Consider the following 57,671-nt stretch of genomic DNA (forward strand, 5'->3'; position numbering starts at 1 on the left):
GATCCGTACGCTGGCTGCTTCCGGCATCAAGAACTTCAAGAAGATGCTGTCTCACTGCGAAGCCGTCACGCCGATCCGCCGCGTGGTCACCATTGAAGACGTGGGCAACGCTGCCGCGTTCATGTGTTCTGACCTGGCAGCCGGTATCTCCGGTGAAATCCTGCACGTTGACGGCGGCTTCAACATCGCCGCGATGAACGAGCTGGAACTGGGCGAATAATCACGCCACCTGTGCCGGATTCCGGTCTGGCACAGGGTTCCCTCCCATTCTATCTCGTTCGCCATCCTCTCTGTTATTGCCCCGCTTGTAGTTTTATTATCTCGATTATGGCTATTGCCTTGCCGCCCGTTCTCGCATCTTATTGCGGCGGTGAATGCTCGCCCAGCCAGTGCTGCGCGGCGTCAAAGAAATGTTGTGCCAGCATGGTGGCCCGCCCGGCTTCGGCAATCACCACCGCACCGTGTCGCGACATCGGTGTCAGTGCCAACGGCCGCCAGGCCAGTTCCGGGGTCATCTCCGGCAGCAAACTGCCATTGGGTACAATGCCGCACCCCAGCCCAACGAACACACTTTGCATCAATTGCAGTATCGAGGTGCTTTCCACCCGCACTCGTGGCGTCACCCCGGCTTCCCGGAACTGACCGTCCAGATAGCGACGAAAGTAACGGCTGGGTTCCGCCAGACACAACGGCACGGTCGCCAGTTCCGCTAATGTCAGTGGGCCGTCTCCCTGTAGCGTGGGAAAGTAGCGTGGATGATACAGCAGCGAGGCCCCCTGCTCCGCCAGCGATGAGGCCTGAAAATGTAACTCACGCAGCGTCGTCAGCTCGAAAAAACCGATCCCGACATCCATCGTATGGGCGGTGAGTGCTTCCAGTAACTGATCAGCGCTAAACAGTGCGACCTGATAATCCATCTCCGGGTAGGTACGGCTGACCTCGGCCAGCAAGGCCGGTACTGCCAGGCTGCATTGTGGCACCGCACCGATGCGCAACAACCCGCTGGTACCGCGTGCCAGTGATGCCACCTCCAGCTTCAACCCCTGATACACCGACACCATTTCCCGCGCCCAGGCCAATACCCGCTCGCCTTCGGCGGTAAACCCCTCGAAATTGTTACCCCGATTGATAAGCGACAGCCCCAGCTCCCGCTCCAGGTTCTTCAGTCGCATCGATAACGTCGGCTGGCTGACAAAACTGGCCTCGGCCGCACGGCCGAAATGGCGCTCTTTTTCCAGATTGCACAAGTAGATAAGTTGCTTAATGTCCATCAGATTCTCCAGCATGTCAGGCTGGGGCAGTATACCACCCCCCTCTGGCGCAGCAGAGATGACCACCACGATAAACCCCCTCTATCCCGCTATTACCTCCTTTGATTAGACGCCCTGTGGCACGCCGCCTACACTCTTGATTAGCAAGCAAAGTTTTAAAGATTTTTTTACATACTAAAAACATCATCACCTGCGTAGCGAATCATGAAATTTAAATCTGCCATTAAGCCATACCGCGCCGCTGCTGGCGGTTGGGGCTCACTGGAAGCCACCACCCGCTTTGTACTGGACAGCAAGCAAGCGCTGAAAAATATCCGTAATTTGATGCGAGTCAACAAAAGCAAAGGATTCGACTGCCCCGGCTGTGCCTGGGGAGATGACAACAGCAGTACCTTCAGCTTTTGTGAAAACGGTGCCAAGGCGGTCAGTTGGGAAGCCACCCGCAAAGCTGCCGGGCCGGACTTCTTCGCTGAGCACAGCGTCAGTACACTGCGCCGCCAGAGCGATTATTTTCTCGAATATCAAGGCAGGCTGACTCACCCGCTGCGTTACGACCCGGAGCGCGACCATTACGTGCCGATAAGCTGGGACGATGCCTTCGCGCTTATCGCCAGCCATATCCGCACGCTGGAACACCCCGACCAGATGGAGCTTTATACCTCCGGTCGGGCCAGTAACGAAGCCTCGTACCTGTACCAACTGTTCGGCCGTATGGCGGGCACCAATAATTTCCCCGACTGCTCCAACATGTGCCATGAAGCCAGCGGTACCGGGCTGAAACAGAGCATTGGCGTGGGTAAAGGCACGGTTCGATTAGCGGATTTCGAACACGCCGACGCCATTTTCGTCTTCGGTCAGAATCCCGGTACCAATCACCCCCGTATGCTGCACAGCTTGCGACATGCCGCCGATCGCGGTGCGCATATCGTGGCGTTTAATACCTTGCGCGAACGGGGTCTGGAACGCTTCGCCAACCCGCAAAACCCGCTGGAATTACTGACGCCACTGTCCGGCACCATCAGTGAAACCTACCTGCAACCGCATCTGGGCGGTGACATGGCGGCAGTCCGCGGCATGGTGAAAGCATTGCTGGAAGTCCATCGTCAACGGCTGAACGCGGGAGATGCCGGGCTGTTCGATCAGGGCTTCATTGATAAGCATACCGACGGCGTCAACGCCTATCTGCAACAGGTGGATGCCACCTCGTGGGACAAAATAGTCCAGCAGTCCGGGCTGAGTGAGGCGCAAATCCGCTATGTCGCCGATATTTACCGGCGCTCTGAGCGGGTGATCTGCACCTGGGCGATGGGGGTGACTCAACACCGTCACTCGGTCGCGACGGTACGGGAAATCGTCAACCTGCAACTGTTGTTTGGTCAGCTCGGCAAGCCGGGGGCAGGTTTGTGCCCGGTGCGAGGCCATAGCAATGTGCAGGGTAACCGCACCATGGGGATTGATGAAAAACCCTCTGACGCGATGCTCGACAGTCTGGCACGTCACTTCGGTTTTACCCCGCCGCGCGGCCACGGCCACAATACCGTACAAGCGCTGGAGGCGATGCTGCGTGATGAGGTGCGAGTCTTAATCGCGCTGGGTGGCAATCTGGCCGCCGCCGCACCGGATACCGAGCGCACCGCACAGGCGCTTAGCCGCTGCGAACTGGCGGTGTATATCAGCACCAAACTCAACCGCAGCCACCTGATTACCGCACAGCGTGATACGTTGATTCTGCCGACGCTGGGGCGCACCGAACGGGATGTGCAGGCCAGTGGCCCACAATTCGTCACCGTCGAGGACTCGTTTAGCATGGTGCATGCCTCTGAGGGGATAAGCCCGCCGTTATCGGACCAACAACGCTCGGAAACGGCCATCGTGGCGGGCATTGCCCACGCCGTCCTCGGCAACGCGCACCTCGACTGGCTGGCGCTGGCGGCCGACTATAACCTGATCCGCGATCACATCGCCGCCACCCTGCCGGGTTTTGCTGACTTCAATCAGCGCTGCGCCGAACCGGGGGGATTCTGGCTGGGTAACGCTGCCGCCGACTACCGTTTCAACACCGCCACCGGTAAAGCCGGTTTCAGCGCCGCCGCCTTACCCGACAGCGTGGTGCCGGTATACGGTGATACCCCGGCACCGTTTACCCTGCAAACACTGCGTTCCCACGACCAGTACAACACCACGATTTACGGGTTGGATGACCGTTATCGCGGCGTGTACGGCCAACGTGACGTGCTGTTTATGCACCCGGAGGACATCGCCGCGCTGGGTCTACAAGACGGCGAGCGGGTGGATATCGAAACCCTGTGGCATGACCACATCGAGCGTAAAGTCAGCGGGTTTCGGTTGGTCAGCTATAACATTCCTCGCGGTAATCTGGCGGCGTACTATCCGGAAACCAATCCGCTGGTGCCATTATCCAGCTACGGCGATGGCACCTTCACCCCGACGTCCAAATCCGTGCCGGTACGCATTACCCCCAGTGCCGACACCACGCTGCAACGCATCGCCTGATCCCCCTGGCCGGGTGGGTTCTTTTCACGCCCGGCTTAATCCATCATGCTATCCACAACGGGTGTCATACTGATGCCCGTCAACTGCGACAACAGATTGAGTGGATAGCATTCGCCATTACCATGACTATTCTGGCGATCGCGACTTTTTTTGCCTGGAAAGGCGAAATGGTGTTTGCCGGTACGTTAATCACGCTTGATTTAATCGGGCTGGCGTCGGTATTTGTTATCGGAAGATATCGTCCTTCCAACAACAGCGAATAACTCCCCCACCTATCCCGCGACGCAGTTCAAACACGTCGGCATTGTACAAGCTATTCATTGCAGCAACGCTTGCCGCCAGCGGCCGATTCGCGTAAAACTGTCTGCCGCTAAAGCCACTATTAACCGCAATTCTGGACGCTATGTTTCAAGATAACCCGCTGCTTGCGCAGCTTAAACAGCAACTCCACTCTCAGACGCCACGAGCGGAAGGTATAGTCAAAGCCACCGACAAAGGATTTGGTTTTCTTGAAGCCGACGCGCAGAAGAGCTATTTCATCCCGCCGCCGCACATGAAGAAAGTGATGCACGGCGACCGCATCATCGTCACGCTGCATACCGAAAAAGAGCGCGAAATCGCGGAGCCGGAATCGCTGGTGGAACCGTTTCTGACCCGCTTTGTCGGCCGGGTACAGAAAAAAGATGACCGCTTGTCTATCGTGCCGGACCATCCGTTGCTGAAAGACGCCATTCCCTGCCGCCCGGCGCGTGGCGTCGAGCAGGACTTTAAAGAAGGCGATTGGGCGGTCGCGGAAATGCGCCGTCATCCGTTAAAAGGCGATCGTGGTTTCTTTGCTGACCTGACCCAGTACATTACTACCGGCGATGACCCGCTGGCCCCCTGGTGGGTGACGCTGTCGCGCCATAATCTGGAGCGCGAAGCGCCGAACGCCGACGCGGCCGAACTCGACGACGGTGCGCTTGAGCGTGAAGACCTGACCGGGCTGGACTTTGTCACTATCGACAGCGCCAGCACCGAAGACATGGATGACGCCTTGTACGTGCAGGACAACGGCGACGGTACGCTGGAGATGACGGTGGCTATCGCCGACCCGACCGCTTACGTGCGTGCCGATAGCGAACTGGACAGCATTGCCCGTCAACGTGCGTTTACCAACTATCTGCCCGGCTTCAACATTCCGATGCTGCCGCGCCACTTGTCAGACGACATCTGCTCGCTGCGCCCGAACGAACGCCGTCCGGTGCTGGCCTGCAGCATGACCGTCGCCGCTGATGGCGCACTGAGCCAGATTCGCTTCTTTGCCGCCTGGATTGAATCGCGCGCCAAACTGGTGTACGACGAGGTGTCAGACTGGCTGGAGCAGCGTGGCGACTGGCAGCCGCAGAGCGATAACATCGCCAGCCAAATTCGTCTGTTGCATCGCGTGTGTCAGGCGCGCAGTGCCTGGCGTTCCACCCATGCGCTGGTGTTCCGCGATCGCCCGGATTATCGCTTCCTGTTAGGCGAGAAAGGTGAAGTGCTGGATATCGTTACCGAACCACGTCGTATCGCTAACCGCATCGTGGAAGAAGCGATGATCGCCGCCAACGTCTGCGCGGCACAGGTACTGCGCGATACCGTCGGTTTCGGCATTTACAACGTCCACACCGGCTTCGATCCAGTCAGTATTGATCAGGCGGTTGCCGTGCTGGAGAGCAACGGGATTCATGCTGAGGCTCAGCAACTGCTGACGCTGGAAGGCTTCTGTATCCTGCGTCGTGAACTGGACGCCCAACCGACCCAGTTCCTCGATAGCCGTATCCGTCGTTTCCAGACATTTGCAGAAATCAGCACCGCTCCCGGTCCACACTTTGGCCTGGGTCTGGAGGCTTACGCCACCTGGACGTCACCGATTCGTAAATACGGCGATATGGTTAACCATCGTCTGCTCAAGGCCGTCATCACCCATACCGCGGCAGACAAACCGCAGGATGAGGTCACGCAGCAGTTAGCTGAACGTCGTCGTCTTAACCGTATGGCCGAGCGTGACGTCAGTGACTGGTTGTACGCCCGTTTCCTGAAAGACAAAGCCGGTACCGACACGCGCTTTACCGCCGAGATTATGGATGTCAATCGTGGCGGCTTGCGTGTACGTCTGCTGGAAAACGGCGCTTCCGCCTTCATTCCTGCCTCGTTTATCCACGCGGTACGCGACGAGCTGGTCTGCAGCCAGGAAACCGGCATCGTGATGGTGAAAGGCGAACCCGTCTATCGCCAGAGCGATTCCCTGACGGTGGTATTAACCGAAGTGCGGCTTGAAACGCGCAGCATTATCGCCAAACCCGCCGCCTAATCCGCGTCCGTATAACGCCACCCCACCGGGTGGCGTTTTTTTATCGCCGGGAGCATGCCGCCCGCCCCTGTAACAGAGAGCAACATAACGGAGAGGTGAACATGAAAAGAATCACACTGGGAACAAGCAGCCTGTCAGTACCGAATATTGCGCTGGGTTGTATGCGGCTGGCGGGCAAGACACAGCAGGAAGCTGCCACGGTGTTGCAAACGGCGCTTGATGCCGGTATCGATTTCTTTGACCACGCCGATATCTACGGCGGTGGCCGTTCCGAGGAGATGTTTGCCGCCGCGGCGCGTCAGGCGGGCATCACCCGAGATCAGGTACTGCTGCAAAGCAAATGCGGTATCCGCCCCGGCTTTTTCGATTTCTCCAAAGCGCACATTATTGCGTCGGTCGAAGGTAGCCTGAAACGCCTGAACACGGATTACCTCGATACCCTGCTGCTACACCGCCCGGATACACTGTGCGAGCCGGATGAAGTCGCCGCCGCCTTTGAGGCGTTAGAAACCAGCGGTAAGGTGCGCTATTTTGGCGTCAGTAATCAGCACCCGTTGCAGGTCGAATTACTGAAAAGTGCGGTACGCCAGCCACTGCTGACTAACCAGTTGCAGTTGAGCATTATGCACACGCCAATGATTGACGCGGGTTTAAACGTCAATATGGCCCATGCGCCGTCGTCACTGCACCACGATGGCATGGTGTTGGAATACAGTCGTTTGCAGAAGATGACCATTCAGGCCTGGTCGCCCTTCCAGTACGGCTTCTTTGACGGTGTATTCGTGGATAACGATAAATTCCCGCAGCTTAATGCCACGCTGACGCATATCGCCAGCGAGCACGGCGTATCCACCACCGCGCTTGCGGCGGCCTGGATCCTGCGTCACCCGGCCAGCATGCAGGTGATTGTCGGCAGCATGGACCCACAACGTCTGCAAGACATCGCCACCGCCTCTGAACTGCACATCAGCCGCGAAGAATGGTATGAAATTTACCGTGCGGCTGGTAACAAGCTGCCCTGACCTGCCTTTACCGCACATTTACTGTATTTTTACCGTGCCTTGCCCGGCTCTCGCCGGGCTTACCGCACCGGACCATTCCCCTCATCGCCCCGTTTCTCTCTGTTTGAAAATACAGACAACTGCTTTATTCGTAACAAAAATATATCTTTGCTCACATTTTTATCTTGTTATGACCACGCTGATTAATCGCTGCACTATGGTTATTTATTGATATCACAATATTTCCTGCTATCCCGCTGTGGATACGATTCGAGTATTGCGGGTGTCTTGCCGTATTCGTTACGCCAAGAGGTACTTTGACAGGGTGCCAGGATTATCGACGACCGGGAATCATAACCAGTCAGGAGTCAGTGAGATGAAAACGATCAAGAGCGTGTCTATCTGGATAGCTGTTGCTATAGCCGGCGCCGTGGCGTTTGCCATGCTGGCGCTGAGTCAGGGAGAGCATGTGAGCGCCGTCTGGCTGGTCATCGCCGCCGTCGCGTGCTACAGCATTGCCTACCGTTTTTATAGCTTGTTTATTGCGCGTCGGGTGTTTGAACTGGATGACCGCCGTTTAACCCCGGCGGAACGTCACAACGATGGTCTGGATTACGTTCCCACCAACAAGTGGGTGTTATTCGGCCACCATTTTGCCGCCATCGCCGGTGCTGGCCCATTAGTGGGGCCGATTCTGGCGGCGCAAATGGGTTTTCTGCCGGGTACCCTGTGGATCTTGATCGGCGTGATGCTGGCAGGTGCCGTGCAGGACTTTCTGGTGCTGTTCATCTCCACGCGTCGTGATGGTCGCTCATTAGGCGAGATGGCGCGTCAGGAATTAGGGTCGTTCGCCGGGGTCGTCACCATGCTGGGCGCACTGGGCGTGATGATCATCATCCTGTCAGCGCTGGCGCTGGTGGTGGTAAAAGCGTTGACCAACAGCCCGTGGGGGGTATTCACCATTGCGGCCACCATCCCGATTGCGCTGTTTATGGGGGTCTACATGCGCTTTCTGCGACCGGGCAAGATTGCCGAGGTGTCGCTGATAGGCTTTGTGCTGATGATGATGGCGATTGTCTACGGTGGTGACATTGCCGCCCATCCTTACTGGGGACCGTTTTTTACCCTGAAAGGCACCACCCTGACCTGGGTGCTGGTGATTTACGGATTCATTGCCTCGGTACTGCCGGTCTGGCTGTTGCTGGCACCGCGCGATTACCTGTCCACCTTCCTGAAAATCGGCGTGATCGTCGGGCTGGCGATCGGCATCCTGTTTGCCATGCCTGAACTGAAAATGCCTGCGGTTTCACGCTTTATTGACGGCAGTGGGCCGGTGTTCTCAGGCAGCCTGTTCCCGTTCCTGTTTATTACCATCGCCTGCGGTGCTATCTCCGGCTTCCACGCCCTGGTATCCAGCGGTACCACGCCCAAGCTGGTTGAGCGCGAAAGTCACATCCGTTTCATCGGTTATGGCGCGATGCTGATGGAGTCTTTCGTCGCCATCATGGCGCTGATTTGCGCCTCGGTGATCGACCCCGGTGTCTATTTCGCCATGAATGCGCCCGCTGCGCTGATCGGCACCACGGTAGAAACTGCCGCGCAGGTGATCAGTGGCTGGGGCTTTGTCATCACACCAACTGATCTTAGCAGCATCGCCAAGGACGTCGGTGAAGCCTCGATTCTCTCGCGTGCTGGTGGTGCGCCGACCTTTGCCGTTGGCATGGCGCACATCATTACCGACATTTTCAATAGCCGGGCCATGATGGCCTTCTGGTATCACTTCGCCATTCTGTTCGAAGCATTGTTTATTCTTACCGCCGTTGACGCCGGTACCCGTGCCTGCCGCTTCATGGTGCAGGATCTGGCGGGGTTGGTGGTGCCGGGGATGGGGAAAAGTCACTCCTGGCTGGGCAACATGGCGGGTACCACCGTGGCGGTGGCGGGCTGGGGCTTCTTCGTCTATCAGGGGGTGATCGACCCGTTGGGCGGTATCAACACCTTGTGGCCGCTGTTTGGTATTGGTAACCAGATGCTGGCCTCAATGGCGCTGATCCTCGGCACGGTCGTGCTGTTCAAGATGAAAAAACAGCGTTACGCCTGGGTGACGATACTGCCTACCGCCTGGCTGTTTATCACCTCGATGACCGCAGGCTGGCAGAAGATTTTCCACGAAAAACCCAGTATCGGTTTTCTGGCGCAGGCTAAACGCTTCTCGACAGGTATTGAATCCGGCACCCTGATAGCACCGGCCAAGAACATGCAGGATATGGCAACCATCGTGTTTAGCAACCAGATCAACGCCATCCTGTGCGGCTTCTTTATGCTGGTGGCGGTCACCATGCTGGTCGCTGCGTTCTTCGCTATCCGCCGTGCATTACACAGTCACAGTCCCACCACACACGAAACCAGCGCCGCCTGGCGACAGGAGGCGCATAACAATTGATCCCTTTCGGGGAGTTAATCCCTTTCGGGGAATTGATCCCTTTCGGGTGTCATGTCACACCGCTCACGCCCCCTTGCCAGAGGGCGTGAGCGCTATTTTAGTGGTGTGCTGCTTAGTGGTGTACGGCTTAGTGATGTGCAGCCTGTTGCGATTGTTCTTGCTCCGGCGTTCCCTCTTCTTGTGCGACGGTGCCATCGCCACCTTTGACATGTTTTGACCACATCGCGGTGATGATCGGTACCAGAACCGACGTCACAATCACCGATGTCGCCACCAGTGTCGTAGCCGCCGGTGCCACCGGTTTAAACGCCGGAACCATTTCCGCAATCAGCACCGGTGTCGCCACTGCTGCCCCTGCCGAACTGGACGCGGCAATCCCCGCGGTACCGTCACCGCCGCCCAGCAACTTGTCCGCCACCATCAACGGGATACCGGTAATGATGATCACCGCGACACCTAACATAACGCCCAGGAACCCGGTCTGACCGATAACGTTCAAATCAATGGTATTGCCCAGCGCGAAAGCAAAAAAAGGAATGAGCGTCTGCACCGAACGGCTGAAAAACTCACGTAATTCCGGATCCAGATTCCCCAGTACAAACCCCACCAGAAACGGCAACACCGCACCGACAAAGACATGCGGTTCAAACGAGGCGATACCAGCGGTACCGAGGATCACCATCGTCATCAATGGGCCTGACTCCAGCGACATCAGCACGAACGCGCCGGATTCTTCTTTGGTGCCATATTGCTGCATGATGGACGCATACAACCCGCCATTGGTCATGTCCATCGCCGCCACCAGCGCCAGTGTGGACAACCCGGCAAAAAAGCCAGCTTCCACCCCATGCTCCGGCAGCAGACGTGACGCGAGGGCTGCCACCACCCAGGCTACCGCAATTTTCGTCACCACCAACGTGCCAGATTTACGCAATACCGTTGCGGTGGCACTCAGCCGAATCGATGCCCCCATGCAGAAAAACCACACCGCCAGAATCGGCACCGTGCCGCTGATCAAACCGTTGGTAAACGACCCGAAATACTTGCCAGCACCCGGCGCAAAGGTATGACACAACGCGCCAAGAAATAGCGGCACCAGCATCATGCCACCCGGAATCTTTTCAATAGAACGTTTGATATGCATAGGATTCATTGCCTGAAAAAGGGACAGAAACCATGAGCAATACAGACGCCGCCAGCATGACCCGCACCTACCGCCTATGATTGTGCATTCATGACGTGATGCCGCCTGTTCAGCCCACCCGAAGAAGGGCCACGTCACATCCCTGTACGACATCGCCCCCTTGCCGATGAAGAAAAATCGGCAATGAAGACGAATCGACGCTAAAAAAACAGCCGGGAGAGCACTGACCCCATACTTCTCAGTGCTGAAGGTAGTCGTTTAATGATGAGAGAAAAGTGATCATTGGCAAGCAAATGAAACGATGTTTCTTTTTTTAAGATCTGCCATTTTGTTTATTTCGCAATGGAGAGAATGATACCTATCCCTCCATTGCGTGAGGTAAAGCACGTATGACGGGCAACCAGCGCGTGACGGCTGGCTCCCTGGTGAATCACTGCCCGTAGTAGGCGTTCTTACCGTGTTTACGCAGATAATGCTTATCCAACAACGTGGATTGCATCGGTTCCAATGTTGGGGTCAGTTGGCGCGAGAAAATCCCCATGTAAGCGATTTCTTCCAGCACCACGGCATTGTGCACCGCGTTATGCGCATCGGTTCCCCAGGCAAACGGGCCATGGGCATTGACCAGCACCGCCGGAATATCTTGTGGTGACAGGCCGCGTTCACGAAATGTCTCGACAATGACCTGCCCGGTTTCCCACTCATAACGCCCGTTGATTTCCGCCTCGGTCATCAATCGGGTGCAGGGAATCGGCCCATAGAAATAATCGGCGTGGGTGGTCCCCCACGGCGGTAAATCCTTACCCGCCTGTGACCAGATAGTGGCATGGCGTGAGTGTGTATGGACAATTCCGCCCAACGATGAGAAAGCCAGATATAACACGCGGTGGGTATCGGTGTCAGACGAGGGCTTACGCTGCCCTTCCACTACCCGGCCGCTTTCCAGTTCAACGACGACCATGTCTTGCGCGGTCATCACGTCGTACTCAACCCCTGAGGGTTTGATCACCATCAGACCGCGCTCACGATCCACCGCGCTCACGTTTCCCCAGGTGAAGGTCACCAGTTGATGCCGGGGTAAAGCCAGATTAGCTTCAAGCACCTGAATTTTAAGTTCTTCCAACATCATCCGCCCTCCTGTGTGGTTTGCCCTATTCTCACGTTGGGCTACCGGCACAGGTATGGGCTGAATGGCTGAAAAACGGGCTGTGTTCTGCTGGGACGACAGGAAAGGGATCACACCGACACCGAAGGCGTGCCTGAAAGCGGGTCGTATTGTCGCCATCGCCGCCAGCCTACTGTGAATTAAGAGTTTTTCACCTGTTACGCCCCCTGCCGATAATTATACTGGCAGCCAGATAGACACAGCACGTCACGGCAAGTCATCGCGCACTGTCATAACGCCCCTTGCCACGACAATAACATTGTTCATGGCCGTGATAACCCGCTGCCGTGACAGGTGAACAACCGGAGAAGAACCATGCAAATCAATAAAAAATTCACAACCGCCGTTCTGGCTATGGTGATCGTCAGTACACTGGCAGGCTGTGCCGGTATGAATAAACGGCAACGGAATACCGCCATCGGTGCGGGGATTGGCGCACTCGGCGGCGCGGTATTGACCAACGGCAGCGCCCTCGGCACGGTTGGCGGCGCGGCGGTAGGTGGCATCATCGGTCACCAGACGACGCGATAACCACCCCGCAAAACAAACAGGCTCCCAAGGGAGCCTGTTTGTTTTTATACGGCTATGTTCATGCTGTTATCAATGCCTGTCATGGCACAGAGAAGGTTAGCCTCCAGCCAGCTTGACCTTCATCCCTTTGGCTTCCAGCAACTGCTTGAGTTGATCGCGTTTGTCGCCCTGAATTTCGATCACCCCGTCTTTAACCGCACCGCCACAACCGCACTTCTTTTTCAGCTCGGCGGCCAGTACGTCCAGCGCCGTGTCATCCAGATCGATACCGGTAATCAGGCAAACGCCCTTACCTTTGCGACCACTGGTCTGGCGTTGAATGCGCACAATGCCGTCGCCTTTCGGACGGGCCGCTTTCTGCTCGGGTTCATCAATACGCCCGGTTTCGGTGGAATACACCAGTCGGCTGTTATCGTCGCGCATTATTTCTCTCCCAGCGAAGCCAAAATCGTTTTCAGGGTCAGAGCCGGATCAGCAGACTGGGTAATAGGGCGGCCAATCACCATGTAATCCACACCGGCATGTTGTGCCTGCTGCGGCGTCATAATCCGACGCTGATCGCCAGCATCGCTGCCCGCCGGGCGAATACCTGGGGTCACCAGCCGGAAATCCGCACCGCACACCTGCTTGAGCCGCACGGCTTCATGGGCAGAACACACCACCCCATCCAGACCGCACTGCTGGGTCAACCGCGCCAGTTTTTCTGCCTGCTCGGCCGGAGAGAGCGTAATCCCCAGTCCCTGCAAGTCTGCGTCATCCATGCTGGTCAGTACCGTCACGGCTATCAGTAACGGCGCGTCACTACCAAACGGCACCAGCGCCTCACGGGCAGCCGTCATCATGCGAGCCCCGCCGCTGGCGTGGACATTCACCATCCATACCCCCAACTCTGCCGCAGCGGCTACAGCTCTGGCTGTGGTATTGGGAATATCGTGAAACTTGAGATCGAGAAACACCTCAAAACCACGCTGTTGCAAATCCTTGACCATCTGCGGCCCGAACAGCGTGAACATCTCTTTGCCGACCTTCAGCCGACAGTCACGTGGATCGATACGGTCGACAAACGCATAGGCGGCATGTTGATCGGCGTAATCCAGCGCCACAATGATCGGCGAGCCTGAAGCCGTGATATGCGAAGGCGTCGTATTCGAAGAGATGATTGGGCTGTTCACTGGTATGCTCCCGTCGTTAAGCGTGAGTGAGTTAATCATTTTATGGCGCGCATTCTACCCGCCCCTGCTCCTAAATGCCAAACCGCGCCGATGCTTAACCCAGCGTAGCACTTACAGCGCCTTCAGTATGTTGTAACTAAGAAGCGTAATACAGGAGGAAGGAAATGACGGCATAACGTGACGAGCCATTCTGGCCGCGCGGGGATAACGGTTGGGGAACAGAATGGCCGGACGACTTATTCGCCGTCCAGCCCACGAATCGGTTTAACACTGGCCCAAGTGCGGCAGGAAGGACAATGCCAGTAGAGTGATTGCGAGGTAAAACCGCATTTATGACAGCGATAACGTGGTTTGGCCTGGATTTGCTCGCCGACCATATTACGCAGCACCAGCAGGCTTTCCTTGGCACGGCCATCTTCCGCTTCACGCAGATGGTAGTCAATCAACCGGTGGAACACCCGCATTGTGGGATGGCGCTGCAACTGGCGCGTGACGTAAGTCTGTGCCGACTCGGTGCTTTCATACTGCTCCAGCACATCAGCCATCATCAGGTCTGCCGTGGAGCCGCTTTTCTCTTCAACACAACGCCGCAGAAATGCCGCCCACCCTTCAGGTTGTTGCAGATGACGGTAGCACTCCTGCAACATCGGCAGAGTTTCACTGACCAGTTCGGTATCCTGATCCAGAACCTGCTGCAGTAATGCAACAGCCTGCGCGTAATTCTGCTGCGCCATATAAATGCGCCCCAGCATGATAGACACGCGCGCGCATTGGCTATCCGCCGCCGATGCCTTTTTCAACATCGCCAGGGCTTTATCAAGATCATCGCTGCCCATCGCCTGTAGCGACTGTTCACAGTAGAAGTGGGCGATTTCACTGCGAAATTGCGTTTTGCCCAATTTCACCAGCTTTTCAGCGGTGTCGATAGCGTTTGGCCAGTCACTGGTGGATTGATGAATCTGAAGCAGTTGCTGCAACGCGCTGACGCGAAAATCCTCTTCATCCACCAGTTGCTTAAAAATCTCTTCGGCGCGGTCGTACAAACCAGCCACCATGTAGTCACGCCCCAGTTGCTGTACCGCCAGCAGGCGTTGTTCAAAACTGAGGGACGCGCTTTCGGTGAGCGCCTGATGGATACGGATAGCCCTGTCGACCTCGCCGCGCGAGCGAAACAGGTTGCCTAGCGTCAGGTGAGCTTCAAAGGTATTGCTGTCATCTTTGAGCATGTCGAGAAACAACTCGACCGCTTTATCCTGCTGGTTAGACAGCAGAAAGTTCACCCCGGTGACATAATCACGCGACAGGCGGTTGGTTTCGTCCTGCTTGTCCTGCTGTGCACTCCTGCGCCCCATATACCAGCCATAGGCGGCGGCAACCGGCAGCAACAGAAACAGCAGTTCTAGCATGGAGGCGATCCTTAGTGGGTAGCGGACTCAGCGGAGGTCGCACCGCTGGCGCTCTCCGGGGCAGACAGTTGCTGCTCAAGACGTTTGATTTTACGTTGTTCCCGCCCTAGCGCAATGCGCAGGCGCAGATAAAACAGGCCACAGATCACCCAGCCGAGCGCAAAACCAGCGGCAAACAGCGTTGCCAGCAACGTCGACAACCGGTATTCCCCCTGAGCCAGCAGGTAGTTAAAAGTAATCACTTGATCGTTATGCGCTCCCAGTGTGATCGATACGATGAATACCGCCAGCACCAGAAAAAAAATCAGCATATATTTCACGTTCGCTTCCTGTGATATCGCCTTAAACAGATGAATTATGCCAAATTTCGGCAGTGAACCCTATTAACTTAACATTTCCTCAGCGGAGGGGGAACGCTAACGGGGGCCGTGAAAGGAAAAACGGGGGATAAGCGGCACACTACCGATACACCAGCGGCGGCGGCGACAGTCAATCTGCGAAGCCGCCTGCTATCATTGGTATCTACTGGCATTGGTATCTACCGGCTGTGAGTATCCAGATGATGGATACTCACGTCGCCATACCCGCTCAACCGATTTCCTTATCAGCGATCATCGGGCGTTCGGCCGGGCTTGCTGGTGATACCGTGCTATTTTAGGTGGCGCTACCGCCAGCAGTGGTCCACACCAGCTCTGCGCCAGCAAGACGGCCACCAGCGAAACCACCGTACCTATCAGGGTGGCGGCTGCCACATCCTGCGGCCAGTGCATTCCCAGCAACAAGCGGCTGGCAATCACACTATTCGCCCACAATACGATGAGGGAAACCATCAGATAATGACGCCGCGTCCACAGTAATCCCACCGCCAGCAACGCCCAGGTGGCGGCAAACACAGTGTGGCCCGATGGGAAGGAGTAATCTGCCTGTTCCTGCCAATGCTGGCGCTGCCACGGTGGCAATTGCGAGACCTGCTGAAGTTGCTGTTCCAGCAAGCTGGCGCGCTCGCTGGTGGGTAATGAGTAAAAATAGTGCTCATCCACCTGATGCGCTTGTTCGAGCCAGACCACAAATGGCCGGGCTTCCTGCGTCAGGTTTTTCGTTACGGATTTCACGCCCTGCCCCAGCACGATGCTGGCAAACAAGATAGCCAGCAGAGTCAACGTCGGGCGCAAAGGTAGTCGCAGCAGCCACAAAAACCAGGCAGACATCACCACGCTGGTCAAAATTCCCCACGGGGCTGATACTGTCTGTGTCATCCAGAATAACGGTTTGAGCCACCATCCTGATACGGTTGGTTGCCAGTGCCATCCCGTGATCCAGACCAAAATAGGCAACACCATCAACGATATTGTGCCAATTACGGTGCGTCTGGCGAGGTCGTACATTACTTCTCCCTATAATTCAGCAGGATATTAGAACAAAATTTTTACATTTTTATCAAAAAATAGGACATCGGTTTTCAGTATGACGTAAACTATCTGTCAGTTCTGTCAACGACACCACGATTATCCCGAATCATTCAGTCATCGATAACAAAGCAGGTGACTATCTGCCACCGGGGCTCAGCACGGCGGCGGCGATACGAGATTCCCTTCCTGCCTGGAGCGGGAATTTATCATTTATGCGTTGGAGAGTAACATGCAGCTAAAACGGGTGGCGGAAGCCAAACTACCCACTCCGTGGGGCGATTTCCTGATGGTAGGATTCGAGGAAACAGCAACCGGGCGCGATCACCTGGCGTTAGTGTACGGTGATATTTCCAGTCCCGAACCGGTACTGGCGCGAGTACACTCTGAATGTCTGACGGGAGATGCACTGTTTAGCCTGCGTTGTGATTGTGGCTTTCAACTGGAAGCAGCACTCAATCACATTGCCGAAGAAGGGCGCGGCATTCTGCTGTATCACCGTCAGGAAGGACGTAACATCGGTCTGCTGAATAAGATCCGGGCTTATGCGCTACAAGATCAAGGTGCCGACACCGTGGAAGCGAACCACCAGTTGGGCTTCGCCGCCGACGAGCGTGATTTCACACTGTGTGCGGATATGTTCAAGCTACTGAACGTGGAAGCGGTGCGTCTTTTGACCAACAACCCGAAGAAAGTCACCATCCTGACCGAAGCGGGCATCAACATCGTTGAACGTGTGCCGCTCATCGTTGGCCGCAATCCGAAAAACGAGCATTATCTGGCTACCAAGGCCGCCAAAATGGGCCACTTGCTGGACAGCAAATAATCCCCCCTTCATTGTCACACCAGGCGGTGACCGCCTGGTGTGCTATCGACAATCAATCATCGCCAATCAATCATCGCCAATCAATGTTTGACGATATAAATATCCTTGCTGTAGAAATCCCCTTTCAGGTCAGGCTTAAACCCACCCACATACGGCTTCACCATCTGGCTACGGACGTAATAATAAATCGGGATCAACGGCATTTGCTGTTGCAGGATAGTTTCCGCCTGATGATAAAGCGCATTGCGCGCCTCCAGCGACGATGCCATCACCGCCTTATCCAACACCTCGTCGTACGCCTTGTCAGTAAACTTGCCGGTGTTATTGCTGTCGTTGGCACGCAGGGTGTCAAAATAGGTGGAAGGTTCATTATAATCGGCTCCCCAGGAGTTCCTTACTACCTCGAAGTTGCCGGTACGTGAGGTATCCAGCAGCGTTTTCCACTCCTGATTCAGCAATGTCGCCTCCGCGCCGAGGTTCTGCTTCCACATTGAAGCAGCAGCAATAGCAATCTTTTGATGGGATTCGGAGGTGTTATACAACAACTGGAATTTCAGCGGATGACTTGCATCGTAGCCCGCCTCCTTGAGCAGTTTTTTCGCTTCAGCGTTACGCTGCTGCTGCGTCCAGTTCGCCCATTCCGGCTGATTGCTGGTATAGCCAGCCATGCCACGCGGCACGTAGTTATACGCCGGTACCTGGCCCTGCCCCAACACCTTGTCGGCAATCACGCTCTTATCGAGCGCCAGGTCCAGCGCACGTCTGACCCGTGGGTCATTAAACGGGGGTTTTTGGGTATTGAAGCGATAAATATACGTCGAGAGATACGGCGTGACTTTCACTTCATTCGGTAATTCCTGTTGCAAGGATTTAAACAGCTGGTTGGGCATGGTGTACGTTGTGTCGACTTCCCCCGCTTTATAGCGGTTGACTTCGGCCGTATTGGAGACGATGACCAGATAGGTCACTTTGTTCAATACCGTGTGCGCGTTGTCCCAATAGTTAACGTTACGTTTGGCGGTGATACGCTCGTTGACGACCCACTCGGTCGGCACAAACGGCCCGCTGCCGACAAAATTGCTCGTTTGGGTCCATTTGTCGCCGAATTTCTCAATGGCCGCTTTCGGCACAGTCACCATCACATAGTGGTCGACCATCGGCAGGAAATAAGACAGCGGTTGATCCAGCGTTACCTGTACCGTTTGTTTATCCAGCGCCTTAATACCCAGTTCCTGCGGGCTCTTCTTACCCGCGATAATGTCGCTGGCATTCAGCACGTGCATACTGCCAAGGTAACTTTGATATGGCGACAAGGTTTTGGGGTCTATCAGACGCTGCCAGCTAAACACCACATCGTCAGCGGTGATCGGGCTACCATCTGACCATTTCAGCCCCGGGCGCAGGTGGAACGTCCAGACCTGATTGTCTTTATTTTCCCAGCGATCCGCTAAACCGGGTGCCACCGTGCCGTCATCATGTACCGACACCAGCTTTTCAAAAAAATCGTGGATCAGGTTCCCTTCAACGTCGCTTTCCACTTTATGTGGATCCAGCGACGCGGGCTCGGACCCATTGGCACGAACCAGTTCCTGTTTATCTGCCAGTTGTACACCCGCCGGTACCTCCGCCGCCTGTACTGAAACCGCCGCAACACTCAACACCCCAAAAATGGATGCCAGCCAACCCTTGTCTATCGCCATTCTGTGCTCCTCTGCATGTCGGTCTTATTTCCATTTACCGTGGTATAACGACCGTTACCCCACGACGTGAATTATTCAGGTGCAATAATTTTATGTTATGAATCATGGCATTAAACCATCAATCACTAATACTGTATCCGTGAGAACAGTACAAGTGCGCAACGCACAATTCCTGTAGTGCAACGACTCGTGCCACCACAATGGCAAAAATCAGCCCCATAGCGAGGGCATAACACGCAGGCAGGGGGACAGGTACCGTTCAGGCGTCAAGCACGCGACGAATAACGTAGTGCAGGATGCCATCATGGCGAAAATAGGTCAGTTCGGTGTGGGTATCGATGCGGCAACGAGTCTGAATAATCAGAGACTCGCCATTTGGTCGGGTGAGCGTCACCATGACTGTCGCCCCCGGTTTCACGCTTGCCATATCACGGATATCAATCCGTTCGTCACCGGTCAGACTCAGCGTCTGACGGTTTTCACCGTTCAGGAACTCCAGTGGCAGAATGCCCATGCCAATCAAATTGGAACGGTGAATTCGCTCGAACGACTCGGCAATCACCACCCGCACGCCCAGCAAGCGCGGACCTTTGGCGGCCCAGTCCCGACTGGATCCCGAGCCATACTCCTTACCCGCAATCACCACAAGCGGTATGTGCTGTTCACGATAGCGTACCGCCGCCTCATAGATCGTTGTGATCGTCTGCGACGGCACATGCCGGGTGAAACCACCCTCTTTGCCCGGCACCATGTCGTTACGAATACGCACATTGGCAAACGTGCCGCGCATCATCACCTCATGGTTGCCACGCCGCGCACCATAGGCGTTGAACGCCGACGGTATGACACCGTGTTCCTGCAGGTAACGACCGGCCGGGCTATCGGGCCTAATATTGCCTGCCGGCGAGATATGATCGGTAGTGACCGAGTCGCCCAACATCGCCAGAATGTGTGCGCCACAGATATCCTGCATCGGCGCGGGTGTTTTTGGCATGTCGTCAAAAAAAGGAGTACGCCGAATATAGGTGGAATCCGCCGGCCAATGGTAGGTTGGCCCCTCAGCTGTTTCAATGGCCTGCCACTCAGGCGTGCCGTCAAATACCGACGCGTAAGCCTTGCTGAATAGCCCGGCGCTGACCACCTGTAGCGTATCCGCCACCGTATCGGCAGTGGGCCAGATATCGCGCAGATACACCGCCCGCCCCTGCGCATCTTCGCCCAACGGGTCGCAGGTCAGGTCCAGCGTCATGTTCCCGGCCAGCGCGTAGGCAACCACCAGCGGCGGCGACGCCAGCCAATTGGTTTTTACCAGTGGATGAATACGTCCTTCAAAATTACGGTTGCCAGACAACACTGCCGCCACAGTGATGTCGTTATCACGAATGGCGCTTTCGATAGCATCGGGCAGCGGACCGGAATTACCGATGCAGGTGGTGCAACCATACCCCACCAGATGAAAACCCAACTGCATCAGTGGTTCGGTCAACCCAGCCAGTTCCAGATAGTCTGAAACCACACGGGAACCGGGGGCCAGCGAGGTTTTCACCCAGGGTTTAACCTTCAACCCACGCATCACGGCATTACGCGCCAACAACCCTGCTGCGATCATCACACTCGGGTTCGACGTATTGGTGCAAGAGGTGATGGCTGCAATCACCACCGCTCCCTGTGCCAGTGGCGTCGACTCACACTTTTCCGCCGCTGTTACGGCCCTGTCTTCCGTCGCCAGCTCGAGTTCCAGACTGGCGTTGAACGCACGCGGCACCCCGGCCAGCGACACGCGATCCTGTGGCCGTTTAGGGCCGGCCAGACTGGTTTCAACGCTCGCCATATCCAGTTCCAGCACACTGCTGAAGCGAGGTTCATCGCCTGGATGACGCCACAGTCCCTGCGCACGGCAATACGCTTCCACCAGCGCGACCTGTTCATCGCCACGGTTGGTTAGCCGCAGGTAATCTAGCGTGATGTTGTCGATCGGGAAAAAACCACAGGTCGCACCATACTCTGGCGCCATGTTGGCCAATGTGGCGCGATCCGCCAGCGGCAGATGGTCGAGACCATCACCGAAAAACTCAACAAATTTGCCCACCACGCCGTGCTGGCGCAACATCTGGGTCACAGTCAACACCAGATCGGTGGCGGTGATCCCCTCACCCAATTTGCCCACCAGCCGTACCCCGACCACATCGGGGATCAGCATTGAGACCGACTGTCCCAGCATCGCCGCTTCCGCTTCGATACCACCAACGCCCCAGCCCAGCACACCCAGCCCATTGATCATCGTGGTATGTGAATCGGTGCCGATCACCGTATCCGGGTAAGCCAGCAGAACATCATTCTGTTGACTGTGCCAGACCGCCTTTGCCAGATATTCCAGATTGACCTGATGGCAAATACCGGTGCCCGGCGGCACCACCCGAAAATGCTGGAAAGCGCTCTGTCCCCAGCGCAGGAAGGCGTAACGCTCATGATTACGGGCCATCTCCAGACGGGTATTTTCTTCCAGCGCGCGTTCATTGCCGAAATGATCCACCGTAACCGAATGGTCGATGACCAGATCCACCGGCGTCATCGGATTCACCCGGCTAACCTGCCCGCCCAGTCGCTGCACCGCATCGCGCATCGCAGCCAGATCCACTACCGCCGGCACACCAGTAAAATCCTGCATCAACACTCTGGCAGGATGAAAGGTGATTTCGCGATCCGCATGGCCGTCACGCTGCCAGTCTGCCAGCGCTTGCAGGTCGGCATCCTGTACCGTGTCACCGTCCAGATGGCGCAGAAGATTCTCCAGCAGAATCTTCTGCGACTTGGGTAGCCTGTCAAGGTTCCCCAGCCATTGGGCCGCCAGCGGTAAACTCCAGTATTGATAAGTGCGCTTGTGGACGGTAAGGGTAGCGAGACAAGCATCACTATAGGATTGAGATAACATGGTTCCTCCCCGACAGGCAACGGCCCTGCGGACTCACGTCAATGAACGCCACGCGGACATGGCTGCAGATGTGTCAGATGGCTAAAAACCACCGGCGTTGCATTGTCCTATAGTGACAGGCATCACCTATTTAAAGATAACACAAACCACCTTTAACGCATTTTTAACACACCGGGTTGTAAGATAAACCACACATCAGGGTGAACATTCCCTCGTTGCAACCGATAACAATAGGAAGAAGGGGACTCGCTGTAGACTAACGAATATTGGGAAAAGGAGACAACCTGGCAGTGCGTTGATTTCACAGCACTCTTATCTTGAGATACCGCGCACAGCCTGACTCTGTGATTTATAGCAATATGAATTTACATGATCGTGTGAAAACGCTTACGTTGTTAACACTATGCTCTGATAGGACACGCTCTGATAGAACATGTTTTGATACAACGTGCACTGACACGATATACCTGACACTACAACTCACCGCAAAGACGTTTACTGAAGGAATGGCGAATGAAACTCTATTACAAACCGGGAAGTTGCTCACTGTTTCCTCATATCATCCTGCATGAGACCCGGGCCAAGTTCACACTGGTGAATGTCGACCTGCGTACCAAGAGAACCGAGCAGGATGGCGACTACCTGCAGATCAACCCCAAAGGAATGGTCCCGGCGCTGGCATTGGATGACGGAACGATTCTGACGGAAAATATTGCTATCGCCCTGTATCTGGCAGACAAAGCCCCGCAATATAATCTGATAGCGCCATCCAGCACTATCCATCACTACCGCGCCATTGAGTGGCTGGCCTATATTTCCACTGAATTGCACAAATCGTTCACGCCGCTGTTCCGCCCCGGTACGCCAGAACTGTACAAAGATTTGCTGAAAAGCTATCTGGAACAGCGCTTTCGTTACCTGAATCAGGTACTCAGCGAACACGATTATCTGGTCGGTAACCGGTTCGGCGTCGCCGATGCTTACCTTTTCACCATTTCTCGCTGGGCGAATGAACTGAAATTTAACCTGCTCCAATTCCCTGCGTTGGTGGCTTATCTGGAGCGTGTTTCCGGGCGACCGGCGGTAGAAAAAGCGCTGACGGCGGAAGGGCTTGAAGTGAAATTCTGACAAGTCAGAAGGATGGAATACACACTGCACTTATCGCAGTAACCATAACGGGGCTAAACGCCCCGTTATGTTATGCAGGTCACCGCTGGTTTTAGTCGCTACCGATTTAGTGGCTATCGATTTAGCAACTACCGATTTAGCAACTACAAACGAACAGCCTGGAAATGGTGACGTGGCTGTACGATGCCATCCTGCGCGGCCACCAGTTGCAGTTCGTATTGCTCCATTTCCTTGGTGACCAACATCACCTCGTAGACAGCCGCCGTGGTGTGTTCCAGCGCTTTTTCCGGCGCGACGCCTTTTAGCAGATTCACCAGTAACAAACCGCTGGTCAGGTCACCCACGCCCACCGGCTGGCGCGGTCCAAAATCCACCAGCGGACGCTGGATATGCCAGGCTTCTTTCGGGGTAACCAGCAGCATTTCAAAACTGTCTTTACTGGCTGCCGCACGGCTTAAGTGTTTAACCAGCACCAGTTGCGGCCCGCGCTGACACAGTTCCCGACTGGCCTGCACGGCTTCCTCTACTGTATGAATCGTCCGCCCACTCAGCAGTTCCAGCTCCGGCAGGTTGGGGGCAATCATGTCGCTTGCCTGCAGTGACTGGTTGCAGTGAAAATCCGTCACCCCTGCTGGCACAATGCAGCCTTTTTCCGGCGTACCCATCACCGGGTCGCAGAAATAAATGGCTCGCGGATTCGCCGCCTTCACCCGGCGTACCACCTCCAGAATATGCCCGCCCTGCTCTGGTGAGCCAATATACCCACTTAGTACCGCGTCGCAGTCCTTCAGATGATCAATATTACTGATACCCTGAGCAATCTCGGTCAGGTGTTCGGCGGGCATAACACAGCCTGTCCACTGACCATATTGCGTGTGGTTGGAGAATTGCACGGTATTCAGCGGCCAGACATTGACGCCCATCCGACGCATGGGAAACTCCGCCGCGCTGTTGCCGGCATGACCGAAAACCACGTGAGACTGAATCGACAGTATGTTTTTCATGAAAGTGACTACCTTTGCCTGCTCAAATGCGATGTGCTTGTTTTTATATACTGCTGGTTATTAAACCGTTTTTTATCGAACAGCGTCATGCTGTTATCCCGTCCGCCACGGTATGGCTGATACGGTATTACCTGGTGAACTTGTCAGGCTATCCCCCGCTGTGGGGAGGTACCTAAAAACGAAGGGAGCATGTTGCTCCCTTGCGTGTTTCTATCAGTCTTTCCAGCAGACCAGGCAGTAGTTTTTCTTGCCCCGACGCAGCAAGGTATAACGGCCAAACAGACGGTCAGCATCCGTAAAGGTGTATTCCGGATCAGACTGTTTTTCACCGTTGATCGTGATCGCGTTGGAGGCGATGGTCTTACGCGCCTGCCCACGAGAAGGCTGCAATTCGGAATCAACCAGCGCCTGTTGTAAATCCGCGCCTGTCGCCAGTTCCACCATCGGTACGCCATCTTGCGCCAGCTGCGCGAAATCCGCTTCAGTCAGGTCGTTCAGGTTACCGTTAAACAGACTCTGGGTGATACGTTTAGCGGCTGTCAGCCCCTCTTCGCCATGTACCAGACGGGTCACTTCTTCTGCCAGAACGTACTGAGCACGCGGTGCAACCCCACTATTCTTGTCTTCTTCTTCCAGCGCATTGATAACGTCAATGTCGAGGAAGGTGAAGAACTTCAGGAAGCGGTACACATCTGCGTCAGAGGTGTTGATCCAGAACTGGTAGAATTTGTACGGACTGGTCTTCTTCGGATCCAGCCATACCGCCCCACCTTCGGTTTTACCGAATTTGGTCCCATCCGCCTTGGTGATCAACGGAACCGTCAAGCCGAACACCTGCTTCTGATACAGGCGACGGGTCAGGTCGATCCCGGAGGTGATGTTACCCCACTGATCAGAACCACCAATCTCCAACTCCACACCATGCAGCGCATTCAGCGAAGCAAAGTCGTAGCCCTGCAACAGGTTGTAGGAGAACTCGGTGAAGGAAATGCCCACGTCATCGCGGTTCAGACGTTGCTTGACCGCTTCTTTGTTGATCATCTGGTTGACGGAGAAATGCTTACCGATATCGCGCAGGAACGTCAGCACGTTCATGGAACCAAACCAATCGTAGTTGTTGGCGGCTATAGCGCTGTTGGTACCACAGTCAAAATCCAGGAAAGGAGCGACCTGACGGCGGATTTTCTCCACCCACTCCTGTACTGTTTCTTCGGTATTCAGCTTACGCTCGGCGGCTTTGAAACTCGGGTCGCCAATCAACCCCGTAGCACCACCTACCAGTGCTACCGGTTTGTGTCCGGCCATCTGAAAGCGTTTCAGGCACAGCAGCGGTACCAGATGTCCCAAATGCAAGCTGTCGGCGGTCGGGTCGAAGCCGCAATACAGTGCAATTGGCCCCTGCGCCAGTCGCTCTGCTAACGCGCCCTCGTCCGTTACCTGGGCCACCAGGCCCCGCTCTTGCAATTGTTGAATCAGATTGCTTGCCATCAAAGTCTCCATGTATAAACGACTGCACCTTTGCCGGTACACGACTTTTCGCCATAGCGGCGAAAGTAATAATTCAGGGTGACATAGAATAAAGCGCCGACACCAGGAGTGCCAGCGCTTAACTCAACAAATTCCAGTGATTTAGGGTGCCAGGCGGTCAATTGTCCAGCCATTGCCCTCACGTTGGTACAGAAAACGGTCGTGCAGGCGGTGCTCGCCCCCCTGCCAGAACTCCACTGACTCGATAGTGACGCGGAACCCACCCCAGAAGCTCGGTAGCGGAATCTCACCTTGCTGGAACTTCTGCTTCATTTCAAAGAATTTGCTTTCCAGCATACTCCGGGCAGAGATGCGGCTGGACTGCTTTGAAACCCAGGCACCAATCTGGCTATCGCGCGGGCGACTATGGAAATACTTCATGACATCCAGCATCGGCAGTTTTTCCGCCTTACCCAGGACGATGACCTGACGCTCCAGCATGTGCCAGGGGAACAGCAGACTGATACGGGCGTTGGCAGCCAGTTGCTGAGCCTTACGGCTGCCCATATTGGTATAAAACACCATGCCTTTTTCGTCATAGTGCTTTAGCAGGACGATGCGCTGATAAGGCTGGCCCTGCTCATCGACCGTTGCCACGCACATCGCGGTAGGATCCGCCAATTGCGCTTCGCAGGCTTGTTTCAGCCAGCGTTCAAACAGATCGAGCGGGTTGGCGGTGAGGTCACGACGGCGCAGGCCGCCCTGAGTGTATTCACGCCGCAAATCGGCGATATCGACACTTGCGGCCTGTTCCGGCGCAAGGGCCACCTTGTTGCGGGCGTTGTCGTTTTCTGTGGTCATGCAATCCTGCCGTTGCCTTATCGGGCGAGAAAGGGGAATGGCCCATTTTGCGCCCGCGTCGTCGAAATCTCAACGCCCGCAACGACATACAACGGTATAGAAACGGCCTTACTGCAACACGCAATCATTCACGATGATTCTATCGCCTCTGACGATAAACGCCTGCTGGCCCTTGCTCCAAAACGTATAACGATCATCGCTGTAACGCGCACCAGACGCAGCCGGCACCTGTGGCAACGTGTGGGATTCGCCATCCAGCAGGAACGTCACGCTATCGACCTTTTGGCCGGGATTCAGTGTGACGGTAAGCGGCATGGTGCCACATTGATAATGTAAGGCTTGTGGCTTCGCCGTCGGCATAAAATGGGCGCAGCCACTGAGCAAGACCAAGGCCCCGGCCATAAACAGTGGTTTCATCTTATTCTTCTCCGTCTTTTTCTGGCATTCGATGATTCCGGCATCCCACCCGAACCCTCGCACAAAAGAGGAGTCTATCAACAACGCACTCACAGGCCTGTCGGCAAAATCTGATTACGCCACCCTCATCCGATTTACGGCACCATCGCTGGATAAATCGCCCCCAGGACCGTTTCACGGCTGGCCCCCGTCACCGAGGGTAAATTGCCCGGCAGCCCCGACAGGGTGCGAAATGCCAGCCAGGCGAACGCTAACGCCTCCATATCATCACCCCGGATACCGAAGTTATCGGTCGGGCAAACCTCAATACCCGGCAGACGCGCCGACAGTTGGCTCATCAGCAATGGATTACGCGCGCCACCGCCACACACCAGTACGCGTTCACAACCACCGGTTAGCAGCACCTGCTCCGCGATGCTTTCCGCCGTCAGCGCCACCAGCGTGGCCTGCACATCTTCCGGGCGCAAACGCTCCGGGTACAAACGTGCAAACGACGCCAGTTGCCTTTCCAGCCATGTCAGATTGAAATACTCACGCCCGGTACTCTTTGGTGCCGCCAGACCAAAATACGGATCGGCCAGCATGTGGCTTAGTAAGCGGTTATCCACCTGCCCCGTCAGCGCCCAGGCAGCATCTTTGTCATAGGGCTGCGCCCGATTGCGCCATACCCAGGCATCCAACAGCATATTACCCGGCCCGGTGTCATAACCTTTTACCGCCTTCCCCGGCGCCAGTACCGAAATATTGGCGATCCCACCGATGTTCAGTACGATTCGCCGCTCCACCGGATGTTGCAGCAACGCATGGTGGAAAACGGGTACCAGCGGTGCCCCTTGCCCGCCCAACGCCATATCTCGCCGCCGAAAATCACCTACAGTGGTGATACCGGTCACCGCGGCAATACGGTTACCATCGCCAATCTGCATCGTACAAGGGGCATCGCCGTCTGGTTCATGCCAAACCGTCTGTCCATGACAGCCAATCGCGGTAATATCCCCCGCACTCAGGCCGGTCTGGCGCAATAACGCCTGTACCGCGTCGGCAAACAGCGCGCCAAGGCGGGTATCAAGCTGCCCCAGTTCGGAAAGTGTGACCGACTGCCCTTGATTCATGCTCAGTATCGTCTGGCGAATCTCAGGCGGAATCGGGTGACAATAACTGGCTTGCTGTGCAACGGTGTGCTCGTCAATGGCGGCCAGCACCACATCGACACCATCCAGGCTGGTGCCAGACATCACGCCAATATATCTTCCAGACCTCATCGGGTTACCTTTCGTTATGTAAATGACCGCCTGTTACGCCATAGCGGCATCGGCGCATACGGTTCGTGGAACGCAGTTTTCTGTGCCAATTTTGTCTTTTTTGTCAGACAGATGCCAGAACAGATCACCCATTACCATTCAGTGCCTTTTTCAGAAAAAGAGCGATTCTCAAGGAACTTTATAACGCGTTTATTATCAATTTAGTCGCGCTATTCTATCTTTGACGTTAATCGACACAGTAGAATGGTGCGTTCGACCACGCCATAATGCGACAAGAGATAATTCGTCGGCTCAGGCTGCGCCCTCCGACACAGACACAGCTATAACAGGAGTCTTTCTATGATGAAACGTTTTCTCGTGATCACTTTAGCAGGTATCACACTGGCGGGTTGTGCTAACACCAGTACCCTGTCAGGAGACGTTTATAGTGCATCTGAAGCCAAACAAGTCCAGACGGTAACCTACGGTACCGTTGTCTCCACCCGTCCGGTACAGATTCAGGCCGGGGAAGACAGCAACGTCATCGGTACGATCGGTGGCGCGGTACTGGGCGGACTGGTGGGGAATACTATCGGTCGTGGTACGGGTCGTAATCTGGCAACAGCGGCAGGCGCGGTTGCAGGTGGCGTTGCGGGTAACAGCATTGAAGGCGCGGTTAACCGCGTTCAGGGGGTTGAGCTGGAAATCCGTAAAGATGACGGCAGCACCATCATGGTGGTACAAAAACAAGGCGACACCAAATTCCACGCTGGTCAGCGTGTAGCGATGGCCAGCAATGGTCGTTCCATCACGGTATCTCCTCGCTAAGCGATAATAATCAATCACCACCCAATGGGTGGTGATTGTCTTATCGCCCTCATCCGACTCGCCTGTTCAGATATTCGTACGCTATACCCGTTATAACGTCATACCTGTTATAACTTCAGGTTACAGGAATGTTGGCGTTATCAGTCCAGTCCTGACTTTTACCCTTCAGGTCTGCGACCTATCGAACACAACGCCGCTCCCAACAACGTTGCACATTATCTCAGTGACTTATTCATGCCAGTCACTTCAAATACGCCCGATTACCGCATTGCAAGATTCATCATGAATCTTGCCCTGAAGGGTTAACGCCTTGCACAACATACAATTGAGCAACATAAAATTGAACAATATGTTATTGAACAACACGCAAGCGCACTGTCCCGCAACTCGAATCATTGTGAGTATATATTGCCTGAAATTCGAATTACCTGCCGGGACATTTACTGCTTCGATTAATTAAGACTGAGTCTCATGTAATGCCAATATGTTTTTTTCCAGCCGGGAGATAATAGTGGCTAACTCATCTACTTCGGCAGGAGTAATACCATCTAATATTTCGCTGCGTGTTTGATCAATAACATCATTGACCGCCTGAATGATCGGATCGGCCATATCGGTTAACAGAATACGTTTGGCGCGTCGATCATGGGCACAAATATGTCGGGTAATTAACCCTTTGTCTTCCAGCTGATCCAACGTTCGCACCAACGAAGGCTGTTCTATTCCAATCGCCTTGGCAAGTTGAATTTGGGACTGCCCCGGAGGCAGTTGGTGAATATTATGCAGCGTGACCCAGTGAGTTTGAGTGAGCTCTAGAGGCTTCAATCGATGATCAATCAAAGCACGCCATACACGAACCAACCGAGCTAAATCAGAACCTAACGGCAATTCCATCACCTCTCCTTATAGTTAGCATACTAAGCAACTTCCCTGGATTGCAATCAACTCTGATTTAAAACGAAAGTTTTATAAAAAGGTCTTATTGTTATCTATCTATTCTAGCAAATAATAATTAATTAAAAATGATCTTGAACTTAATTTATGCCATTAAATATCACCATGTCGATTAAAACAGGGTCGGCTGTTCCGGTTCTGAGGATGTTGAATTTTTCTCATTTCGCTGCGAACGCTTCATCCTTTGGCGGCATAATCGTAGCACATCCTGTTTTTGCGCATCGCTCATCGTTCCCCAATTAAAGCGCTCGTTACGGCTTCGAAAACAACCACGGCAGAAGCCCCGGTCATCCGCCTGACAGATACCGCGGCACGGGTTGGGAACGGGAAAAAGCTCGAGCTGCTCGGCCACAGTACCTCCTCATCCGACGTCTTTATTGAAACCTTGATTGCGGCCACTGGCAAGCCTTACGTGGCGTTAATGCGCAATTAACCGCCATATTTCCGTTTGTCCTGGCTGTTTGGCGGCAAACGCGCATCAAAACAGGACTCAGCGACACGATACATCTCTCAGCCACAGGTTTGGACTCCCCCCAGCAACGACGCTATACTCTGGCCCTATTGTTTCAGACGATAACGGAATACCGCCGATATCGTCCAGACGGTTAACCCACGGATCAAAATAGGGGTCATTATGCGTTTACTTCACACCATGCTACGCGTTGGCGACCTGCAACGCGCTATCGATTTTTATACCAAGGTACTGGGCATGCGTCTGCTGCGCACCAGCGACAATCCTGAATATAAATATTCTCTGGCATTTGTCGGCTACACCGAGGAAAGCGAAGGCGCGGTGATCGAACTGACCTACAACTGGGGTGTAGACAGCTATGACATGGGTACCGCCTTTGGTCATATCGCACTGGGTGTGGATGATGTTGCCGGAGCGTGTGAGCGTATTCGTCAGGCGGGCGGCAAAGTGACCCGTGAAGCAGGCCCGGTCAAAGGCGGCACGACGGTGATCGCCTTCGTTGAAGACCCGGATGGCTACAAGATAGAACTGATTGAGCGTTCGCAAGCCGGTCAGGGCCTGGGTAACTGATTCTATCCTTGTCTGTTCAGGTGCCGACGGCACCTGCCTTTTCCGGGGGGACAACGCCATGTCCGGCTGCTGCATCCCCCGACACATTTGCCATAATGCGCACTGCATGTTGCTGAAGAAATAAGAAACGAATGGCTGAGAAAAATGACCTGAATGCGCTGAATGCGCGTTTTCGTGGCTTTTACCCTGTGGTGATTGACGTTGAAACCGCCGGATTCAACGCGAAAACTGATGCGCTGCTGGAAATTGCAGCCGTAACGCTGAAAATGGATGAAAACGGTTGGTTACAGCCGGACGACACCTTACATTTTCATATCGAACCCTTTGAAGGCGCGATTCTGCGGCCTGAAGCGCTGGCGTTTAACGGTATCGACCCGAGTAATCCTCTGCGCGGTGCGGTGAGTGAATATGACGCCCTGCACGATATTTTTAAAGCCGTTCGCAAAGGTATCAAAGACCAGAATTGTAGTCGTGCGATCATCGTGGCGCATAACGCGACCTTCGATCACAGCTTTCTGATGGCGGCGGCTGAGCGTTGCGGCCTGAAACGCAACCCATTCCACCCGTTTGCCACTTTTGATACCGCCGCGCTCAGCGGGTTGGTACTGGGGCAAACCGTGTTGGCCAAAGCCTGTATTGCTGCGGAGATCCCTTTCGACGCCAGTCAGGCACATTCGGCACTGTATGATACCGAGCGTACCGCACAGCTGTTTTGTGAACTGGTCAATCGGTGGAAACGGATGGGAGGTTGGCCGCTGGCGGGCGGTGTCGGCGATACCGAAGACGCGCCACTGGCTGTCGACGAAGAATAAGAGCGGTACAACTACTGTTCACACGCCGACCTAATGCTGGCGTAAACAACGATAAACAGACTGTCAGGCAGCGCAATACTGCCTGACAATAAGGAAGATTACTGCTGGTCTTCCTGCTCGGAACGGTATTTGTCGGCAGTCTCTTTAATCAACTTTTGCAGTTCGCCGCGCTGATACATCTCAATCACGATGTCGCAACCGCCAACCAATTCACCATCCACCCACAATTGCGGGAATGTCGGCCAATTGGCATATTTCGGCAATTCGGCGCGGATATCCGGGTTCTGCAAAATATCTACATAAGCAAAACGTTCGCCACACGCCGACAACGCCTGTACTGCCTGAGCAGAAAAACCACAGCTTGGCAGTTTGGGAGAGCCTTTCATGTACAGCAGAATCGGGTTTTCAGCAATCTGGCGCTGAATTTTTTCAAGTGTCGTTGTCGTCATTCTATTGCTTCCTCAAGCGCGTGATGAACGGCCCTGTAGGACCGCTCATATGACTCGCGGCAAACCGTGGCATACCGCTTCTTTTGTTTTGTATTCTAACGATAGCGACGGCCACAAAAAAACGCTATCTTTTATAGGGTTTTATCCGGACGACGCATACCGGTACAAAGCGACGCCAAATCGCCTGATAATTAAGCAGCAAACGCTGTTGTTAACGTTTTCTCACTATTTTGTAGTAGGATTATTCTATCTCCCGCTTTTTTATCAGGTCATTTTCGGGAATACTGTGAAGATTGAACGATTGAGGACAACATTCGGTCAGAACTATCATGCGGTTATTTATTACGCTCTTTCTATTATTTTTCAGTAATCTATTTTCTGGTCTGGCGCTTGCTAATCCGCATGGCGGTGCAGTGTTACCTCGCAAATCTGGCGTAGAAACGGCGAATAAAGCGCTTGATGAGTCCAAAAAGAACAAAGTTGCCAAAAACGCCAACAAAAAAGGTGCGGAGCCGACGCACGGCAAAAAACCGGAGAAAAACGCGAAGTCTACGCCAGCCAAAACCGTAGCCAGTCATGATAAAAATGCGAAGTCGCACAATGACAAGAAGTCTGCGGACAAAAAGTCAGTGGCGGTCGCCGCCCATTCCCTTCATACAAAATCGCAGCCTGAGAAAAGCACACATACTGCCAGCGCTCATGCAACTAAAGCGGTATTAGCTAAAACGACAAAAAAAGAAACAACAAAGAAAGAGACGCTTGCGCAAGCTAAAACCAGCCATAAAGCCCATGAGCTGGCGGTGGCTAAAACCGCACACAAAAAAGGTAAAGCGGCGGTCGACGAAGAAGATGAGGTAGCGGCCACCTCTTCACATGGTAAAAGCAAGAAAGGTAAACACGATAAAGCGCCGTTGACCATCAGTGCTGCTCACCAAAAACGCTATCAGCACGCTAAATTAACGGCCATGAACAAGCTGATGAGCCAAATAGGTAAACCTTATCATTGGGGCGGTTCAACACCTTATTCAGGTTTTGATTGCAGCGGGCTGGTGTATTACGCCTATAAAGATGTGGTAAAAATCCCGATTCCGCGTACAGCCAATGAGATGTTCCACCTGCGCGATGCGGCCCCCATCAAGAAAAGCGAACTGGAAAGTGGCGACCTGGTGTTCTTTCGCATCACCAACCGCGGTGCAGCCGACCACGTTGGCGTCTACCTGGGTAATGGCCGTTTCATCCAGTCACCGCGTTCGGGTTCCGATATCAAGATCAGTAAATTAAGTGAAGATTACTGGCAGGATCATTATGTCGGCGCTCGCCGCGTGGTGACACCGAAGACCATTCGCTAACAGATATGCGCTGGATAATCACCGACTAGATTTAATTAATAACGAGAAAAGGGGCATTAGCCCCTTTTCTGTTTTCTTTTTACGCTACTGGCGATCGGTTATCAGTTCAATACCGCAGTGAAGCTAAAAACAATGATCACCACCAGTGCGACCAACGTACTACACAGCGACATTTTCAAATTTGTATCCATCGTATTCTCCTGTATATGACTGATGATCGCCGTCATCCCGTTATGTCTGAATCAACACCGTATCCCGGCGGATGGGCAAACACACAAAGTATAGGTCTATTATTACCCAACTGAAGTCAAAAAACCGGTTTCTGCATCACAGAGATAACACGAATTGCCTCTTCCCCTTTTGCTCTAAATCGGCCAAAATCCGCAGTTTACCGTGTACACTGCGTTGGTCGAAGCGTCAGCCCTCCCTTCAAGCTACACACCTCGGCATGTCTCCTACTGAAATGTTGCCTTGTTGTCCAGCAGGAGCAAAATTCACGCAGGCAAACGATTAACAACATATTTACTGCTGTAACAGACACGCGACTGTAACAGATGAGTTCAGGAGTCACTTTAGATGGCAACGATTAAAGATGTGGCAAAACGCGCAGGCGTTTCAACCACAACCGTATCACACGTGATTAATAAAACACGTTTCGTCGCCGAAGAGACCAAGGCTGCGGTACGCGCAGCTATTGATGAATTGCATTACTCACCCAGTGCGGTGGCCCGAAGCCTGAAAGTCAACCACACCAAATCTATCGGGCTGCTGGCCACCTCCAGCGAGGCCCCCTATTTCGCCGAAATTATCGAAGCGGTGGAAAACAGTTGCTACGCCAGAGGCTATACGCTGATTCTGTGTAACTCTCACAATAATCAGGATAAACAGCGTGCGTACCTGTCCATGCTGGCGCAAAAACGTGTTGATGGCCTGCTGGTGATGTGTGCCGAATACCCGCCTGAACTACTGTCAATGCTGGCGGATTATCGCCATATCCCGATGGTTGTCATGGATTGGGGCGAAGCGCACAGCGATTTCACCGATACCATTATTGATAATGCGTTTGCCGGTGGGTATATGGCCGGTCGCTATCTGATTGAGCGCGGTCACCGCGATATCGGTGCCATCCCCGGCTCTCAGGGGCGCAATACCGGCAGCGGACGTTATTTGGGCTTTCTGAAAGCGCTGAAAGAAGCGGATATTTCCCTGCGTGAAGAGTGGGTGGTTCAGGGGGATTTTGAACCCGAATCCGGCTACAAAGCCATGCACCAGATTCTGGCGCAAAAACAGCGACCGACAGCGGTATTCTGCGGCGGCGATATTATGGCGATGGGGGCGATTTGTGCAGCGGATGAACTGGGCCTGCGTGTACCACAGGATATTTCGGTGATCGGTTATGACAATGTGCGCCACTCCCGCTATTTTACGCCAGCGCTCACGACCATTCATCAGCCGAAGGAACGACTAGGACAAGCGGCATTCTCCATGCTGCTTGACCGCATCACCAGCAAACGCGAGGAAGCGCAAACCATCGAAGTCCACCCGACGCTGATCGAGCGTCGTTCCGTGGCCGATGGTCCGTATCTCGATTACCGCCGTTAATGAATTAGCCAGACGATTTCGTTATCGCACGCAGGTGTGTCAACCGCCGCTATACCGCGCAGTAGAGCGCCAAAGCGTGTCTCCCTGGTCCCCTAATATAGAACGCAATGTGCTGCTTTAGCCCGATGAATCTTGTCGCCGGGCTAAAGCAGTCATACACTTGTCACTGTCATTGACAACAATAACCATGATCAGACGATGCTTTTAGCAATACGCATCGCCTTACTTTTTCTACCCCACTAATGACTGTTGCACCGTTTGTCACGGCCGGGGTAGACGCCTTTCGTGTCGGCTTGTCTCTTATTTTCCTCTGAGGCTCTCAGGGATAGACGATGACGTGTGGAATGGGTACATCGAATACCCTTCATCGCGTGGTGGTCTGGTTTATCCCGTGTAACGCATGTATCTGGCAAGGTAGGGAGAAGTTATGAGTTCATCTTATGTGGAGGATCTGGGTACCCCCAGTCAACCCTGGTTCCAACTGGTTAATGAAATGCTGTCGGCCGCTGATATCGCGATTAACGGCTCGCGACCGTTTGATATTCAGGTCAAAAATCCTGAACTGTACAAGCGCATATTGCGTGACGGGTCACTGGGTCTGGGCGAAAGTTACATGGATGGCTGGTGGGAATGTGAACGGCTGGACATGTTTTTCCACCGTGCGATACGCGCCGGGCTGGAGAAGCAACTACCCCAGCGTTGGCAGGATACGCTACGGATACTGATGGCGCGCCTGACCAATCTGCAATCGCGTCGGCGGGCATGGATTGTGGGTAAGGAGCATTACGACCTCGGTAATGATCTTTTCAGCCTGATGCTAGACCCGTACATGCAGTACTCCTGTGGTTACTGGAAACAAGCCGAAACGCTCGAGCAGGCACAACAAGATAAGCTGCGACTCATTTGCGAGAAATTGCAGTTACGCCGCGGGATGACACTGCTGGATATCGGCTGCGGCTGGGGCGGCCTGGCCGAATTTGCCGCCCGCCATTACGGTGTCAGCGTCACCGGTGTGACCATCTCCCGCGAGCAACAGGCACTGGCGCAGCAGCGCTGTCAGGATCTGGATGTCACCATTCTGCTACAGGACTACCGCGATCTGAACCGGCAGTTTGACCGTATCGTTTCCGTCGGCATGTTCGAACATGTCGGTCCGAAAAATTACGATACCTACTTCCAGGTGGTCAGAAAAAACCTCAAATCCACCGGTCTGTTCCTGTTGCATACCATCGGTGCCAACGAAACCAGCCTGAAGGTCGATGCCTGGATAGACAAATACATCTTCCCTAATGGGTGTTTACCCTCAGTGCAGCATATCGCCCAACGCAGCGAGCCTTATCTGGTCATGGAAGACTGGCACAATTTCGGCGCGGACTATGACCGCACCCTTATGGCCTGGCACGAGCGCTTCCAGCAGCACTGGCCTACCTTGTCGGCACGCTACCCCGAGCGCTTTCGGCGGATGTTCGGTTATTACCTTAACGCCTGTGCTGGCGCGTTTCGTGCACGCAACATCCAACTCTGGCAGGTGCTATTCAGTGTCGAAGGAATTGAAGGCGGTATGCGCGTGGCACGATGACCGGGTGGGTGGCACATCGCCCACGCTCCCCTACCGTTCTCGTACCTCGTATTAAGCACCTCAAATAAAAACCGGCAGTCAGACTGCCGGTTTTTATTATGGCTAACAGGAATAACGCGCACTCAGACGCCTTTTTATTCACCCAATTATTCACTCTTCGCGGCAAGCTCTGCTGCCGCAAGCGCTTGTTGCTGCTCAGCCTGACGAGCCATAACACGCTCAACCGTGTCGATAATGGCCTGAGTCTGCGGGTCAATCTCGATATTGATGCGGGCGCCCAGTCGTTTTTGTCCCAGCGTCGTGCGTTGCAGGGTTTCTGGGATCAGGTGTACGCAGAAACGACTGCGGGTCACTTCACCGACCGTCAGGCTGATACCGTCAATACCAATAAATCCTTTGTGCAACACATATTTCATCTGTGATTCATCAGACAAGCGGAACCAGATCTGATGATTATTTTCCGACGTCAGAATTTTCACTATTTCAGCGGTACACATGATATGACCAGACATGACATGCCCGCCAATCTCATCGCCATATTTGGCTGCACGCTCCACATTAACCCGATCGCCGACGTTCACGTCACCCAGATTGGTCAACCGCAGAGTCTCTTTGATCAGATCAAAACTCACCCGGTCGCCGTCGATATGGGTGACAGTCAGGCAGCAACCGTTGTGCGCTACGGATGCGCCCGTTTCCAGTCCCGGCAACAGTTCGGGGGGCAGTTGAACGACATGGGTGCGGAAATTGGGTTTTTCATCGACGGACACGACGGTCGCCGTGCCCTGAACAATACCGGTAAACATGGTGTTGAGCTTGCCTCCTGATCAGTAATAGGCGTGAACGCCCTAAAACAGCGGGGCGACATAGCAGTCGACGCCCGGCAGTGGCGACGTTCACTTATGTCTGGCAGTTTGCACCATATCATCAGGAAAACCAAACGGGATCATTCTCTGTCAGTCAATCATTGGTTTACTGTTGGCAAATAGTTACAATACTTCATCTTTTTTCGTAAAAATAAAGGATGATTGTCTTTCTCTCCTCATTAGAGATCTCTCTCCATCCTGCATTAGGAAGGTGTTTTCGTGCAGAAGTACTTATCAGAAGCCCGTCATTTGCTGGCGCTGGCTATTCCGGTCATCATCGCGCAAGTATCACAAACCTCAATGGGTGTGGTGGATACCATCATGGCAGGCTCCTACAGCGCCACGGATATGGCCGCCGTAGCCGTAGGGACATCCATCTGGTTGCCTGTCATCCTGTTCGGCCACGGTTTGCTAATGGCGCTCACCCCCGTTGTGGCGAACCTCAACGGTTCCGGACGTCGGGACCGCATCGCGCATCAAACCCAGCAAGCCTTTCTGCTGGCGACAGGCATTTCCATCCTGACCATGGTGGTGCTTTATCAGGGGAAATACGCAATCAACCTGATGCATGACGGCGCGCCGGAGCTGGCTGACAAAGCGGTGAACTATCTGCATGCGTTACTGTGGGGCGCGCCCGGTTATTTGTTCTATCAGGTATTGCGCAGTCAGTGCGAAGGGCTATCCAAAACCAAGCCAGGTATGGTGATCGGCTTTATCGGCCTGTTGATTAATATCCCCATCAACTACGTGTTTATCCACGGTAAACTCGGCATGCCGGAACTGGGTGGTGTTGGCTGTGGCGTGGCGACGGCCTCCGTATACTGGATAATGATGCTGATGATGGCGGTCTATTCCCGCAGCGCTTACTGGCTGAAAGATATCCGCCGGTTCAACACCCCGTTAAAGCCGGATTGGACGGTACTCCGGCGGTTGTCTGGTCTGGGGTTGCCGATAGCACTGGCGATGTTATTCGAGGTGACACTATTTGCCATCGTCGCCCTATTGGTGTTGCCTCTCGGGGTCGTGAATGTGGCAGGGCACCAGATTGCGCTTAATTTCAGTTCACTGATGTTCGTACTACCGTTATCGGTGGGCGTTGCTGCAACCATTCGCGTCGGCCACCGCCTGGGCGAAGGATCGGCACCGGCCGCCCGGGTGGCGGCGCGCACCAGTATTGCGGCCGGTGTGTTACTGGCTATATGCACCGCTATCTTTACCATTACGCTGCGTGAGCCTATCGCCATGCTGTACAACAAAAACCCCGATGTCGTGGCGATGGCATCGCATTTGATGCTGCTGGCAGCGGTCTACCAGCTCTCTGATGCCGTGCAGACTATCGGCAGTGGCGTCTTACGTGGTTATAAAGATACGCGTGCTATCTTCTTCATCACGTTCATCGCTTACTGGTTGCTGGGGTTGCCCAGCGGTTATGTGCTGGCGCTAACTGATATCGTGGTGCCACGTATGGGGCCTGCAGGATTCTGGTGGGGATTTATCATCGGCCTGACCTCCTCCGCCACCATGATGGTACTGCGGATACGCTGGGTACAGCGCCAGTCGCCAGATCGTATTCTGGCACGAGCCGCACGCTAAAGACGACAGAGCGCCGAAAAAAGCGGCGCTCTGTCTACAAGCTCGTCAATCAGTGAGATACAACGGGAATTTTTCGTTTTTCTCCTTGCAAGCGTCCATCCAGCCCGTTAATATTCGTCCCCGCTGTCGCCCTGACAGCTGCTGATAAAAAATAATGCGTTCATAGCTCAGTTGGTTAGAGCACCACCTTGACATGGTGGGGGTCGTTGGTTCGAGTCCAATTGAACGCACCATTTTTTAGTCATTAGCCTTTCGCTAATGTGCACGTTGCGACCGTAGCTCAGTTGGTTAGAGCACCACCTTGACATGGTGGGGGTCGGTGGTTCGAGTCCACTCGGTCGCACCATTTCTGGTCATATCCCGTAATAACTATCTCTATAATCACTATATCTGTAATAACTATCCTGCAAGAAGACACTCACGTCATTTCCACCCGATAGCGCTCTCAGACAATATCGTTTTAGTAACCTGGCAGCATGCTGGCCAGAGAGCGCTTATTTCCAGCTATCTCACCGCCCTTTATCTCCAGAACACGCATCTCCGGCACGCCAATCATTATCATAAACGGGCAGGATACCCTGCCCATGTTTTTACCCGGTAGGCGGGTGTTATTTAAATATCTTCTGCACAAACTCGATATAGGCCGGACGCCAGACGTCCATTTCATGCCCTAAGCCAGGGTATTGCCGGTAATCGAATTTGACGCCTTTCTGTTCCAGTTGCGTTTTCAACCCAGCGATATCTTTACCCGTGACGGTATCTTTTTCACCCACGGCTACGCTGAAATTATGCAGTTGCCGATTGATAGTAGCGGCATTCCCCAGTTGTGCGGTGACCTGTGCATTCGGTACGGTTTCCGTCGTCACACCGCTGAAGGTTGCCAGCCAGCCGAAATAATCCAGATGACTCATGCCGGACACCAACGCCTGATATCCCCCCTGAGACAACCCGGCCAGCGCGCGGCCATCAGCATCCCGACGGGCATTGAAGCGTTCGCTGACCAGCGGAATAATGTCATGGATCAGCTCGCGATCAGCGGCGGCGGCATTACGCGGATAGAACACCTTACGCCGATCTTTCGGCAGAAAATCTTCCGCTATCGCGTCTTTCGCATCGGTCTCGGTATCCGGGATCACCACCAGCATCGGTGTGATTTTTTTCTCCGCCAGCAGGTTATCCATGATCTGGGGGATACGCCCTTGTCTGACGGCAGAATCCCCGGCATCACCAAACCCATGATAGAAATACAACACGGGCAGCGGCTTACCGGTACCGGTGTATCCCGGTGGCGTCCAGACATAAATCTGCCGTTCTGATTTCAGCGACGCTGAATGGTAGGTCACCGTACGCAGTTCACCATGTGGCACCGCCCGTGTATCCAGCACGCTTCCGGGTACCAGAATCATACTGGTATTGACCTGACGCTGCGGTTTGGGGAAAGCGGAACCGGTATCAATACTGCGAAAACCATCCACATTAAAAAAATACTCATACAGATTGGGCTGCTTTGGCTCGCTACGCCACGACCAGACACCCAGCTCGTTTTTTACCATCGGGTGGGCAACCCAGGTTTCCGGCGTTGCACCGGTCACGACATTCACCGATTTCGCCGCCGGTGCAAACAACCGAAACGTAATACTGTTATCCGCGTTAACCTGTGACAAATACTGTTTCGTCGGCACATCAACACGTGGTAGTTCTGGGATAGCCCCCGAAGCGGCTAACGCCGTCAGTGGTGCCGAGATGCTCAGTGCAGAGAACAACAGGTACAGACAGGTTTTCCTGGTTTTCATTATTAACCTCTTTTTGTCGGTGCAGGGAAAAGAAACACACTGTGTCAATAAAACGGCCCCAGCTCACGTAACGTGATGGACACCCGGCTGGTAGTTGACGATGCTACGGTAGCGGGCGCAGGATTGTCCGCGATCGACGTAGCGGTTTTCGTTATGCTGCTAACATTATTTTTCACACGCTTATCGGCCATAAAACACGCTCTGATTGGTGTGATAAAAATCAAAACATTATTTTCAGGTGCACGCTCTCGCCCCAATACAGAAAGAATTGAGACTGTGATGTTACCGCTAAAAATAACTGTCATGACCCACGTTGCAGGTATACCAGTACACCTGCAACGTGGATATTCCGACTATTATTGGGTCGTCATATTGTTAGCGTGTCAGCGTTTTTCCGTTGCTGGCAATAACGGACTGATACCAATAGAAGCTCTTTTTACGCCGCCGTTCCAGCGTTCCCCTGCCAGTATCATCACGGTCGACATAAATAAAACCGTAGCGCTTTGACATTTCCGCTTTTGAGGCACTGACCAGGTCAATTGGCCCCCAGCAGGTATACCCTACTACGTCCACACCATCGGCAATCGCTTCGCTCACCTGTACCAGATGATCATTTAAATAACGGATACGATAATCATCGTGTATTTCGCCATTGTCTTCGATTTTATCTTTCGCCCCCAGGCCATTCTCAACAATAAATAATGGCTTTTGATAGCGGTCGTACAAGAAATTCAGTAAATACCGCAACCCCAGCGGATCAATCTGCCAGCCCCATTCAGAACTTTCTAAATAGGGGTTCGGCACCATATTCAAAATATTGCCACGCGTTTTTTCGAGTTGCGCTTCATCGGTGCTGACACAGCCGGTCATATAATAACTAAACGAGATAAAATCGACGGTAGCGGTCAGATCCTGCTTGTCCTGCTCCGTTATCATCAGCGTGATACCTTGCTCACGGAAATAACGCTGCATATATCCAGGGTACGCACCGCGTACCTGCACATCACCGAAGAAGAGCCATTCCCGATTCTGGTGCAGGCTTTCCATCACATCTTCCGGTTTGCTGGTCAGCGGGTAGAGCATCGCCCCCAGCAGCATATTGCCGATTTTCGCGTCCGGAATGATGTCGTGGCAGGCTTTTACTGCCCTGGCACTCGCGACCAGTTGATGATGGATAGCCTGATAAATCGCCGCTTTGCTGCTGTCTGGTGGCAACCCAACACCGGTAAACGGCGCGTGGAGCGACATGTTGATCTCATTGAATGTCAGCCAACGCTTCACCTTGTGCTGGTAACGCGCAAACACCGTGCGGGCATACCGCTCAAAACAATCGATGGTCAGACGATTTCCCCAGCCGCCATGCTTTTTCACCAGTCCATACGGCATTTCATAATGTGACAACGTCACTAATGGCTGAATACCGTGTTTTGCCAGCTCATCAAACAGCCGATCGTAAAATGCCAGCCCCGCTTCATTCGGTTCCTGCTCATCGCCCTCGGGAAAAATACGCGTCCAGGCAATGGATACACGCAGGCAGGTAAAGCCCATTTCAGCAAACAACGCGATATCTTGCGGATAACGATGATAGAAATCGATCGCCACATCTTTAATACCGCTGTCGCCAGGCTGGCGCGCCACAATATTGCCGAAAATCCCCTGCGGCTGTAAATCTGAGGTGGAAAGCCCTTTTCCATCCGTCAGATAGGCACCTTCCACCTGGTTGGCGGCAATCGCACCGCCCCATAAAAAGTGTTCCGGGAAAGGATTACTCATCACTGATCTCCTGTATCGCTATTCACGCATTATTCAATATACCAGCTGTACCAGCGGTGTATTGGTATCGACCTTGCCACTGGCGACGGGCGTTACCCCTTGATAATTCTCACTATTGGTAATCACTATCGGCGTGGTAAGGTCGTATCCTGCCGCCTCAATCGCCGGGCTATCAAACTCCAGCAGCAGATCACCTCGCCGCACCACATCACCGACACGCACATGCACAGTAAAGTAGCGGCCATCCAGCCGGACAGTATCAATACCAACGTGTATCAATATTTCTGCGCCGCCCCTTGATGCCAGACCAATGGCGTGGTGGGTCTTAAACACTGACATGACGGTGCCGTCTACCGGCGCACAGAGCCGCCCCTGTAAAGGCCGGATAGCAACCCCTTTGCCCATCACGCCGCTGGCAAAGGTGCGATCGGTGACCTGCGCTAACGGCACGACCTCACCCACCAACGGACTACACAGTTCTTCCGCGCAAACCCGGTTTTCGCCACAAGTAAAGGAGTCATCACGAGTAACGGGTTCATCGTGAACCACACCAGTGTGATCCGGTGTCGCGGCGGGTTGCGTTGTACTTTCCACCACCGCCTCTTGTGCGTCATCTTTCGGTATGCCGAATGCCCAACTGGTTATCGCCGCGAACGTGAACGCTGCCAGTGTCCCGATGACAGCCGCCCAGACGCTGCTATCTACACCGGTCGACGGAATGATCTGGGTAAAGGTAAAAATGCTCGGGAAACCAAACGAATAGATGGTGGTGTGGAAATACCCCATGACCGCCGCACCCACCGCTCCCCCGATGCAACCAAAGATGAAAGGACGGCGTAGTGGTAACGTCACGCCGTATACCGCCGGTTCAGTGATACCGAAAATCGCGGCGGAAAACGCCGAACCAGCAATCCCTTTACGCTTCATGTCGCGGGTGCGCAGTAGTACGCCAAGCGTTGCGCCAGCCTGGCCGAGTACCGCTGGCGTCAACAGTGGCAGCAGCGTGTCATGCCCCATTACGCTCAGGTTATTCAGCATCAGCGGCACAAACCCCCAGTGCAGGCCGAAAATCACACACACCTGCCAAAATGCCCCCATGACCGCGCCAGCCAGCATCGAGTTCAAGCCATACAACCATTGATACCCGCCCGACAGCATCTGGCTAAGCCAGGTGGCACTGGGACCAATCACTAAAAATGTCAGTGGGACGCTGATGGCAACGCACAGCAACGGCGTGAAGAAATTGCGAATATTGGCGTGCAGCCAATGGTTTAACGGTTTTTCCAGTTTGCAAGACACCCAACTGGCGAACAGGATCGGAATGACCGACGAACTGTAATTAATGAAGGTTATCGGGAGACCCAAAAAATGGAGTATCGGATGATCGGGTGCCTGCATGGCGCTAAAAGCGGCGATCATACTGGGGTGAACCAGCGTGGCGCCAATCACCAGTGTCGTAAACGGGTTACCGCCAAATTTCTTGCCCGCGGTATACCCCAGCACAATCGGGAAAAAATAGAACAACGCATCACTGGCGGCAAACAGCAATTTATAGGTGCCGCTGCTCTCCACGATTATCTGGGTGGCAATGCCCAGCGCCAAAAACCCTTTCAGGATCCCCATTGCCGCCATCACACCGACGAAGGGCGTAAAAATACTGGAAATAATATCGATAAAGCGGGCTAGCAGGTTCTCTTTCTTCTCTTCTGACGAAGCAGAGGGGTCGCTAAAACGCGCCATGCCATCAAGCGATAGTAATGCCTGATAGACCTCCGCGACCTGATTACCCACCACGACCTGAAACTGCCCGCCACTTTCCACCACCATAATAATGCCGGGATTATTTTTCAGGGCATCCGCATGGGCAGCAGCATTATCTTTTAATTTAAACCGCAAGCGCGTGGCGCAATGGATCACGCTGATAATATTATCCTGCCCCCCTACGCCCTCTTTTATCTCACTGGCTAATGTTTCGTAATTCATGGTGATATCCTTAATACTCAGTCCATGCCCGAAGAAAACTGCTGAGTGGCTGCGCTCTACGCTATCAGTAAACCTTGATGTCAGCGCACCTGGGTTTGCGGCAAAAAAAAACCTGAACCGTTTCATTGCGGCGTAACGCTCACAAAAAACGATTCAGGTTTTGCCTGTATTCTCCTTAGTGGGAGATACAGTCGCAATCCATATTTCTTACATTACAGACTACCAGCGTAGTGTATTCTGACAAGCGTTTCGCACCGGTCATCGGCTATTTTGTGATGTCACGCAATATTCTGTTGCTCGCTGCCAGCATTTATTTTTTCGCCTGTTCCTGTAATTCAGCACGCACCCGCTCAATATGAATAGTCAGAAACATCAACTCTTCTTTTGTCAGTTGGTACTGGTAATTCAGTATCATGTGATCCTGAATTTTCTCGGCACACCGATACGCCAGACTGTATTTCTCTTTTACCACATCGTGTAGCGACTCATCGTCACTGGAAACCGGTATACGCCCCAATAAACGCTGGGCAAAAAACTTCAGGTGGGTGACAAAGCGATGATAGCTGAACGCCTGCTCGTTATAGTCAAGATGGAGATGGTACTTAACAATATTCAGTATCTCCTGCATGATGCGGGTGATACGCATCACTTCCGGCATATGGCTATCTAATTGTGCATTCACCAGGTGCAATGCAATAAAGCCCGCCTCATCCTCCGGTAGCCGCACCCCCAAACGCTGGTGAATGATGTCCAGCGCCTCCAGCCCGACGGCGAACTCTTTTTGATACAACCGTTTTACTTCCCACAGCAGTCCATTAGGGATATCCACACCTTGTCGATGCCGTTCAATGGCAAAATGGCAATGGTCGGTCAGCGAGATGTAAAGGCTGTTTTGCAGGTTTCCGGTCAGTTTTTCTTTTGCCAGCGCGATGATGCGATCCGCTGTCGTCACCACCTCCAGCGGAATACGCTCCAGCACATCACTCAGGCGCGCGGTCAGTTCGCTACTGCGCAAAGAAAAAACCTTCTCGACAAGGGTGGTGTCCAGCCTCTCGCCCGGCCGTTTTTTAAACGCCAGTCCTCGCCCCATCACCACCTGTTCGTTACCCTGCTCATCGATGACCGTGACGACATTATTATTCAGTATTTTAGCGATCTTCATTGTTCGACCCCTGAAAACAAAAAAACCAGACGCTCGCCACCGCGAACATCTGGTTTTGCCTGCCAACGGCAGTAACAACCCCGGGCTGCACACCGCCACGACGCCACCCTCACGCCTGACCATCTACAACCTGTTGCTAACTTACCACCAGCCTACAAGGGCTCAACCGCCCGGTGATGGAAACGTGACCGGATCGACACAAAGCCAGCATTATCACGACAAATTATTGTCAGACCTGTCACTGACGCCTCACGTTTAGCGCCATCGCCACACCGACAGCCAGATGTTTTTCGTGCATTTGCGCAACAAGTTTGTGTAAAAACAATAAATCGTACGTTTTTTTGCGCAAGAGCACGAAAATACGTGCTATACAGCCCTTCAACAGCTTGTATCTCTTTGCCTGATAACTATAATACGGAACGTTGTTTCATTGAATGGTTTCAGCGAATCCACGTGCCACTGATAAAAATACAACCAACAACATACTCCTCAGGGATATTGCCGCCTCGCCCACTTCTTACTATGGGCAATATCCAGTCACGTGCTTCTTCACTCTCCCTCGTCTGTCACCATCTATACTTATCATTCTCTCGCAATCGCAAGCATATTGTCCCCGACGGTCAAGTTTCAGTCTCAGCTAACCGCCGGTCATCCTGTTTTTTTATCCATCACAACTTGTAGAAACTACCGTTATGAAAAAGACCAAAATTGTTTGTACTATCGGCCCGAAAACCGAATCAGAGGAAGTACTGGGCAAGCTGCTGGACGCCGGTATGAACGTCATGCGCCTGAACTTCTCTCACGGTGACTACGCCGAACATGGTCAGCGCATCAAAAATCTGCGTGCCATTACAGAAAAAACTGGCCAGAAAGCAGCCATCCTGCTGGATACCAAAGGCCCGGAAATTCGTACCATCAAACTGGAAAACGGTGCAGACGTTTCTCTGACTGCGGGCCAGACCTTCACCTTCACCACCGATACCAGCGTTGTCGGTAACAAAGAACGCGTGGCGGTCACTTATGCGGGTTTTGCTGATGACCTGAGCGTTGGTAACACCGTGCTGGTCGACGATGGCCTGATTGGCATGGAAGTCGTCGCAATCAACGGCGGCGAGGTCGTGTGTAAGGTACTGAACAACGGCGACCTCGGCGAAAACAAAGGGGTTAACCTGCCGGGCGTTTCCATCCAGTTGCCAGCACTGGCGGAAAAAGACAAACGCGACCTGATTTTCGGTTGCGAGCAAGGCGTCGATTTCGTTGCAGCATCCTTTATTCGTAAACGTTCTGACGTAGAAGAGATCCGTGCCCACCTGAAACAGCACGGTGGCGAGCACATCCAGATCATTTCCAAGATCGAAAATCAGGAAGGCCTGAACAACTTCGACGACATCCTGGACGCTTCTGACGGCATCATGGTTGCCCGTGGCGATCTGGGTGTTGAAATTCCGGTTGAAGAGGTGATCTTCGCCCAGAAGATGATGATCGAAAAATGCAACCTGGCTCGCAAAGTGGTGATCACCGCAACGCAGATGCTGGATTCCATGATCAAGAACCCACGCCCCACCCGCGCTGAAGCCGGTGACGTTGCCAACGCCATCATCGACGGTACTGACGCCGTCATGCTGTCTGGCGAGAGCGCCAAAGGCAAATACCCGCTGGAAGCGGTCAGCATCATGGCGACCATCTGCGAACGTACTGATAGAGTCATGACATCACGGCTGGATAAACTGCAAAACACCAGCAAACTGCGCATTACCGAAGCGGTATGCCGCGGTGCGGTGGAAACGGCAGAGAAACTGGAAGCTCCGCTGATCGTGGTTGCCACCCATGGCGGTAAATCTGCCAAGTCTATCCGCAAATACTTCCCAACTGCCCGCATTCTGGCGCTGACCACCAACGAAATCACCGCCCGCCAGCTGCTGCTGAGCAAAGGTGTGGAAACCATGCTGGTGAAAGAAATCGCCTCTACCGATGATTTCTACCGCATTGGTAAAGAAGCCGCGCTGAAGAGCGGTTTAGCGCAGGAAGGCGATGTGGTTGTGATGGTTTCCGGTGCGCTGGTACCGAGCGGCACTACCAACACTGCGTCAGTCCACCGCCTGTAATTCGATAATGAGAATTTTTTAAAGCGCCCTGCGGGGTAATGCCGATCGTTTAAGGATCGGTTGACCGATCCGGTGGCTGATGTAAAAAGGGTTCATGTCTTCACATGGACCCTTTTTAATGGAACTTTCACAGGCCCTCGGCATTATCAATCTTACTGCTCCCGATGAAGTTCAGAGTCTTGCCGACCTCCTTTCCCCCGACCTTATTCAGCAGGCCTTTACCCTCACGGATACCGTGACGCTACGTAAGCGTAAGCTTCCCCTCGAATCCATGGTCTGGCTGGTTATAGGTATGGCTATTTTCAACAACAAGCCTGTGTCCCATATCGTCAATCTGATGGACATCGCTGACCGGACTGGCAGACCTTTTACCGCACCCAGCTCCGTCATTGCCCGCCGCAAAACGCTGGGTGAGGATGCCATTAGAGTTCTGTTCGAACTGACACAACAGCACTGGCATGAGGAATCCCGGCATCCGCTCTGGAACGGGCTGACGCTGAACGCCGTTGATGGCGTGGTCTGGCGAACGCCCGACACACCGGAAAATGCCGCTGCCTTCGCGAAAGCGGAAAATCAGTACGGTGAAAAAGGCTTCCCGCAGGTCCGCATGGTGTGTCTGATGGAACTGAGCAGTCACCTGCTGCGCGCCAGCGTGATGGGCCGGTATGACGTTAATGAGATGCGGCTGGCGGCAGGACTGGCACAGGGCAGGTGAGAACCGCCACTGGTTGTTGCCGCTGAAAAAGGGCACGCAGTATGAGGTGATACGCAGACTGGGCAGGCAGGATGAACTGATAACGCTGAAGACCTCGCCACAGGCAAGAAAACAGTGGGAAGGTCTGCCGGATGAGCTCACTGTCCGGTTAATCAGCAGGAAGGTTAACGGTGTGGAACGTCAGGTTGTCACATCGATGACGGACGCGATGCGTTACCCGGCGGCAGACATAGCAGAACTCTACAAACACCGGTGGGAAATCGAACTGGGGTATCGTGAGGCGAAGCAGTTCCTGTGCGGCAACCGCTGGACGCTGAGAAGTAAATTACCGGAGATGGTGAGACAGGAGCTGTGGGGGATACTGCTGACATACAACCTGGTGCGGTATCAGATGGTGAAAATGGCGTTCAGCCTGAAAGGAGATTATCTGCCGTATCAGCTGAGCTTCAGCGGTTCGGTGGCAGAAATAATGCGGCTGTTAATCGGGCTGCCATGGTCCTCACCGGGAGCAGTACCGGGACACCTGAAACACTTCTACAGCAATGCCGCGATGCTGAAACTGCCGCCGAGACGGGAGCGGGAGTATGAAAGAGAAGTGAGGCAAAAAAAGCCCAAATACCCTTTTAAAAACAATGCCAGTCACCTTAAGTGACTGGCATTAGCCCTGCGGGGCGCTTTTTTATTTTTCGCGATAGGTGTCGATGATAAATAGCACGATCGGTTAGACAAAAAAGATATATCCACGGCCATGAAAGCTACAGGACTCTGATAAAATGGCCCTGTTTTCCTTACTTTTTTAACCTGTTTGTAAAACTCGATGATTCTTTGAGCGAACGATCAAAATTAAGCATGTTCCCATCAAAAATTTATTCTCATCAGAAAACGGTTTGTGTAATACTTGTAACGCTACATGGAGATTAACTCAATTTAGAGGGTATTAATAATGAATCGTACTAAACTGGTACTGGGCGCGGTAATCCTGGGTTCCACTCTGCTGGCTGGTTGCTCCAGCAACGCTAAACTGGATCAGCTGTCTTCTGACGTTTCTTCTCTGAACGAGAAAGTATCTGCTCTGACCAGCAAAGTTGACGCTCTGGCTACCGACGTGCAGGCTGCTAAAGATGACGCAGCTCGTGCTAACCAGCGCCTGGACAACCAGGTTCGTACTTACAAAAAGTAAGAACTGGTTGACTGAAAAATGGCGCACTCCTGTGCGCCATTTTTTTTGCCCTTCGTTTTACACCTCTGCCCTCACCACTCACATCACCACAGACTCATGCGTGCCGCCAATCTGGCGCAGTACCGTCTCATGTTGTATATGACAACCCCGTGTATTCGGACGAGGCGACTGAGCCCGCTCCCCCCTCTGAAGGCTTATACTCCTGATGAGTTATCTCTCTGAGTAGTTATCTACCTGAAGGACTACTGAGGACAGTGTCAGAACGCCCGTTCACGCATGGCGCTCTGACACCCGTTGCCGTTAGTGGGACGATGACGTCTTCACCGCCGATATCGGCGCGGCGTTTTGCGGTAGCAATGACGATGGCTGCTGAGGAACAGTCTGCCCGGTATTGACCAGCACCGGCATACCAGAGCGACGCGCAATCGCGTTATGAACAGCGTCAGTATCGGTATCGCCATTGTGGATAAAAGCCTTCACTTTCTGGTTCAGGGCAATCACCATGGTTTGCGGGTCATCTTTATCGGTATGAGACAGCGGCTGATGCACTTCGACATACCGTTTCCCATCCGGCTCCACCGCAATCTTGATAGGCTCATTGATGATCTGTACACGGGTGCCTACCGGCACGTCATTAAACAACGCCTCAATGTCTTCCGGCCGCAAACGGATACAACCGGAACTCACCCGCATGCCGATACCAAAATCGGCGTTAGTGCCGTGGATAGAGTACACCCCGCCGCTTTTCTCCAGCCGCAGTGCAAACAATCCCATCGGGTTATCCGGCCCACCGGGTACCATAGCGGGTAAATCAATACCCTGTTCTTTGTAATGACGCCGCGTATTAGCGGTCGGGATCCAGGTCGGATTCGGGCGACGCTCAATAACGTGGGTCACCATTACCGGTGTATTACGACCAAGCTGGCCGATGCCGATAGGATAGACGATGACGGTGTTTTTCCCTTTAGGAAAATAGTAGAGCCGCAGTTCTGCCAGATTTACCACAATCCCTTCTCGCGGCGTATCCGGCAGCAGCATTTGCAGCGGGATAGTCAGGCTGGAGCCAGGTTTTGGCAGATAGGGATCGGTACCCGGATTAGCTTCCAACATCCCCAGCAAACCAATTTTAAATTTGGCGGCAATGGTTTCCAGTGGGTGACCATCATTAGGTACGGTGTAGCTAATATTTTCCCCAATCAGGCGGCTATCTGGGGGTGGCAGAGGATATTCCGTCGCGCTGGCAGGCTGTATGCCCGTCAGGCAGGATGCAAACAATAATCCCATCAGGGTAAGCGCACGTTTCATTATGAGTTTCCTGTTGTAATTCTGAAGATAGGGTGAGCGCCAGAGTATGCGTCAGGTCTGCGTCTGTCACAGGCGCGGAAGCATCGCCACCGGCGGGCACTTTCTTTCTTATTTCTTATCAATAGGTTGAATCTCTTTCGTCATTGGAAAGCCCCAAGGATAAAAGCAGGGTAGCAGGAAATCCACCGGATGGATTCCGAAATGTGACACATCAAAGCGCAGAAATAGCGCGCTGTCGGTACGAATAGCCATCAGGTAACGGATAATAGTCACCGACAATATTCCCTCATACCGTCAGCCCTGCCCCCTCTCATATTCCCTTCCCTCAGACAAAGCCACGGGTCAAAAACGTTGCATGATCAATCACTCGAAAATATGATAATGATTCTTATTTCGTAATGAGGTGCCCGATATGTTTCCGTTCCGAGCCTGGTTGCAGACACAGATTGATGACTACCGGCGACAACTGCGTAACGCCACCATGGAGTTTTATCTGGCAGAGTTATCGCTGGAACGGGAGGATGGTGATATCAGTGATTTGCGCCACTACTACCTGACGGGGCTTCATATGGCAGAGCTGAGCCAACAGCACGGTGACGAAAACAGTTATCTGTTCAGCCTGATCAAACTGCATCAGCATCTGATTCATGAAATCAACAACGCCGAACGCGACCGTCTGTTTCGGGTACAAAGCTACTATTTTGCACACCAGACGCTACGGTACATTTGTACTCAGTTCAATCTGATGGGTAACTGGGATAAGGCCACCGCTTTCCAGGCGGATTTTATGCAACGGGTGGCGTTTATTCCCTGAAAGGAAGCAGGCGCTGTCCTGCCAGGCCTCAAGCCCGGCAGGACACGGCTAAGACAGATATCAGGCGTCGGGTGAAATCACCGCGGTGGTCAGTCGTGAGGTGCAGCACAGCCGATCCTGGCTGTCGAAAATATCAATCTGCCAGACCTGCATCCGTTTACCGGTGTGCAACGCACGACACACTCCTCGCACCTCGCCTTCGGTGACCGCCCGCAGGTGGTTAGCGTTAATCTCCACCCCCACTACCCGTTGGTCGCCTTCTGAACACAAGTAACCGGCGATAGAGCCAAGCGATTCCGCCAGCGCCACCGACGCCCCGCCATGCAGCAGACCGAACGGCTGGCGGGTGCGATGATCCACCGGCATCACCGCTTCCAGCGTATCGTCACTCAGGTGCGTCATGCGGATACCGATATGACCGGCCATACCGCCCACCGCCATCTGGTTGAGTTGTTCTATATTTACACTACGTTTCCACAGCATCACACCAGCTCCAGCAACGCCTGCAACGGATGTTTGACTCCACGCCCTTCCATGCGCTTAACCTGACTCCGACAGGAATAGCCGGTAGTCAAACAACGCGCCTGTGGCAACCGTTGCAGGGACGGTTGCCAGGAAAGAGCATAGATCCCCTGAGAATGGGCCAGATTGCGGGTTTCATGACCGTAAGTACCGGCCATACCGCAACAACCGACGCTGACATTTTCCAGCCGGGCACCAAAATGCGCGAAAATCGCCGCCCACTGTTGTCCGCTGGCTGGCAATGCCGTGGTTTCAGTGCAGTGACCGAACAAATACCACGGCTCATCACGCAGGGCCGGAGCGCGGTCATCACGGCTGTTCACCAGCGTCGTCAACCACTCATGTACCAGTTGTACCTGAAACTCACCGCGTCTATCGCCCAACACTTCCCGGTATTCATCGCGATAACACAGCACCAGCGCCGGATCGACGCCCACCATCGGTAACCCCAGGCGAGCAACCCGGTTCAGAAACTCGGCGGTTTTACCGGCGGTTTTCGCAAAACGCTGTAGGAATCCTTTGATATGCTGCGGTTTACCGTTCGGTGAAAACGGTAGCAGTACTGGCCGTAAACCCAATTTTTCGACCAACCGGACAAAGTCCGCCACCACCTGTGCATCGTAATAGCTGGTAAAGGGATCCTGCACGATCAGCACGTGATCAGCACGGGCCTGCGCTGACATCTGCTCCAGTTGCTCCAGCGTGGTGGTCATCGCCCGGTGACCAACAAACTGCTGGCGCAGCGATGGGGTCGACAGTAACGGCAAATCCACCATACCGATCACCGTACGGCTAATCGTATTGACCCACGGCTGGCTCAGGAAGAAGTTAAACGCTTTCGGACTGCGCGCCATCAATGGGGCGTAGCTTTCCACATCGGCGACCAGGTAGTCGCGGGCCGGTCGCAGGTAACGGGTGTGGTACAGTTGCAGAAAACGGGCACGAAAGCCGGGTACATCAATTTTGATCGGGCATTGCGTCGAGCAGGCTTTACAGGCCAGACAACCGGACATCGCCTCTTTGACCTCATGCGAGAAGTCATACTCGCCCTGACGCGCCGCCAGGGTATTGCGGGTTTTGGCGATCAGACCACGAAAACTGACGCGCTGGCGCGGCAGTGCCTGCTCCAGTGCCAGCGGGTCTACCCCTTGCTCTGACAACAAACGCAGCCATTCGCGCACCAGCGTGGCGCGCCCTTTCGGCGAGTGGATACGGTTGCCGGTCACTTTCATCGACGGGCACATCGGGCTGCGGGTATCGAAATTGAAGCACAGACCGTTACCGTTGCACTCCATGGCACCACGGTAAGCGGTACGTACCGTCAGCGGAATCTGCCGGTCATAGGTGCCGCGTTTTACCGCGTCCACTTTCATCATCGGCGCATCTACCCCCAGCGGGGCACAGATCTTGCCGGGGTTGAGGCGGTTATCCGGGTCAAACGCGGCTTTGATTCGGCGCAACTCGTCATACAGTTCTGGCCCAAAAAATGCCGGGCTGTATTCAGCACGGAAACCTTTACCGTGTTCGCCCCATAGCAGGCCACCGTATTTGGCGGTGAGCGCCACTATCTGATCGGAAAGCTGTTTCATCAGCACTTCCTGCTGTGGGTCGCACATGTCCAGTGCCGGACGGACATGCAACACCCCGGCATCAACGTGGCCAAACATACCGTAACTCAGGTGGTGGCTATCCAGCAGTGCACGGAATTCGGCAATGTAATCCGCCAGATGCTGCGGCGGTACACAGGTGTCTTCCGCAAACGGGATCGGCTTTGCCAGCCCTTTGCTGTTGCCAAGCAGACCGACCGCTTTCTTGCGCATGCCGTAAATACGCTCGATCCCCACCAGATCACGACAAACCTGATAGCCGATCACCCCGGCTTCACGGCTAACCAGCAGTCCATCCAGACGTTCGCACAACGAGGCTACCTGGCCATCGATAAGCGTTTCATCGTCACCAGCAAACTCAACAATGTTTAACCCCAGCATCTCTTCGCCGGGTACATCGGTGATAAGTTCGCTGACCGAGTGCCACACGATGTCTTCACGTGCCAGATTCAGCACTTTCGAATCCACCGTCTCCACCGACAGGGCGCGTGCTTCCACCATGAACGGCGCGTTGCGTAAAGCGGAATCGAACGAGTCATATTTGACATTGACCAGCCGCCGCACCTTGGGCAGCGGCGTGATATCCAGCTTCGCTTCGGTAATAAACGCCAGCGTCCCTTCCGCACCGGTCAGGATGCGGGTCAGATCAAACATTTGCATATCATCGCTGAACACATGCCGCAGGTCATACCCGGTCAGAAAACGGTTCAGCTTGGGGAATTTGTCGATAATCAGCTGGCGCTGCTCGCGGCAACGATGTAGCACGGTGTGGTATATACGCCCGACCGGTGAATCTTCCTGCGCCAGTTGTTCCGCCAGCGCGACCGGCATCGCCCGCGTATCCAGCAGTTCACCGCCAGGCAGTACCGCGCGCAAACCCAACACATGGTCTGAGGTTTTGCCATACACCAGCGACCCTTGCCCCGAGGCATCGGTATTAATCATACCGCCCAGCGTCGCGCGGTTACTGGTAGAGAGCTCCGGCGAGAAAAAGTAGCCGTATGGCTTCAGGTACTGGTTCAGTTGATCCTTGATAACCCCAGCTTCTACTCGTACCCACCCTTGCTCCGGGTTGATTTCCAGAATGCGGTTCATGTGACGCGACATATCCACCACAATACCGTGGTTGAGCGACTGTCCGTTGGTGCCGGTGCCGCCGCCACGCGGTGTGAACACCAGCTCATGAAAACGCGCTTCACCCGCCAGCCGGGCGAGCAGCGATACGTCAGCGGTCGAGCGGGGAAACACCACCGCGTCCGGCAATAACTGATAGATACTGTTATCCGTCGCCATCGTCAGGCGATCAGCGTACTGCGTGGCGATATCGCCGGTAAAACCGTGTTGTTTCAAGGCTTCCAAAAAGCTCAGCACCGGTTGAACGATTCCCGGCGCTTGTGTGATCTGTGGGATCATTATCTGTTGACCCTGTCCATGCGAGAGGTGTTTGCCAATAAAATACGTGTCGGCGGGCAGCAATCCGCTACCTGCAGACCTTTCGTTTTATCATATTTCCCCCGGTAGTGCGTCAACGGATCAACAAAAACTTAAACAGGCAATGGCCATAAATCCATGTTACGACACTGCGCCAATAGCCGCTTACGCTCAGGAATCACTGTGCAAATCGCTGTAAATCGCGCATGATAAATTCTGGCCCGGCTTCTGACCTGTCAGCCAGACAGGCATGGCCGCCAGCCCTGTTTTCATCATCTTGCATTAGGCCTGTCGCCTGAATTAACGAGGTAACCTCTCTTGATGAGACAATCTCAGTCACAGCGATTCGATCTCGCTCGAATACTGTTTAGCCTGTTATTTATTGGCATTATGATCATTGCCTGCTTCTGGGTCGTACAACCCTTTATTCTCGGGCTCGCCTGGGCCAGCATGGTGGTTATCGCCACCTGGCCGCTGCTCATCCGATTGCAGCAGATACTCTGGGGACACCGTTCGCTGGCCGTTATCGTCATGACCATACTGCTGGTCTTGTTGTTCGTTTTCCCGACCTCCATTCTGGTCAGTAGCGTCATAGACAACACCTCCAGCCTGATCAACTGGGTCAGCGCGCAAGGGCGGATGACCCCGCCGTCGCTTGACTGGCTGCAATCCATCCCGCTGGTGGGAGCCAAATTGCACAGCAGTTGGCATGCGCTGGCGCACAGCGGCGGCCCGGCGCTGATGGCCAAAATCCAGCCCTATATCGGCCAGACGGCTTCCTGGGTTGTTTCTCAGGCGGCACATGTCGGCCGTTTCCTGATGCACTGCGCACTGATGGTGCTATTTAGCGTGTTGCTGTACAGCAAAGGCGATCAGGTGGCTCTGGGCGTACGCCGGTTTGCGATTCGGCTGGGGGGACAAGGTGGAGATTCGGCGGTGATTCTGGCGGCTCAGGCTATTCGAGCGGTCGCACTTGGGGTCGTCGTCACCGCCATCGTACAGTCGGTGCTGGGCGGTATTGGCCTGGCGCTGGCTGGCATCCCCTACACCACGCTGCTCACGGTATTGATGTTTTTGTCTTGTGTGGCGCAAATCGGCCCGTTGACCGTACTGGTACCAGCCATTATCTGGCTGTACTGGAGCGGTGACACCACCTGGGGCACCGTCTTGCTGGTCTGGAGCTGTGTCGTCGGCACGTTGGATAACATTATTCGTCCGTTGCTGATTCGTATGGGCGCGGATTTACCGATGTTGCTGATCTTGTCCGGCGTCATCGGCGGGTTGCTGGCATTCGGCATGATCGGGTTATTTATTGGCCCGGTAGTATTGGCGGTATCCTACCGTCTGTTGTCGGCCTGGATGAAAGCCTCGCCGGAACCGCAGCCGATCCGTACGCTCTCACACCATCACAAAAAACCCTGACTACGGCATTCATTTCCCGGTGTAATCCGCACCGGGAACATTCCTAATATGTAAGATAATTTTATACTTTTAAGAAACTTCCCAGCCATAAAACACTATTTTTGCTATTTAACTCGATTTCAGATCAGTTTTTCTGAAAAAAACACTTTTACCGCAAATCAATAATTCAAAAATAATTAACCATTAGGATGATTCCTAATGACTCAACTCGGCCCAAAACCTAGTATTCATACCCGGAGCTATTGTTAACGTAATGTTTGTCAGTGAGGTTTCTCCTCGTCAGAGCTAGTAACGAATTGCTGTGTGTAGTCTTTGCCCATCCCCCGAGGTGGGCATTTTTTTTATCTGCGTTTCGCACTAATACCGTCTATACCCAAAATAATTCGAGTTGCAGGAAGGCGGCAATCGAGCGAATCCCCAGGAGCTTACACAAGTAAGTGACTGGGGTGAGTGAGGGCAGCCAACGCACCTGCAACTTGAAGTATGAAGGGTATACAGACATAAAAAAACCGCCCGGCATCTACGCCGGGCGGTTAGGTATAATCGAACAGTCAGACGAAATATTAGCGTTTTTCAGCCAGGCTCAGCCAGGTCTGCACCACGGTATCCGGGTTCAGCGACAGGCTATCAATGCCTTCATCCATCAGCCAGGCTGCGAAATCTTCATGGTCAGACGGTCCCTGACCACAGATTCCAACGTATTTGCCTTGTTTTTTCGCAGCACGGATCGCCATTGCCAGCAACGCCTTCACCGCGTCATTGCGTTCGTCAAACAACTCGGAGACGACACCGGAGTCGCGGTCCAGCCCCAACGTAAGCTG

General features: G+C 53.9%; 48 protein-coding genes, 2 tRNA genes, 1 other RNA gene and 2 pseudogenes (2 of these 53 cut by a window edge). 24 read left to right on the forward strand and 29 right to left on the reverse strand.

Annotated features, from left to right (window positions below; all coding sequences use genetic code 11):
• On the forward strand, nt 1-220 hold the 3' portion of the coding sequence (gene fabI / locus LF929_RS12210; protein ID WP_012884394.1) for an enoyl-ACP reductase FabI. It extends 572 nt beyond the left edge of the window; only the last 220 of its 792 coding nucleotides appear in the window; its start codon lies off the left edge, out of view; the stop codon is at nt 218-220.
• Between the two features lie 139 nt (nt 221-359).
• Here the strand turns inward: fabI and LF929_RS12215 are convergent, their stop codons facing one another.
• The gene (locus LF929_RS12215) at nt 360-1,271 is read right to left on the reverse strand and encodes a LysR family transcriptional regulator (RefSeq protein ID WP_226093177.1); all 912 of its coding nucleotides are present in this window, start codon (nt 1,269-1,271) and stop codon (nt 360-362) included.
• Between the two features lie 204 nt (nt 1,272-1,475).
• On the opposite strand from LF929_RS12215, the gene LF929_RS12220 reads away from it, so the two are divergent.
• The 5 genes and pseudogenes from LF929_RS12220 (at nt 1,476) to LF929_RS12240 (ending at nt 9,564) form a co-directional block, all read left to right on the forward strand.
• Complete coding sequence (locus LF929_RS12220) at nt 1,476-3,785, forward strand: FdhF/YdeP family oxidoreductase (RefSeq protein ID WP_210177209.1); 2,310 nt, start codon at nt 1,476-1,478, stop codon at nt 3,783-3,785.
• Nucleotides 3,786-3,886: 101 nt separating this feature from the next.
• A pseudogene (locus tag LF929_RS12225) lies at nt 3,887-4,048 on the forward strand (DUF2335 domain-containing protein); the annotation flags it as partial.
• 140 nt (nt 4,049-4,188) lie between these two features.
• A complete protein-coding gene (locus LF929_RS12230) occupies nt 4,189-6,120 on the forward strand; it encodes an exoribonuclease II (protein WP_226093178.1) in 1,932 nt (643 codons plus the stop codon).
• Between the two features lie 101 nt (nt 6,121-6,221).
• Entirely contained in the window at nt 6,222-7,142 is a 921-nt protein-coding gene (locus tag LF929_RS12235) for an aldo/keto reductase family oxidoreductase (RefSeq protein WP_226093179.1), read from the forward strand.
• Between the two features lie 355 nt (nt 7,143-7,497).
• Nucleotides 7,498-9,564, forward strand: a complete 2,067-nt coding sequence (locus LF929_RS12240; RefSeq protein WP_038904032.1) for a carbon starvation CstA family protein — start codon at nt 7,498-7,500, stop codon at nt 9,562-9,564.
• A gap of 127 nt (nt 9,565-9,691) precedes the next feature.
• On the opposite strand, the gene kdgT is transcribed toward LF929_RS12240, so the two are convergent.
• Together kdgT and araD are read right to left on the reverse strand one after the other, a co-directional pair.
• Nucleotides 9,692-10,708: a 2-keto-3-deoxygluconate transporter gene (gene kdgT, locus LF929_RS12245; RefSeq protein ID WP_038904031.1), complete on the reverse strand. Its 1,017-nt coding sequence runs from the start codon at nt 10,706-10,708 to the stop codon at nt 9,692-9,694.
• 430 nt (nt 10,709-11,138) lie between these two features.
• Nucleotides 11,139-11,834 (reverse strand): L-ribulose-5-phosphate 4-epimerase, encoded by a 696-nt coding sequence (gene araD / locus LF929_RS12250; RefSeq protein WP_038906306.1) that lies wholly within the window; start codon nt 11,832-11,834, stop codon nt 11,139-11,141.
• Nucleotides 11,835-12,188: 354 nt separating this feature from the next.
• On the opposite strand from araD, the gene osmB reads away from it, so the two are divergent.
• Nucleotides 12,189-12,404: an osmotically-inducible lipoprotein OsmB gene (gene osmB / locus LF929_RS12255; protein ID WP_016942482.1), complete on the forward strand. Its 216-nt coding sequence runs from the start codon at nt 12,189-12,191 to the stop codon at nt 12,402-12,404.
• A 96-nt stretch (nt 12,405-12,500) separates the two neighbouring features.
• Here osmB and yciH read toward each other — a convergent pair whose 3' ends face one another.
• The 5 genes from yciH to pgpB all read right to left on the reverse strand — a co-directional run bounded on the left by yciH (nt 12,501) and on the right by pgpB (nt 16,367).
• On the reverse strand, nt 12,501-12,827 hold the full coding sequence (gene yciH, locus LF929_RS12260) for a stress response translation initiation inhibitor YciH (RefSeq protein ID WP_038904029.1): 327 nt from the start codon (nt 12,825-12,827) through the stop codon (nt 12,501-12,503).
• Entirely contained in the window at nt 12,827-13,576 is a 750-nt protein-coding gene (gene pyrF, locus LF929_RS12265; RefSeq protein ID WP_226093180.1) for an orotidine-5'-phosphate decarboxylase, read from the reverse strand. Before pyrF ends, yciH begins: the two co-directional genes overlap by 1 nt.
• 236 nt (nt 13,577-13,812) lie before the next feature.
• Nucleotides 13,813-14,982 carry a lipopolysaccharide assembly protein LapB gene (gene lapB / locus LF929_RS12270; protein ID WP_038907676.1) on the reverse strand — a complete coding sequence of 390 codons (1,170 nt, stop codon included), beginning with the start codon at nt 14,980-14,982 and terminating at the stop codon, nt 13,813-13,815.
• An 11-nt stretch (nt 14,983-14,993) separates the two neighbouring features.
• The gene (locus tag LF929_RS12275; RefSeq protein WP_012884377.1) at nt 14,994-15,302 is read right to left on the reverse strand and encodes a LapA family protein; all 309 of its coding nucleotides are present in this window, start codon (nt 15,300-15,302) and stop codon (nt 14,994-14,996) included.
• 291 nt (nt 15,303-15,593) lie between these two features.
• Nucleotides 15,594-16,367: a phosphatidylglycerophosphatase B gene (pgpB, locus tag LF929_RS12280; protein ID WP_226093181.1), complete on the reverse strand. Its 774-nt coding sequence runs from the start codon at nt 16,365-16,367 to the stop codon at nt 15,594-15,596.
• A gap of 253 nt (nt 16,368-16,620) precedes the next feature.
• On the opposite strand from pgpB, the gene ribA reads away from it, so the two are divergent.
• Entirely contained in the window at nt 16,621-17,214 is a 594-nt protein-coding gene (ribA, locus tag LF929_RS12285) for a GTP cyclohydrolase II (protein ID WP_027711787.1), read from the forward strand.
• 80 nt (nt 17,215-17,294) lie between these two features.
• Here the strand turns inward: ribA and LF929_RS12290 are convergent, their stop codons facing one another.
• Both LF929_RS12290 and acnA read right to left on the reverse strand, forming a co-directional pair.
• A complete protein-coding gene (locus tag LF929_RS12290; protein WP_226093182.1) occupies nt 17,295-18,914 on the reverse strand; it encodes an ABC transporter substrate-binding protein in 1,620 nt (539 codons plus the stop codon).
• A gap of 259 nt (nt 18,915-19,173) precedes the next feature.
• The gene (gene acnA / locus LF929_RS12295) at nt 19,174-21,846 is read right to left on the reverse strand and encodes an aconitate hydratase AcnA (RefSeq protein WP_226093183.1); all 2,673 of its coding nucleotides are present in this window, start codon (nt 21,844-21,846) and stop codon (nt 19,174-19,176) included.
• A 513-nt stretch (nt 21,847-22,359) separates the two neighbouring features.
• Between acnA and gstA the strand changes: the two genes are divergently transcribed.
• Nucleotides 22,360-22,974: a glutathione transferase GstA gene (gene gstA, locus LF929_RS12300; protein ID WP_038907671.1), complete on the forward strand. Its 615-nt coding sequence runs from the start codon at nt 22,360-22,362 to the stop codon at nt 22,972-22,974.
• A 143-nt stretch (nt 22,975-23,117) separates the two neighbouring features.
• Here gstA and pdxY read toward each other — a convergent pair whose 3' ends face one another.
• The 5 genes from pdxY to anmK all read right to left on the reverse strand — a co-directional run bounded on the left by pdxY (nt 23,118) and on the right by anmK (nt 27,985).
• A complete protein-coding gene (gene pdxY, locus LF929_RS12305; RefSeq protein ID WP_012884371.1) occupies nt 23,118-23,978 on the reverse strand; it encodes a pyridoxal kinase PdxY in 861 nt (286 codons plus the stop codon).
• Between the two features lie 213 nt (nt 23,979-24,191).
• The gene (gene tyrS / locus LF929_RS12310; RefSeq protein ID WP_226093190.1) at nt 24,192-25,469 is read right to left on the reverse strand and encodes a tyrosine--tRNA ligase; all 1,278 of its coding nucleotides are present in this window, start codon (nt 25,467-25,469) and stop codon (nt 24,192-24,194) included.
• A 138-nt stretch (nt 25,470-25,607) separates the two neighbouring features.
• Nucleotides 25,608-26,306 (reverse strand): pyridoxamine 5'-phosphate oxidase, encoded by a 699-nt coding sequence (pdxH, locus tag LF929_RS12315; RefSeq protein WP_226093184.1) that lies wholly within the window; start codon nt 26,304-26,306, stop codon nt 25,608-25,610.
• Nucleotides 26,307-26,414: 108 nt separating this feature from the next.
• Complete coding sequence (locus LF929_RS12320; RefSeq protein WP_038907670.1) at nt 26,415-26,723, reverse strand: MliC family protein; 309 nt, start codon at nt 26,721-26,723, stop codon at nt 26,415-26,417.
• A gap of 134 nt (nt 26,724-26,857) precedes the next feature.
• Nucleotides 26,858-27,985, reverse strand: a complete 1,128-nt coding sequence (gene anmK / locus LF929_RS12325; RefSeq protein WP_210177201.1) for an anhydro-N-acetylmuramic acid kinase — start codon at nt 27,983-27,985, stop codon at nt 26,858-26,860.
• A 339-nt stretch (nt 27,986-28,324) separates the two neighbouring features.
• On the opposite strand from anmK, the gene LF929_RS12330 reads away from it, so the two are divergent.
• On the forward strand, nt 28,325-28,792 hold the full coding sequence (locus tag LF929_RS12330; RefSeq protein ID WP_012884366.1) for a glycine zipper 2TM domain-containing protein: 468 nt from the start codon (nt 28,325-28,327) through the stop codon (nt 28,790-28,792).
• A gap of 456 nt (nt 28,793-29,248) precedes the next feature.
• Here LF929_RS12330 and slyA read toward each other — a convergent pair whose 3' ends face one another.
• Nucleotides 29,249-29,686 carry a transcriptional regulator SlyA gene (gene slyA, locus LF929_RS12335; RefSeq protein ID WP_012884365.1) on the reverse strand — a complete coding sequence of 146 codons (438 nt, stop codon included), beginning with the start codon at nt 29,684-29,686 and terminating at the stop codon, nt 29,249-29,251.
• A gap of 172 nt (nt 29,687-29,858) precedes the next feature.
• On the reverse strand, nt 29,859-30,098 hold the full coding sequence (locus tag LF929_RS12340) for a DUF1289 domain-containing protein (protein ID WP_016942497.1): 240 nt from the start codon (nt 30,096-30,098) through the stop codon (nt 29,859-29,861).
• Nucleotides 30,099-30,380: 282 nt separating this feature from the next.
• Here LF929_RS12340 and gloA point away from each other — a divergent pair, with 282 nt between their 5' ends.
• Complete coding sequence (gloA, locus tag LF929_RS12345) at nt 30,381-30,788, forward strand: lactoylglutathione lyase (RefSeq protein WP_019845813.1); 408 nt, start codon at nt 30,381-30,383, stop codon at nt 30,786-30,788.
• Between the two features lie 131 nt (nt 30,789-30,919).
• Entirely contained in the window at nt 30,920-31,600 is a 681-nt protein-coding gene (gene rnt / locus LF929_RS12350) for a ribonuclease T (protein WP_038907668.1), read from the forward strand.
• Between the two features lie 98 nt (nt 31,601-31,698).
• Here the strand turns inward: rnt and LF929_RS12355 are convergent, their stop codons facing one another.
• Nucleotides 31,699-32,049 (reverse strand): Grx4 family monothiol glutaredoxin, encoded by a 351-nt coding sequence (locus LF929_RS12355; RefSeq protein WP_016942500.1) that lies wholly within the window; start codon nt 32,047-32,049, stop codon nt 31,699-31,701.
• A gap of 329 nt (nt 32,050-32,378) precedes the next feature.
• Here LF929_RS12355 and LF929_RS12360 point away from each other — a divergent pair, with 329 nt between their 5' ends.
• The gene (locus tag LF929_RS12360; protein ID WP_038907667.1) at nt 32,379-33,398 is read left to right on the forward strand and encodes a C40 family peptidase; all 1,020 of its coding nucleotides are present in this window, start codon (nt 32,379-32,381) and stop codon (nt 33,396-33,398) included.
• A 101-nt stretch (nt 33,399-33,499) separates the two neighbouring features.
• On the opposite strand, the gene LF929_RS12365 is transcribed toward LF929_RS12360, so the two are convergent.
• Complete coding sequence (locus LF929_RS12365) at nt 33,500-33,589, reverse strand: YnhF family membrane protein (RefSeq protein ID WP_023640084.1); 90 nt, start codon at nt 33,587-33,589, stop codon at nt 33,500-33,502.
• A 385-nt stretch (nt 33,590-33,974) separates the two neighbouring features.
• On the opposite strand from LF929_RS12365, the gene purR reads away from it, so the two are divergent.
• Both purR and cfa read left to right on the forward strand, forming a co-directional pair.
• On the forward strand, nt 33,975-35,000 hold the full coding sequence (purR, locus tag LF929_RS12370; RefSeq protein WP_016942503.1) for an HTH-type transcriptional repressor PurR: 1,026 nt from the start codon (nt 33,975-33,977) through the stop codon (nt 34,998-35,000).
• 427 nt (nt 35,001-35,427) lie between these two features.
• Nucleotides 35,428-36,579, forward strand: a complete 1,152-nt coding sequence (gene cfa, locus LF929_RS12375) for a cyclopropane fatty acyl phospholipid synthase (RefSeq protein ID WP_038907666.1) — start codon at nt 35,428-35,430, stop codon at nt 36,577-36,579.
• Between the two features lie 146 nt (nt 36,580-36,725).
• Here cfa and LF929_RS12380 read toward each other — a convergent pair whose 3' ends face one another.
• A complete protein-coding gene (locus LF929_RS12380) occupies nt 36,726-37,385 on the reverse strand; it encodes a riboflavin synthase (RefSeq protein ID WP_019845818.1) in 660 nt (219 codons plus the stop codon).
• Between the two features lie 279 nt (nt 37,386-37,664).
• On the opposite strand from LF929_RS12380, the gene LF929_RS12385 reads away from it, so the two are divergent.
• The 3 genes from LF929_RS12385 (at nt 37,665) to LF929_RS12395 (ending at nt 39,384) form a co-directional block, all read left to right on the forward strand.
• Nucleotides 37,665-39,038: an MATE family efflux transporter gene (locus LF929_RS12385; RefSeq protein ID WP_210175050.1), complete on the forward strand. Its 1,374-nt coding sequence runs from the start codon at nt 37,665-37,667 to the stop codon at nt 39,036-39,038.
• A gap of 156 nt (nt 39,039-39,194) precedes the next feature.
• Nucleotides 39,195-39,271 (forward strand) — tRNA-Val (locus LF929_RS12390).
• Between the two features lie 36 nt (nt 39,272-39,307).
• Nucleotides 39,308-39,384, forward strand: a tRNA-Val gene (locus tag LF929_RS12395).
• A gap of 262 nt (nt 39,385-39,646) precedes the next feature.
• Here LF929_RS12395 and LF929_RS12400 read toward each other — a convergent pair.
• The 4 genes from LF929_RS12400 to licT all read right to left on the reverse strand — a co-directional run bounded on the left by LF929_RS12400 (nt 39,647) and on the right by licT (nt 45,749).
• Nucleotides 39,647-40,831 (reverse strand): alpha/beta hydrolase-fold protein, encoded by a 1,185-nt coding sequence (locus tag LF929_RS12400; protein WP_210175900.1) that lies wholly within the window; start codon nt 40,829-40,831, stop codon nt 39,647-39,649.
• Nucleotides 40,832-41,206: 375 nt separating this feature from the next.
• Nucleotides 41,207-42,604, reverse strand: a complete 1,398-nt coding sequence (locus LF929_RS12405) for a glycoside hydrolase family 1 protein (RefSeq protein WP_210175899.1) — start codon at nt 42,602-42,604, stop codon at nt 41,207-41,209.
• A 33-nt stretch (nt 42,605-42,637) separates the two neighbouring features.
• Nucleotides 42,638-44,587, reverse strand: coding sequence for a PTS beta-glucoside transporter subunit IIABC (bglF, locus tag LF929_RS12410; protein ID WP_226093185.1), 1,950 nt, complete (start codon nt 44,585-44,587; stop codon nt 42,638-42,640).
• 310 nt (nt 44,588-44,897) lie between these two features.
• Nucleotides 44,898-45,749 carry a BglG family transcription antiterminator LicT gene (licT, locus tag LF929_RS12415; RefSeq protein WP_029456478.1) on the reverse strand — a complete coding sequence of 284 codons (852 nt, stop codon included), beginning with the start codon at nt 45,747-45,749 and terminating at the stop codon, nt 44,898-44,900.
• A gap of 692 nt (nt 45,750-46,441) precedes the next feature.
• Between licT and pykF the strand changes: the two genes are divergently transcribed.
• The 3 genes and pseudogenes from pykF (at nt 46,442) to LF929_RS12430 (ending at nt 49,749) form a co-directional block, all read left to right on the forward strand.
• Nucleotides 46,442-47,854, forward strand: a complete 1,413-nt coding sequence (gene pykF, locus LF929_RS12420) for a pyruvate kinase PykF (RefSeq protein WP_038907654.1) — start codon at nt 46,442-46,444, stop codon at nt 47,852-47,854.
• Between the two features lie 118 nt (nt 47,855-47,972).
• Nucleotides 47,973-49,231, forward strand: a pseudogene (locus LF929_RS12425) (IS4 family transposase).
• 281 nt (nt 49,232-49,512) lie between these two features.
• Complete coding sequence (locus tag LF929_RS12430; RefSeq protein WP_012769424.1) at nt 49,513-49,749, forward strand: major outer membrane lipoprotein; 237 nt, start codon at nt 49,513-49,515, stop codon at nt 49,747-49,749.
• 300 nt (nt 49,750-50,049) lie between these two features.
• Here LF929_RS12430 and LF929_RS12435 read toward each other — a convergent pair whose 3' ends face one another.
• Nucleotides 50,050-51,054, reverse strand: coding sequence for a L,D-transpeptidase family protein (locus tag LF929_RS12435; protein WP_038904011.1), 1,005 nt, complete (start codon nt 51,052-51,054; stop codon nt 50,050-50,052).
• Nucleotides 51,055-51,162: 108 nt separating this feature from the next.
• Nucleotides 51,163-51,327, reverse strand: coding sequence for a hypothetical protein (locus LF929_RS12440; protein WP_193744502.1), 165 nt, complete (start codon nt 51,325-51,327; stop codon nt 51,163-51,165).
• 139 nt (nt 51,328-51,466) lie between these two features.
• Here LF929_RS12440 and LF929_RS12445 point away from each other — a divergent pair, with 139 nt between their 5' ends.
• Nucleotides 51,467-51,868 (forward strand): hypothetical protein, encoded by a 402-nt coding sequence (locus LF929_RS12445; RefSeq protein ID WP_023640092.1) that lies wholly within the window; start codon nt 51,467-51,469, stop codon nt 51,866-51,868.
• 60 nt (nt 51,869-51,928) lie between these two features.
• Here LF929_RS12445 and LF929_RS12450 read toward each other — a convergent pair whose 3' ends face one another.
• On the reverse strand, nt 51,929-52,351 hold the full coding sequence (locus LF929_RS12450) for a hotdog fold thioesterase (RefSeq protein ID WP_016940780.1): 423 nt from the start codon (nt 52,349-52,351) through the stop codon (nt 51,929-51,931).
• The gene (locus tag LF929_RS12455; RefSeq protein ID WP_210174310.1) at nt 52,351-55,410 is read right to left on the reverse strand and encodes an FAD-binding and (Fe-S)-binding domain-containing protein; all 3,060 of its coding nucleotides are present in this window, start codon (nt 55,408-55,410) and stop codon (nt 52,351-52,353) included. The genes LF929_RS12450 and LF929_RS12455 overlap by 1 nt, the downstream gene beginning before the upstream one ends.
• Before the next feature lie 336 nt (nt 55,411-55,746).
• On the opposite strand from LF929_RS12455, the gene ydiK reads away from it, so the two are divergent.
• On the forward strand, nt 55,747-56,850 hold the full coding sequence (gene ydiK, locus LF929_RS12460; protein ID WP_226092919.1) for an AI-2E family transporter YdiK: 1,104 nt from the start codon (nt 55,747-55,749) through the stop codon (nt 56,848-56,850).
• A 233-nt stretch (nt 56,851-57,083) separates the two neighbouring features.
• An RNA gene (gene rprA, locus LF929_RS12465) (antisense sRNA RprA) lies at nt 57,084-57,194 on the forward strand.
• 219 nt (nt 57,195-57,413) lie between these two features.
• On the opposite strand, the gene ppsA is transcribed toward rprA, so the two are convergent.
• Nucleotides 57,414-57,671 carry the final stretch of a phosphoenolpyruvate synthase gene (gene ppsA, locus LF929_RS12470; RefSeq protein ID WP_226092920.1) on the reverse strand. 2,121 nt of this gene lie beyond the right edge of the window, so 258 of the gene's 2,379 nt are visible here — the last part of the coding sequence; its start codon lies off the right edge, out of view — the gene reads right to left on this strand; its stop codon occupies nt 57,414-57,416.

The organism is Dickeya oryzae, from assembly GCF_020406815.2.
Classification (GTDB): domain Bacteria; phylum Pseudomonadota; class Gammaproteobacteria; order Enterobacterales; family Enterobacteriaceae; genus Dickeya; species Dickeya oryzae.

Coding starts and splice junctions, on each gene's coding strand:
- araD (WP_038906306.1), bottom strand. CDS start 11,834: ATGTTGGAAGAACTTAAAATTCAGGTGCTTGAAGCTAATCTGGCTTTA.
- pykF (WP_038907654.1), top strand. CDS start 46,442: ATGAAAAAGACCAAAATTGTTTGTACTATCGGCCCGAAAACCGAATCA.
- LF929_RS12400 (WP_210175900.1), bottom strand. CDS start 40,831: ATGAAAACCAGGAAAACCTGTCTGTACCTGTTGTTCTCTGCACTGAGC.
- bglF (WP_226093185.1), bottom strand. CDS start 44,587: ATGAATTACGAAACATTAGCCAGTGAGATAAAAGAGGGCGTAGGGGGG.
- LF929_RS12320 (WP_038907670.1), bottom strand. CDS start 26,723: ATGAAACCACTGTTTATGGCCGGGGCCTTGGTCTTGCTCAGTGGCTGC.
- gstA (WP_038907671.1), top strand. CDS start 22,360: ATGAAACTCTATTACAAACCGGGAAGTTGCTCACTGTTTCCTCATATC.
- osmB (WP_016942482.1), top strand. CDS start 12,189: ATGCAAATCAATAAAAAATTCACAACCGCCGTTCTGGCTATGGTGATC.
- LF929_RS12430 (WP_012769424.1), top strand. CDS start 49,513: ATGAATCGTACTAAACTGGTACTGGGCGCGGTAATCCTGGGTTCCACT.
- yciH (WP_038904029.1), bottom strand. CDS start 12,827: ATGCGCGACGATAACAGCCGACTGGTGTATTCCACCGAAACCGGGCGT.
- licT (WP_029456478.1), bottom strand. CDS start 45,749: ATGAAGATCGCTAAAATACTGAATAATAATGTCGTCACGGTCATCGAT.
- pgpB (WP_226093181.1), bottom strand. CDS start 16,367: ATGTACGACCTCGCCAGACGCACCGTAATTGGCACAATATCGTTGATG.
- LF929_RS12360 (WP_038907667.1), top strand. CDS start 32,379: ATGCGGTTATTTATTACGCTCTTTCTATTATTTTTCAGTAATCTATTT.
- LF929_RS12355 (WP_016942500.1), bottom strand. CDS start 32,049: ATGACGACAACGACACTTGAAAAAATTCAGCGCCAGATTGCTGAAAAC.
- LF929_RS12330 (WP_012884366.1), top strand. CDS start 28,325: ATGATGAAACGTTTTCTCGTGATCACTTTAGCAGGTATCACACTGGCG.
- slyA (WP_012884365.1), bottom strand. CDS start 29,686: ATGGAATTGCCGTTAGGTTCTGATTTAGCTCGGTTGGTTCGTGTATGG.
- LF929_RS12240 (WP_038904032.1), top strand. CDS start 7,498: ATGAAAACGATCAAGAGCGTGTCTATCTGGATAGCTGTTGCTATAGCC.
- LF929_RS12435 (WP_038904011.1), bottom strand. CDS start 51,054: ATGAAACGTGCGCTTACCCTGATGGGATTATTGTTTGCATCCTGCCTG.
- pdxH (WP_226093184.1), bottom strand. CDS start 26,306: ATGACCACAGAAAACGACAACGCCCGCAACAAGGTGGCCCTTGCGCCG.
- cfa (WP_038907666.1), top strand. CDS start 35,428: ATGAGTTCATCTTATGTGGAGGATCTGGGTACCCCCAGTCAACCCTGG.
- pdxY (WP_012884371.1), bottom strand. CDS start 23,978: ATGAAAAACATACTGTCGATTCAGTCTCACGTGGTTTTCGGTCATGCC.
- LF929_RS12215 (WP_226093177.1), bottom strand. CDS start 1,271: ATGGACATTAAGCAACTTATCTACTTGTGCAATCTGGAAAAAGAGCGC.
- LF929_RS12290 (WP_226093182.1), bottom strand. CDS start 18,914: ATGGCGATAGACAAGGGTTGGCTGGCATCCATTTTTGGGGTGTTGAGT.
- LF929_RS12405 (WP_210175899.1), bottom strand. CDS start 42,604: ATGAGTAATCCTTTCCCGGAACACTTTTTATGGGGCGGTGCGATTGCC.
- LF929_RS12380 (WP_019845818.1), bottom strand. CDS start 37,385: ATGTTTACCGGTATTGTTCAGGGCACGGCGACCGTCGTGTCCGTCGAT.
- purR (WP_016942503.1), top strand. CDS start 33,975: ATGGCAACGATTAAAGATGTGGCAAAACGCGCAGGCGTTTCAACCACA.
- gloA (WP_019845813.1), top strand. CDS start 30,381: ATGCGTTTACTTCACACCATGCTACGCGTTGGCGACCTGCAACGCGCT.
- rnt (WP_038907668.1), top strand. CDS start 30,920: ATGGCTGAGAAAAATGACCTGAATGCGCTGAATGCGCGTTTTCGTGGC.
- acnA (WP_226093183.1), bottom strand. CDS start 21,846: ATGTTATCTCAATCCTATAGTGATGCTTGTCTCGCTACCCTTACCGTC.
- LF929_RS12450 (WP_016940780.1), bottom strand. CDS start 52,351: ATGCTGTGGAAACGTAGTGTAAATATAGAACAACTCAACCAGATGGCG.
- lapB (WP_038907676.1), bottom strand. CDS start 14,982: ATGCTAGAACTGCTGTTTCTGTTGCTGCCGGTTGCCGCCGCCTATGGC.
- kdgT (WP_038904031.1), bottom strand. CDS start 10,708: ATGCATATCAAACGTTCTATTGAAAAGATTCCGGGTGGCATGATGCTG.
- LF929_RS12220 (WP_210177209.1), top strand. CDS start 1,476: ATGAAATTTAAATCTGCCATTAAGCCATACCGCGCCGCTGCTGGCGGT.
- LF929_RS12455 (WP_210174310.1), bottom strand. CDS start 55,410: ATGATCCCACAGATCACACAAGCGCCGGGAATCGTTCAACCGGTGCTG.
- anmK (WP_210177201.1), bottom strand. CDS start 27,985: ATGAGGTCTGGAAGATATATTGGCGTGATGTCTGGCACCAGCCTGGAT.
- ribA (WP_027711787.1), top strand. CDS start 16,621: ATGCAGCTAAAACGGGTGGCGGAAGCCAAACTACCCACTCCGTGGGGC.
- LF929_RS12365 (WP_023640084.1), bottom strand. CDS start 33,589: ATGGATACAAATTTGAAAATGTCGCTGTGTAGTACGTTGGTCGCACTG.
- LF929_RS12230 (WP_226093178.1), top strand. CDS start 4,189: ATGTTTCAAGATAACCCGCTGCTTGCGCAGCTTAAACAGCAACTCCAC.
- LF929_RS12235 (WP_226093179.1), top strand. CDS start 6,222: ATGAAAAGAATCACACTGGGAACAAGCAGCCTGTCAGTACCGAATATT.
- LF929_RS12445 (WP_023640092.1), top strand. CDS start 51,467: ATGTTTCCGTTCCGAGCCTGGTTGCAGACACAGATTGATGACTACCGG.